Below are 57,671 nucleotides of genomic sequence, written 5' to 3'. Positions count from 1 at the left end.
TAACTCACTGTGAGGTTACGCAGCGTTACTCTCATGCGTCAAGCCGAATGGTCCACGCCGACTCTTCCGTGGTAGCGAAGGTCGGTTACGCCATAAGGGTGATCGGGGGTGTCGTTCCGCCCGGACGGCGACCTGATAGCCTGAGTCACGCAATCCGACGTCCTTTAAGGTCCGTCCCGTGAGGCGGAGAAGGAGGTCCGTTTCACATGGACACGCAGTCCGATGCGCGGCCCGTTCTCGAGGGTCCCGACATCGCGCGGGTGCTGACCCGCATCGCCCACGAGATCGTCGAACGCGCCAAAGGCGCCGACGACGTGGTGCTCCTCGGCATTCCGACCCGAGGCGTCTTCCTCGCCCAGCGGCTCGCCGCCAAGCTCGAGCAGATCACCGAGCGCAAGGTCCCGGTCGGCTCGCTCGACATCACCATGTACCGCGACGACCTGCGGATGCACCCGCCGCGTGCGCTGGCCCGCACCGAGATCCCCGGTGACGGCATCGACGGCCGCCTGGTCGTCCTCGTCGACGACGTGCTCTTCTCCGGCCGCACCATCCGCGCCGCCCTCGACGCGCTGAACGACATCGGGCGTCCCCGCGCGGTGCAGCTCGCGGTCCTCGTCGACCGCGGCCACCGCGAACTGCCCATCCGCGCCGACTACGTCGGCAAGAACCTCCCCACGTCGCTGCGGGAGACGGTCAAGGTCCTGCTCGCCGAGGAGGACGGTCGCGACACCGTCCTGCTCGGTGCGAAGCAGACCGCCCAGTAGCACATCGGGCGCACGTCGACGGCGTGCGCCGGCTCGGCACGCCCTCGCGCGTACCCGTCTGCCCGATTTCGCCTCAATGAACTGCCCTACGGAGCCTGACAGATGCAGCGTCATCTCATCTCGGCCGCCGACCTCACCCGCGACGACGCCGTCCTGATCCTCGACACCGCCGAGGAGATGGCCCGGGTCGCCGACCGGCCGATCAAGAAACTGCCGACCCTGCGCGGCCGGACCGTCGTCAACCTCTTCTTCGAGGACTCGACGAGGACCCGGATCTCCTTCGAGGCCGCCGAGAAGCGGCTGTCCGCGGACGTCATCAACTTCACCGCCAAGGGCTCCAGCGTCTCCAAGGGCGAGTCCCTCAAGGACACCGCCCAGACCCTGGAGGCCATGGGCGTCGACGCCGTGGTCATCCGGCACGGCGCCTCCGGCGCCCCGTACCGCCTGGCCACCTCCGGCTGGATCGACGCCGCCGTCATCAACGCCGGCGACGGCACCCACCAGCACCCCACCCAGGCCCTGCTCGACGCCTTCACCATGCGGCGCCGGCTCGTCGGCCGGGACGCCGGGCTCGGCCAGGACCTCTCCGGCCGGCGCATCACCATCGTCGGCGACGTCCTGCACAGCCGGGTCGCCCGCTCCAACGTCGACCTGCTGCACACCCTCGGCGCCGAAGTGACCCTGGTCGCCCCGCCGACCCTGCTGCCGGTCGGCGTCGGGTCCTGGCCCTGCGAGGTGTCCTACGACCTCGACAGCAACCTGCCCAAGTCCGACGCGGTGATGATGCTGCGCGTCCAGCGCGAGCGGATGAACGCCGCGTTCTTCCCCACCGAGCGCGAGTACTCACGGCGCTACGGCCTCGACGGCGACCGCATGGCGCGGATGCCCGAGCACGCCGTCGTGATGCACCCCGGCCCGATGGTCCGCGGCATGGAGATCACCGCCGAGGTCGCCGACTCCGACCGGTGCACCGTCGTCGAGCAGGTCACCAACGGCGTCTCCATCCGGATGGCCGTCCTCTACCTGCTGCTGGGCGGCAACGAACCGGCGCTCACCCGGACCCGCCCGTCCGCCGCCCACCCTTCCGACGAGCAGTCCGCACCCACCCCTTCCGCGGCCGAGGAGAAGTAAGAACGATGAGCAAGATCCTGATCCGCGGTGCGAAGGTGCTCGGCGGGGACCCGCAGGACGTCCTGATCGACGGCGCGACGATCGCCCGGGTCGGCACCGGGCTCCCGGCGGAGGGCGCCGAGGTCGTCGAGGCCGGCGGCAAGGTGCTGCTGCCGGGCCTGGTCGACCTGCACACCCACCTGCGCGAGCCCGGCCGCGAGGACTCCGAGACCGTGCTGACCGGCACCCGCGCGGCGGCGAGCGGCGGCTACACCGCCGTGTTCGCCATGGCCAACACCTTCCCGGTCGCCGACACCGCCGGCGTCGTCGAGCAGGTCTGGCGGCTCGGCCGCGAGCACGGCTACTGCGACGTGCGGCCCGTCGGCGCCGTCACCGTCGGCCTGGAGGGGCGCAAGCTCGCCGAGCTGGGCGCCATGCACGAGTCCGCGGCCGGCGTCACCGTCTTCTCCGACGACGGCAAGTGCGTGCACGACGCCGTGATCATGCGCCGGGCGCTGGAGTACGTGAAGGCCTTCGACGGCGTCGTCGCCCAGCACGCGCAGGAGCCGCGGCTGACCGAGGGCGCCGAGATGAACGAGGGCGTCGTCTCCGCCGAGCTGGGGCTCGGGGGCTGGCCGGCCGTCGCCGAGGAGTCGATCATCGCCCGGGACGTGCTGCTCGCCGAGCACGTCGGCTCCCGCGTCCACATCTGCCACCTGTCCACGGCGGGCAGCGTCGAGATCGTCCGCTGGGCCAAGTCCCGCGGCATCCGCGTCACCGCCGAGGTCACCCCGCACCACCTGCTCCTCACCGACGAGCTGGTGCGCACCTACAACCCGGTCTACAAGGTCAACCCGCCGCTGCGCACCGAGCGGGACGTGAGGGCGCTGCGCGAGGCGCTCGCCGACGGCACGATCGACATCGTCGCCACCGACCACGCCCCGCACCCGCACGAGGACAAGGACTGCGAGTGGGCCGCCGCCGCCATGGGCATGGTCGGCCTGGAGACCGCGCTGTCGGTGGTCCAGGAGACCATGGTCGACACGGGCCTGCTGGACTGGGCCGGCGTCGCCGACCGCATGTCCTTCACGCCCGCGCGGATCGGCCGCGCCGAGGGCCACGGCCGGCCCGTCTCGGCAGGTGAGCCCGCCAACCTCACCCTCGTCGACACGGCATACCGTGGTCCCGTGGACCCCGCGGGCTTCGCCTCGCGCAGCCGCAACACCCCGTACGAGGGCCGCGAGCTGCCGGGCCGTGTCACGCACACCTGGCTCCGGGGCAAGGCCACGCTCGTCGACGGGAAGCTCACGTGACACCTGTAATCCTGCTGGCCGCCGAGAAGGAATCGGCGGAAGTGACCGACTGGGCCGCCCGGATCGGCTGGGTCCTCGGACTCGCCCTCTTCGTCGCGCTCGTCTACTGGCTGATGCGCGAGGGCTGGAAGTGGCGCGGCACGCTCCAGGGCGACCTGCCCGAGCTGCACAGCGCGCCGGACGACCCCGGCCCGGCGAAACTGAGCATGAGCGGCCGCTACCACGGCTCCACCACCGCCGGACAGTGGCTCGACCGCATCGTGGCGCACGGCCTGGGCACCCGCAGCCGGGCGGAGCTGACGCTCACCGAGGCGGGACTGGACGTCGTACGGCCCGGAGCGGACGACTTCTTCGTCCCGGCCCACGCGCTGCGCGGCGCCCGGCTCGACAAGGGCATCGCCGGCAAGGTCCTCACCGAGGGCGGGCTGCTGGTCGTCACCTGGGCGCACGGCGAGCGGCTGATCGACTCCGGCTTCCGCTCCGACCGGGCGGCCGAGCACAACGAGTGGGTCGACACCCTGAACCAGATGATCTCCAAGACGGAAGGCGCACGATGACAACCTCCACCAGGGGAACCACCAGGGTTCCCGCCGTTCTCGTCCTGGAGGACGGCCGGACCTTCCGCGGCCGTGCCTACGGGGCGGTGGGGGAGACCTTCGGCGAAGCGGTGTTCTCCACCGGCATGACCGGCTACCAGGAGACCCTCACCGACCCGTCGTACCACCGCCAGGTCGTGGTGATGACCGCCCCGCACGTCGGCAACACCGGCGTCAACGACGAGGACGCGGAGTCGAAGCGGATCTGGGTCTCCGGCTACGTGGTGCGCGACCCCGCACGCGTGCCGTCCAGCTGGCGCTCCCGCCGCTCGCTGGACGAGGAGCTCGCCGCGCAGGGCGTCGTCGGCATCAGCGGCGTCGACACCCGGGCGCTCACCCGGCACCTGCGCGAGCGCGGCGCCATGCGCGTCGGCATCTTCAGCGGCGACGCCGTGCGCGACGACGCCACGCTGCTCGCCCGCGTCCGGGAGGCGCCCGAGATGAAGGGCGCCGACCTGTCCGCCGAGGTCGCCACCACCGAGCCGTACGTCGTCCCCGCGATCGGCGAGAAGAAGTTCACCGTCGCCGCCGTCGACCTCGGCATCAAGGGCATGACCCCGCAGCGCATGGCCGAACGCGGCATCGAGGTCCACGTGCTGCCGGCCACGGCGACCGTGGACGACGTCTACGCCGTGAACCCCGACGGCGTGTTCTTCTCCAACGGCCCCGGCGACCCCGCCACCGCCGACCACCCGGTCTCCGTGATGCGGGGCGTGCTGGAGCGCGGCACCCCGCTGTTCGGCATCTGCTTCGGCAACCAGATCCTCGGCCGCGCCCTCGGCTTCGGCACCTTCAAGCTGAAGTACGGCCACCGCGGCATCAACCAGCCGGTGCAGGACCGCACGACCGGCAAGGTCGAGGTCACCGCGCACAACCACGGCTTCGCCGTCGACGCCCCGCTCGACAAGGTCTCCGACACCCCCTTCGGCCGCGCCGAGGTCTCCCACGTGTGCCTGAACGACGACGTGGTGGAGGGCCTCAGGCTGCTCGACCGGCCGGCCTTCAGCGTCCAGTACCACCCCGAAGCGGCAGCGGGCCCGCACGACGCCGCCTACCTGTTCGACCGCTTCGTTTCCCTGATGGAGGGCCAGCGTGCCTAAGCGCACCGATATCCAGTCCGTCCTGGTCATCGGCTCCGGCCCGATCGTCATCGGCCAGGCCGCCGAGTTCGACTACTCCGGCACCCAGGCGTGCCGCGTCCTCAAGGCCGAGGGCCTGCGCGTCATCCTGGTCAACTCCAACCCGGCGACGATCATGACCGACCCGGAGATCGCCGACGCCACCTACGTCGAGCCGATCACCCCCGAGTTCGTCGAGAAGATCATCGCCAAGGAGCGGCCCGACGCGCTGCTGCCCACCCTGGGCGGCCAGACGGCCCTGAACACCGCGATCTCGCTGCACGAGAACGGCGTCCTGGAGAAGTACGGCGTCGAGCTGATCGGCGCCAACGTGGAGGCCATCCACAAGGGCGAGGACCGCGACCAGTTCAAGCTGGTCGTCGAGGAGGTCCGCAGGAAGATCGGGCACGGCGAGTCCGCCCGCTCGGTCATCTGCCACTCCATGGACGACGTGCTCGCCGGCGTCGAGGAGCTCGGCGGCTACCCGGTCGTCGTCCGCCCGTCCTTCACCATGGGCGGCGCCGGCTCCGGCTTCGCGCACGACGAGGACGAACTGCGCCGCATCGCCGGCCAGGGCCTCACCCTCTCGCCGACCACCGAGGTGCTCCTGGAGGAGTCCATCCTCGGCTGGAAGGAGTACGAGCTGGAGCTGATGCGCGACAAGCACGACAACGTGGTGGTCGTCTGCTCCATCGAGAACTTCGACCCCATGGGCGTGCACACCGGTGACTCCATCACCGTCGCCCCGGCGATGACCCTCACCGACCGCGAGTACCAGATCCTGCGCGACATCGGCATCGCGGTCATCCGCGAGGTCGGCGTGGACACCGGCGGCTGCAACATCCAGTTCGCGGTGAACCCCGAGGACGGCCGCGTCATCGTCATCGAGATGAACCCGCGCGTGTCGCGCTCCTCGGCGCTCGCGTCCAAGGCGACCGGCTTCCCGATCGCCAAGATCGCCGCCAAGCTCGCCGTCGGCTACACCCTCGACGAGATCCCGAACGACATCACGCAGGAGACCCCGGCCTCCTTCGAGCCGACCCTCGACTACGTGGTCGTCAAGGCACCCCGGTTCGCCTTCGAGAAGTTCCCCTCCGCCGACTCCACGCTGACCACCACCATGAAGTCGGTCGGCGAGGCCATGGCCATCGGCCGCAACTTCACCGAGGCCTTCCAGAAGGCGCTGCGCTCGCTGGAGAAGAAGGGCAGCCAGTTCACCTTCGTCGGCGAGCCCGGCGACAAGGACGAGCTGCTGCGCGAGGCGGTCCGCCCGACCGACGGCCGCGTCAACACCGTGATGCAGGCCATCCGCGCGGGCGCCACCCCCGAGGAGGTCTTCGCGTACACGAAGATCGACCCCTGGTTCGTCGACCAGCTCTTCCTCATCAAGGAGATCGCCGACGAACTGGCCGAGGCACCCGAGCTGACCGCCGACCTGCTCGCCGAGGCCAAGCGGCACGGCTTCTCCGACCAGCAGATCGGCGAGATCCGCGGCCTGCGCGAGGACGTCGTCCGCGAGGTCCGCCAGGCGCTCGGCATCCGCCCGGTCTACAAGACGGTCGACACCTGCGCCGCCGAGTTCGCCGCGAGGACCCCGTACTTCTACTCCTCCTACGACGAGGAGACCGAGGTCGCGCCCCGCGAGAAGCCGGCCGTCATCATCCTGGGCTCCGGCCCGAACCGCATCGGCCAGGGCATCGAGTTCGACTACTCCTGCGTCCACGCCTCCTTCGCGCTGAGCGACGCGGGCTACGAGACGGTGATGGTCAACTGCAACCCGGAGACCGTCTCCACCGACTACGACACCTCCGACCGGCTGTACTTCGAGCCGCTCACCCTGGAGGACGTCCTGGAGATCGTCCACGCCGAGCAGCAGGCGGGACCGGTCGCCGGCGTCGTCGTCCAGCTCGGCGGCCAGACCCCGCTCGGCCTGTCGCAGGCGCTCAAGGACAACGGCGTGCCGATCGTCGGCACCTCCCCGGAGGCCATCCACGCCGCCGAGGACCGCGGCGCCTTCGGACAGGTCCTCAAGGAGGCCGGCCTGCCGGCCCCCAAGCACGGCACCGCCACCACCTTCGCCGAGGCCAAGGCCATCGCCGACGAGATCGGCTACCCGGTCCTCGTGAGGCCGTCCTACGTGCTCGGCGGGCGCGGCATGGAAATCGTCTACGACGAGGCCCGGCTGGAGGCGTACATCGCCGAGTCGACCGAGATCAGCCCCTCCCGGCCGGTCCTGGTCGACCGCTTCCTCGACGACGCCGTCGAGATCGACGTCGACGCCCTCTACGACGGCGAGGAGCTCTACCTCGGCGGCGTCATGGAGCACATCGAGGAGGCCGGCATCCACTCCGGCGACTCGGCGTGCGCCCTGCCCCCGATCACCCTCGGCGGCTTCGACATCAAGCGCCTGCGCGCCTCCACGGAGGCCATCGCGCGCGGTGTCGGGGTGCGCGGCCTGATCAACATCCAGTTCGCGCTGTCCGGGGACATCCTCTACGTCCTGGAGGCCAACCCGCGCGCCTCGCGCACCGTCCCCTTCACCTCGAAGGCGACCGCGGTGCCGCTGGCCAAGGCCGCCGCCCGCATCTCGCTGGGCGCCACCGTCGCCGAGCTGCGCGCCGAGGGACTGCTCCCGGCGCACGGCGACGGCGGCGAGCTGCCCCTGGACGCGCCGATCTCCGTCAAGGAGGCCGTGATGCCGTGGTCGCGCTTCCGCGACATCCACGGCCGCGGCGTGGACACGGTCCTCGGCCCGGAGATGCGCTCCACCGGCGAGGTCATGGGCATCGACTCCGTCTTCGGCACGGCCTACGCCAAGTCGCAGTCCGGCGCCTACGGGCCGCTGCCGACCAAGGGACGCGCCTTCATCTCGGTCGCCAACCGGGACAAGCGCTCGATGATCTTCCCGGCGCGCGAGCTGGTGGCGCACGGCTTCGAGCTGCTCGCCACCTCCGGCACCGCCGAGGTCCTCAAGCGCAACGGCATCAACGCCACGGTCGTGCGCAAGCAGTCCGAGGGCACCGGACCGAACGGCGAGAAGACCATCGTCCAGCTCATCCACGACGGCGAGGTCGACCTCATCGTCAACACCCCGTACGGCACCGGCGGCCGCCTCGACGGCTACGACATCCGTACGGCCGCCGTGGCCCGCTCCGTGCCCTGCCTGACGACGGTCCAGGCGCTCGCCGCCGCGGTCCAGGGCATCGACGCCCTGGGACGCGGGGACGTGAGCGTCCGTTCGCTCCAGGAACACGCGCAGCACCTGACCGCGGCCCGCGACTAGCAGCCGGCGAGGGGGACACCGGAAACGGTGTCCCCCTCTTCACGAGGACACAGGCATGTACAAGTACTTCTTCTCTCTGGTGTTCAAACGGATGGACCCGGAGCAGGCCCATCACCTCGCCTTCCGCTGGATCCGTCTCGTCGCGCGCGTCCCCGTCCTGCGCACCCTCGTCGCCGCCGTGCTCGCGCCGCGCCACGAGGAACTGCGCACCGAGGCCCTCGGGCTGCGCCTGCACAGCCCCTTCGGGCTCGCCGCCGGCTTCGACAAGAACGCCGTCGGCATCGACGGCATGGCGATGCTCGGCTTCGACCACGTCGAGATCGGCACGGTGACCGGGGAGCCGCAGCCCGGCAACCCGAGGAAGCGGCTGTTCCGGCTGGTGGCGGACCGGGCGCTGATCAACCGCATGGGCTTCAACAACGAGGGCTCGCTGGCCGTCGCCGCCCGCCTGGCCTCCCGCACGCCCGTCTTCAGGACGGTCGTCGGCGTCAACATCGGCAAGACCAAGGCCGTGCCGGAGGCCGAGGCCGTCGCGGACTACGTGAAGTCCGCCGAGCGGCTGGCACCGTACGCGGACTACCTGGTGGTCAACGTCTCCTCGCCGAACACGCCCGGCCTGCGCGACCTCCAGGCCGTCGACCACCTGCGCCCGCTGCTGACCGCGGTCCGCGAGGCCGCCGACCGCACCTCCTCCGCACGTCGGGTGCCGCTGCTGGTGAAGATCGCCCCGGACCTCGCCGACGAGGACGTCGACGCGGTCGCCGACCTGGCCGTGGAGCTCGGTCTGGACGGGATCATCGCCACGAACACCACCGTCGCGCGCGCGGGACTCGGTCTGCGGTCCGACCCCGCCACCGTCCAGGAGACCGGCGGCCTGTCCGGCGCACCCCTGAAGGCACGCTCCCTGGAGGTGCTGCGCCGCCTGTACGCGCGCGTGGGCGACCGGATCACGCTGGTCGGCGTCGGCGGCATCGAGAGCGCCGAGGACGCCTGGCAGCGCATCCTGGCCGGAGCCACCCTGGTCCAGGGCTACAGCGCGTTCGTCTACGAGGGCCCCTTCTGGGCCCGCACCCTCCACAAGGGGCTCGCCGCGCGCCTGCGCACCAGCCCGTACGCAACGCTCGCCGACGCGGTGGGCGCCGACGTGAGGACAACGGCATGAGTGGTCCGCAACCCTTCGGCGCGCGACTGCGCCGGGCCATGGACGAGCGCGGCCCGCTGTGCGTGGGCATCGACCCGCACGCCTCCCTGCTCACCGAGTGGGGCCTGAACGACGACGTGGCGGGCCTGGAGCGGTTCAGCCGCACGGTCGTCGAGGCGGTCGCCGGCCGGGTCGCCGTGCTCAAGCCGCAGAGCGCCTTCTTCGAGCGTTTCGGCTCGCGCGGCGTCGCCGTCCTGGAGAAGACGGTCCGGGAGGCGCGGGCGGCCGGGGCGCTGGTCGTCATGGACGCCAAGCGCGGCGACATCGGCTCCACCATGGCCGCCTACGCCGAGTCCTTCCTGCACGAGGACGCGCCCCTGTTCTCCGACGCGCTCACCGTCTCGCCGTACCTCGGCTACGGCTCGCTGAGCCCGGCCGTGGCGCTGGCCCGGGAGAGCGGCACGGGACTGTTCGTGCTGGCGCTGACCTCCAACCCGGAGGGCGGCGAGGTGCAGCACGCGATCCGTCCCGACGGGCGCACCGTCGGGGCCACCGTGCTCGGGCACCTGGCCCTGGAGAACGCGGGGGAGGAGCCCCTGGGGTCCTTCGGCGCGGTGGTCGGGGCGACGCTCGGCGACCTGTCCTCGTACGACCTGGACATGGGCGGCCCGATCCTCGCCCCCGGCATCGGCGCCCAGGGGGCCACGGCGGCCGATCTCCCGGCGGTCTTCGGACGCGCGGTGCGCAACGTCGTGCCGAACGTCAGCCGGGGTGTGTTGCGTCACGGTCCCGACGTCGTCGCGCTGCGTGACGCCGCGGACCGCTTCGCGGAGGAGATCCGCACCGCCGTGACGCCGGCCTGAACCGGCCGGCGGGGGATTCCGTGCTCCCCGGACCCTGGATACATGCTCAAATCAGAGGCAGTATGTCTTAAATGTCCGGCCTGACGGAGGCTGACCAGGACTTTTCCGCTGTTCTCGCTGACTCAGACGGAGTTGGCCGCTAGTCTCCGACGGGTGGGGGAACCTCCCACGCCCTTCAGGCAGTGGGGGAGGACGGGCAAGCGTGTTGCTCGTGCCTCCCCAGGTGTGGGGCGACTAGGTTCCTCACCGGTCCGTATCCGACAGTTCGACATCCGAGGTGACGTAGGCGTGGCTCTTCCGCCCCTTACCCCTGAACAGCGCGCAGCCGCGCTCGAAAAGGCCGCCGCGGCTCGCCGGGAGCGGGCCGAGGTCAAGAATCGACTCAAGCACTCCGGCGCCTCCCTGCACGAGGTCATCAAGCAGGGCCAGGAGAACGACGTCATCGGCAAGATGAAGGTCTCCGCCCTGCTCGAGTCCCTGCCGGGCGTGGGCAAGGTCCGCGCCAAGCAGATCATGGAGCGACTGGGCATCTCCGAGAGCCGCCGCGTGCGCGGTCTCGGTTCCAACCAGATCGCCTCCCTGGAGCGCGAGTTCGGCAGCACCGGCTCCTGAGTCCCGGTCGGCCCGGGACCGGCGTCCCGGGCAGTCCGCGATTGCTGGAATAATCGCTGCATGGCTGCAACACCCCGGGGGACGACCCCCGAACCCCCGGACGCACGTCCGCGGCTGACCGTGCTCTCCGGCCCCTCCGGGGTCGGCAAGAGCACGGTCGTCGCCCATATGCGCAAGGAACACCCCGAGGTCTGGCTCTCCGTGTCGGCGACGACCCGGGGGCCCCGTCCCGGCGAGCAGCACGGGGTCCACTACTTCTTCGTCACCGACGAGGAGATGGACAAGCTGATCGCCAACGGCGAGCTGCTGGAGTGGGCCGAGTTCGCGGGCAACCGCTACGGCACGCCCCGCGCGGCGGTGCTGGAGCACCTGGAGGCGGGAGTGCCCGTCCTGCTGGAGATCGACCTCCAGGGCGCGCGGCAGGTCCGCGAGTCCATGGCCGAGGCCCAGCTGGTGTTCCTCGCCCCTCCCTCCTGGGAGGAGCTCGTGCGCAGGCTCACGGGCCGCGGCACCGAGTCGCCCGAGGTGATCGAGCGCCGTCTGCGGGCCGCGAAGACCGAACTGGCGGCCGAGCCGGAGTTCGACACGACCCTGGTCAACACCTCCGTCGAGGACGTGGCCCGCGAGCTGCTAGCCTTGATGAACGTCGTGTGATCGTCGCCGGTCCGTCCAGCGGAGCCGGCCAGCGGTCACACGGACTGAATCTTTCCCATCCATCGGAAGGTAGAGCGTGTCCTCTTCCATCTCCGCGCCCGAGGGCATCATCAACCCGCCGATCGACGAGCTCCTCGAGGCCACGGACTCGAAGTACAGCCTCGTGATCTACGCGGCCAAGCGGGCCCGCCAGATCAACGCGTACTACTCGCAGCTCGGTGAGGGTCTCCTCGAGTACGTCGGTCCCCTCGTCGACACCCACGTCCACGAGAAGCCGCTCTCGATCGCCCTGCGCGAGATCAACGCGGGACTGCTGACCTCCGAGGCCGTCGAAGGCCCCGGTCAGTAAGTCGTACCAGCTGGTCGCAGCTGACTTTTCCACAGGCCCGGCAGCACGTCTGCCGGGCCTGTGGTGTCTCATGGGGGGTGGTCGTACGTTTTCCGAGGTCCGGGGAGAGACGGTGGACAAGCCGAAGGTCGTTCTGGGGGTCAGCGGCGGCATCGCCGCGTACAAGGCCTGTGAGCTGCTCAGGCGGCTGACGGAGTCGGGGCACGACGTCCGTGTCGTCCCCACCGCCTCCGCGCTGCACTTCGTCGGCGCCGCCACCTGGTCCGCGCTGTCCGGCAACCCGGTCTCCACCGAGGTCTGGGACGACGTCCACGAGGTGCCGCACGTCCGCATCGGGCAGCACGCCGACCTGGTGGTCGTCGCCCCGGCCACGGCGGACACGCTCGCCAAGGCGGCCCACGGCCTGGCCGACGACCTCCTCACCAACACCCTGCTCACCGCCCGCTGCCCGGTGGTCTTCGCCCCCGCCATGCACACCGAGATGTGGGAGCACCCGGCCACCCAGGACAACGTGGCGACCCTGCGCGCGCGGGGCGCCGTCGTCATCGAACCGGCCGTCGGCCGCCTCACCGGCGCCGACACCGGCAAGGGACGGCTGCCCGACCCGGCCGAGATCTTCGAGCTCTGCCGCCGGGTGCTGGCCCGCGGGGTCACCGAGCCCGACCTCAGGGGCCGGCACGTCGTCGTCAGCGCCGGAGGCACCCGCGAACCCCTCGACCCCGTCCGCTTCCTCGGCAACCGCTCCTCCGGCAAGCAGGGCTACGCCCTCGCCCGCACCGCCGCCGCCCGGGGCGCCCGCGTCACGCTGATCGCGGCCAACACCGCACTGCCCGACCCGGCCGGTGTGGACGTCGTCCCCGTCGGGACCGCCGTGGAACTGCGCGAGGCCGTGCTCGCCGCCGCCGCCGACGCGGACGCGGTCGTCATGGCCGCGGCCGTCGCCGACTTCCGCCCGGCGGCCTACGCGACCGGGAAGATCAAGAAGAAGGACGACCAGGAGCCCGAACCCGTCACCCTGGTGCGGAATCCGGACATCCTCGCCGAGATCTCCGGCGACCGGGTGCGGCCCGGACAGGTGATCGTCGGCTTCGCCGCCGAGACCGACGACGTGCTCGCCAACGGCCGCGCCAAGCTGAAGCGCAAGGGCTGCGACCTGCTGGTCGTGAACGAGGTGGGGGAGCGCAAGACCTTCGGTTCCGAGGAGAACGAGGCCGTGGTGCTGGGCGCCGACGGCAGCGAGACCCCCGTCGCCCACGGCCCCAAGGAAGCCCTGGCCGAAGCCGTGTGGGACCTGGTGGCCGAGCGCCTCGGATGAGCGGTTCCCCCGCCGTCCGACCCCCCGAAACCGCGCCTCCCCCGGCGCGGTGCCTCTGGCCAACGTCGCTCGGCATGGGCAGAATGCCCGTGCCGCAGGTCACAGCGCTCCCGAGAGGCGAGACAGGAGGGCCGGTGGCGAAGCGCGACCGATAAACTGTTCCACGGACGGCGTCGGGTGCAGCCCCCGCCGTCCGCCAATGATCAGCCAGCAGCCGCTGCAACCCCAGGGAGCGTTGTGTCCCGTCGTCTGTTCACCTCGGAGTCCGTGACCGAGGGTCACCCCGACAAGATCGCTGACCAGATCAGCGACACCATTCTCGACGCGCTGCTGCGCGAGGACCCGGCCTCCCGGGTCGCCGTCGAGACCCTGATCACCACCGGTCTGGTGCACGTGGCCGGCGAGGTCACGACCAAGGCGTACGCGGACATCGCGACGCTGGTCCGCAGCAAGGTCCTGGAGATCGGTTACGACTCCTCGAAGAAGGGCTTCGACGGTGCCTCCTGCGGCGTCTCGGTGTCGATCGGGGCGCAGTCCCCGGACATCGCGCAGGGCGTCGACACGGCGTACGAGTCCCGCGTCGAGGGCGACGACGACGAGCTGGACCGGCAGGGCGCCGGTGACCAGGGCCTGATGTTCGGCTACGCGACGGACGAGACGCCGACGCTGATGCCGCTGCCGATCTTCCTCGCGCACCGCCTGTCCAAGCGCCTGTCCGACGTGCGCAAGAACGGCACCATCCCCTACCTGCGCCCGGACGGCAAGACCCAGGTCACCATCGAGTACGACGGCGACAAGGCGGTCCGCCTGGACACCGTGGTCGTCTCCTCCCAGCACGCCTCCGACATCGACCTGGAGTCCCTGCTCGCCCCCGACATCCGCGAGTTCGTCGTGGAGCCGGAGCTGAAGGCGCTGCTGGACGACGGCATCAAGCTGGACACCGAGAACTACCGTCTGCTGGTCAACCCCACCGGCCGGTTCGAGATCGGCGGTCCGATGGGCGACGCGGGCCTGACCGGCCGCAAGATCATCATCGACACCTACGGCGGCATGGCCCGCCACGGCGGCGGCGCCTTCTCCGGCAAGGACCCGTCCAAGGTGGACCGCTCGGCGGCGTACGCGATGCGCTGGGTCGCCAAGAACGTGGTCGCCGCGGGCCTGGCCTCGCGCTGCGAGGTGCAGGTCGCCTACGCGATCGGCAAGGCCGAGCCGGTCGGCCTGTTCGTCGAGACCTTCGGCACCGCCACGCTCGACACCGAGCGGATCGAGAAGGCGATCGACGAGGTCTTCGACCTCCGCCCGGCCGCCATCATCCGCGACCTGGACCTGCTGCGTCCGATCTACTCCCAGACCGCCGCCTACGGCCACTTCGGCCGTGAGCTGCCCGACTTCACCTGGGAGCGCACCGACCGCGTGGACGCGCTGCGCAAGGCGGCGGGCCTGTAGGGCGTACGGCCGCACCGGAGCCGGCCGCGGGGCCCGGCGTTCCCTCGGGGACGCCGGGCCCCGGTCGTTCCCGGACCGGGGCCGCTGTCAGCGGCGTTTGGTAAGAATGCAGGCGTGAGCAGCGAGAACGGACAGGCGGGCGGGGGCGCCGAGGGCGCGCCGCCCGAGCAGCTCGCGCTCATCCGGGAGAGCGTGCGCAAGGCCAAGGCGCCCCGGGCCAAGCCGCGTACCTGGCGGGGCGCGGCGCTCGCCAAGGACCTGCCCGTCGCCCGGGTCCTCGTCGACAAGGGCGTGCTCCATCTCGACCGGTACTTCGACTACGCCGTGCCCGAGGAACTGGACGCCGACGCACAGCCCGGGGTGCGGGTGCGGGTGCGGTTCGGCGCCGGACGGCACCGGGTGCGCGAAGGGCGGCGCGAGGGCGGGGGACTGATCGACGGGTTCCTCGTCGAGCGGCTCGCCGAGTCCGACTACTCGGGGCCCCTGGCGGCGCTGGCCCAGGTCGTCTCCCCCGAGCGGGTGCTCAGCGGGGAACTGCTGGGGCTCGCCCGGGCCGTCGCCGACCGGTACGCCGGCAGCCTCGCCGATGTGCTCCAGCTCGCCGTGCCGCCGCGCAACGCCCGCGCCGAGCAACGGCCCTCGCCCGCCCCGCTGCCGCCGCCCCCGGCGCCCGAGCCGGGCTCCTGGGCCCGTTACGAGCAGGGGCCCGCGTTCCTGGAGTCACTGGCCCTCGGGGGCGCCCCACGGGCGGTGTGGAACGCGCTGCCCGGGCCGCGGTGGAGCGAGGAACTGGCGCGGGCCGTCGCCGCGACGCTGGCCTCCGGGCGCGGCGCGCTGGCCGTCCTGCCGGACGGACGGGCCGTCGCCCGCGTCGACGCCGCGCTCACCGCACTGCTGGGCCAGGGACGGCACGCGGTGCTCACCGCCGACGCCGGGCCGGAGAAGCGGTACGCGCAGTGGCTCGCCGTGCGGCGGGGATCCGTGCGGGCCGTCATCGGGACGCGCGCGGCCATGTTCGCGCCGGTGCGGGACCTCGGACTGGTCGCCGTCTGGGACGACGGCGACGACAGCCACAGCGAACAGCACGCCCCGCAGCCGCACGCCCGCGAGGTGCTGCTGCTGAGGGCGGCGCAGGACAGGTGCGGGTTCCTCCTGGGGAGCTGGAGCTGCACCGTGGAGGCCGCCCAGCTCGTGGAGACGGGCTGGGCCCGGCCGCTGGTCGCCGGGAGGGAGCGGGTGCGCAGCGCCGTACCGCTGGTGCGCACCGTGGGGGACGGGGACCTCGCGCGCGACGAGGCCGCCCGCGCGGCGCGCCTGCCGACGCTCGCCTGGCAGGCCGTCAGGGAGGGGCTGCGGCACGGGCCGGTGCTCGTCCAGGTGCCCCGGCGGGGATACGTGCCGCGGATGGCGTGCGCCCACTGCCGGACGCCGGCGCGCTGCCGGCACTGCTCCGGGCCGCTGGAGGCACAGGACTCCGGCGATCTGCGGTGCGGCTGGTGCGGACGCGGGGAGGACGGCTGGCACTGCCCCGAGTGCGGCGGGTCCCGGCTGCGGGCCCAGGTGGTGGGCGCGCGGCGGACCGCCGAGGAACTGGGCCGCGCCTTCCCGGCCGTCCCGGTGCGCACCTCGGGGCGCGAGCACGTGCTGGACACGGTGCCGGCGGCGCCCGCGCTGGTGGTGAGCACGCCCGGCGCGGAACCGGTCGCCGAGGGCGGGTACGCGGCGGCCCTGCTGCTGGACGGGTGGGCCATGCTGGGCCGCCCCGACCTGCGGGCCGGGGAGGACGCGCTGCGCCGCTGGATCGGCGCGGCGGCGCTCGTCCGTCCGCAGTCGGAGGGGGGCGCGGTGGTGGTGGTCGCCGAGCCGACGCTGCGGCCCGTGCAGGCGCTGGTGCGGTGGGACCCGGTCGGGCACGCGGTGCGGGAGCTGGCCGAGCGTGCCGAGCTGGGGTTCCCGCCGGTGTCGAGGATGGCGGCGGTGTCGGGGCCGGGGCAGGCGGTGGCCGACTTCCTCGGCGCGGTCGAACTGCCCGGGGAGGCGGAGGTGCTGGGCCCGGTGCCGCTGCCGGTCACCGCCGCGGGACGGCCGCGGCGACCGGGAGGACCGCCCCCCGGGGAGCACTGGGAGCGAGGGCTGATCCGGGTGCCGCCGGGCAGGGGCGCCGCCCTGGCGGGTGCGCTGAAGGCCGCGCAGGCGGCGCGGATGGCGCGGGGCGGGGGCGACCCCGTGTGGGTGCGGATCGATCCGCCCGACATCGGCTGAGGCCCGCCCGGCGGACCGAGCCGGAGGAGACCGGCGGCGCTCTGCCGGGCCCGGGCGAGCGGGGGCGACGGGACCGCCCCGCTCGGAAGGGCCCGGGGGAGAGAGCCCGGCCCGGGACGTGCCGACCGCCCTCCCGGACGCGGTGCGTCCGGGAGGGCGGGGCCGGGGTGCGCGGACGGCTCAGCCGTTGCGGGGGCCGGGAAAGGCCGTCGGCCGCGGCTCGTCGCGCAGGGACGGGCTGCCCGCGGTGGGCTGGGTCGGCATGGAACGGGTCTCGGGGACCGCAGGCATCGTGGAGAGGCCGGCGCCCACACTGACCGTACGGGTGCCCGACGGATCCGCCGCGTGCTCGGCCTCGGCGGCCTTCGGCGCCTGCGCGGGGGCCCGGCGGGAGCCGTAACGGCGGTGCACCGCCTGCTTCGTGACGCCCAGCGCGGAGCCCACCGCGTCCCACGAGAAGCCCAGGGAACGGTCGAAGTCCACGGCCGCCGTGACCAGGGTCTCGACACTGTCCCGCAGTTCCTGGGCGAGACGGACGGTCGGGGCGGGGGCGCGTCCGTAGACGACGAAGCCCGTGGAGGGGCCGGAGCGGCGCGGGCGGTAGACGTTGCCCAGCTGGGCGGTGAGTGTGCGCAGTGCGTCCACCTGCCGGCGGACCCGCTCGATGTCCCGCACCAGCAAGTGCAGGCTGGCCCGAGCCTGGGCGTCGTGGGTTGCGTGGTCGGCCATGAACAAGCCTCTCGAACCGGCGTTGAAAGGAACGGGCCCGTGTCGGGGGCCCCGGGTCAACTCTTTCTTGACCAACGCGGATCCGCTCCGCGGGTCACGGGGTGGGGCGCGGCGGCATATGCGTACGCCCCCGCGCACCACCCGTTTCCGGCGGGACGGGAGGCGGACGCCCCGTGCGGGGATCGCCCGCCGCCGGCGGTTCTCCCCGCACGGGCGCTTCCGCCACCGCCCCATAGACTGGTGCGCTGCCCGTGTCCGTCCCCGCCCGAGAGGCCCGAAGCACCCCATGAAGCTCGTCTTCGCCGGTACCCCCGAGGTCGCCGTTCCCGCACTGGACGCACTCCTCGCCTCCGGGCGGCACGAGGTGGCCGCCGTCGTCACGCGGCCCGACGCGCCGGCCGGGCGGGGACGCAGGCTGGTCGCCTCCCCCGTCGCCGAGCGGGCCGAGGAGGCCGGGATCGAGGTGCTGAAGCCCGCCCGGCCCAGGGACCCGGAGTTCCTGGAGCGGCTGAAGGAGATCGGGCCCGACTGCTGTCCCGTCGTCGCCTACGGGGCCCTGCTGCCCAAGGCGGCCCTGGACATCCCGGCCCGGGGCTGGGTCAACCTGCACTTCTCGCTGCTGCCCGCCTGGCGCGGGGCCGCCCCCGTGCAGCACGCCGTCATGGCGGGCGACGAGATCACCGGCGCCTCCACCTTCCTCATCGAGGAGGGCCTGGACTCCGGGCCCGTCTACGGCACCGTCACCGAGGAGATCCGGCCCACCGACACCAGCGGCGACCTGCTCACCCGGCTGGCCTTCGCCGGCGCCGGGCTGCTCGCCGCGACCATGGACGGCATCGAGGACGGCGCCCTGGAGGCCGTGCCGCAGCCCGCCGACGGCATCAGCCTCGCCCCCAAGGTCACCGTCGAGGACGCCCGCGTCGACTGGACCGCCCCGGCGCTGCGCGTCGACCGCGTGGTGCGCGGCTGCACCCCCGCGCCCGGCGCCTGGACCACCTTCCGGGGCGAGCGGCTCAAGATCGTCCAGGCCGTCCCCGTGCCCGGGCGGACCGACCTCGCGCCCGGGCAGCTGGCCGCCGGCAAGAACAACGTATACGTCGGCACCGGTTCGTACGCCGTGGAGCTGCTGTGGGTGCAGGCCCAGGGCAAGAAGCCGATGCGGGCGGCGGACTGGGCGCGCGGGGTGCGGATCGCCGCCGGCGAGAGCGTCGGCGCCTGACGCCGCGGGGCGGCGGTCCGCCCCGACGACGTAGGCTGGACCGCGCACCCCACCCCACTTCCGGAGCACCTTTTTCGTGAGCGACCAGCCCCGTCGGCCCCGCAAGCCCGCCAAGCCCTACCGCCGGCCCCAGAAGGACCCCGTCCGCATCCTCGCCTTCGAGGCCCTGCGGGCCGTGGACGAGCGGGACGCGTACGCCAACCTCGTCCTGCCGCCGCTGCTGCGCGCGGCGCGCGAGAAGGGCGACTTCGACGCGCGGGACGCGGCGCTGGCGACCGAGCTGGTGTACGGGACGCTGCGCCGGCAGGGGACGTACGACGCGATCGTCGCGGCCTGTGTCGACCGGCCGCTGCGCGAGGTGGACCCGCCGGTGCTGGACGTGCTGGGCCTGGGCGCGCACCAGCTGCTCGGGACGCGGATCCCGACGCACGCCGCGGTGTCCGCCTCGGTCGAACTGGCCCGGGTGGTGCTGGGCGACGGGCGCGCCAAGTTCGTCAACGCCGTGCTGCGCAGGATCGCGCAGGACGACCTCGACGGCTGGCTGGAGCGCGTCGCGCCGCCCTACGACGACGATCCCGAGGACCACCTCGCCGTCGTGCACTCCCACCCCCGCTGGGTCGTCTCCGCGCTGTGGGACTCCCTCGGCGGCGGACGGGCCGGCATCGAGGACCTGCTGCGCGCCGACAACGAGCGCCCCGAGGTCACGCTCGTCGCCCGGCCGGGGCGGTCCACCACCGGCGAACTGCTGCGCGAGGAGGCCGCCGTACCGGGGCGCTGGTCGCCCCACGCGGTGCGGCTGACCGAGGGCGGGGAGCCGGGCGCCGTACCGGCGGTCGCCGAGGGCCGGGCCGGCGTCCAGGACGAGGGCAGCCAGCTCGTCGCGCTCGCGCTCGCCCACGCGCCGGTCGAGGGCCGTGACCGGATGTGGCTGGACGGGTGCGCCGGGCCCGGCGGCAAGGCCGCGCTGCTCGGGGCGCTCGCCGCCGAGCGGGGCGCCGTGCTGCTCGCCTCGGAGAAGCAGCCGCACCGGGCCGGGCTGGTGGCGAAGGCACTGGCCGGCAACCCGGGGCCGTACCAGGTGATCGCCGCCGACGGGACGCGTCCGGCGTGGCGGCCCGGCAGCTTCGACCGGGTGCTGGTCGACGTGCCGTGCACCGGCCTCGGCGCCCTGCGCCGCCGTCCCGAGGCGCGCTGGCGGCGCCGGCCGGAGGACCTGGACGGCTTCGCCCCGCTCCAGCGCGGGCTGCTGCGCACCGCCCTGGAGTCCGTGCGGGTCGGCGGTGTCGTCGGCTACGCCACCTGCTCGCCCCACCTCGCGGAGACCCGGGCGGTGGTCGCCGACCTCCTCAAGCAGTTCCCGGACACCGACCTGATCGACGCCCGGCCGCTGCTGCCGGGCGTGCCGGATCTGGGCGAGGGCCCCGACGTGCAGCTGTGGCCGCACCTGCACGGCACCGACGCGATGTACCTGGCGCTCATCCGCCGGACCGGCTGACGCCCGCCTCCGGCTTCCTCGCCCCGCCCCCGCCGTCCTCGCGGGCCAGCCGGTGGGGCCACCAGACGCCGGGGCCGATGTCCAGGAACAGGGAGGTCACCAGCACCGACCGGACCACGAAGGTGTCCAGCAGGACGCCCAGGGCCACCGCGAAGCCGATCTCGGCGAAGGCGACGCCGGGCAGCGTGCCCAGGGCTGCGAAGGTCCCGGCCAGCACCAGGCCGGCCGAGGTGATGACCGCGCCGGTGGCGGCGAGCCCCGTGACGACGCCCGGCCGCGTGCCCTGGCGGACCGCCTCCTCGCGGATCCGCGTGGTGAGGAAGATGTTGTAGTCGATGCCCAGGGCGACCAGGAAGACGAAGACGAACAGCGGGAAGTCGGTCGTCTCGCCCGCGTAGTCGAAGACGTGCCGGAAAGCGAGCGCGCTGAGGCCGAGCGCCGCCGCGAAGGACAGGATCACCGTCGCGATCAGCAGCAGCGGCGCGACGAGCGCGCGCAGCAGGGCGCACAGGATCAGCAGCACGACCAGCAGCACCAGCGGGATGACCAGCATGTTGTCGTGCGCGGTCGCCCGGTCCATGTCGAGCAGGGCCGCCGACCCGCCGCCGACCAGGGCGTCGGCGTCCGGCACCGCGTGCACGGCGTCGCGCACCCGCTCCACCGTCTGCTTCGCGGCGTCGCTGTCCGCCGGGTCGCCGAGGGTCGCCTCGAACAGGACCCGGCCGCCGGCCTCCGGTTCGGCCCCCGGCGGCAGGCGCAGCGAGCCGGGGACGACGCCCTCGGTCCCGGCGACGGTGCGGCCGACCTCCTCGGCCTGCGCGCGGTCGCTGACGACGACGAGCGGATCGCCGCTGCCCGCCGGGAAGTAGCGCGCGGACACCTCCTGGCCGACGATCGAGTCCGGCTTCTCGGTGAAGGCGTCCGCGTTGCCGATGCCTTCGGCGCGCATCTGCACCAGGCCGAGGGAGCAGACCGCCAGCACCACGGCGGTGACGCCCCAGATCATCCGCGGCCGGCGGGCGATCCTCCGTCCGGTGCGCGCCCAGACGCCGCGCCCGGTCGGGTCGGGCGCCCCGAAGTGCGGGACCACCGGCCAGAAGATCCACCGGCCGAAGACCACCAGCAGGGCCGGGAACAGCGTCAGCATGGCCAGCAGGCCGACCGTGACGCCGATCGCCGCCACCGGGCCGAGGCTGCTGGTGGAGTTCATCTCGGCGGCCAGCAGCACCAGCATGCTCAGCACGACCGTCGCGCCGGAGGCGATCACCGCCGGGCCCGCGCGGTGCAGCGCCAGCGCCATCGCCTCGTGCCGGTCCTCGTGCCGGCGCAGCTCCTCCCGGTAGCGGGCGACCAGCAGCAGGGCGTAGTCCGTGCCCGCGCCGAAGACCAGCACGGTCAGGATGCCCGCGCTCTGGCCGTTGACGGTCAGGCCGCCGTACTCGGCCAGGAAGTAGACCAGCGCCTGCGCGGTGAACAGGGCCGCGATCACGCTGAGCAGCGGCACCAGGAGCAGGGCCGGGCTGCGGTAGGTGACGAGCAGCATCACGACGACCACGCCCATGGCCGCGAACAGCAGCGTGGAGTCGATGCCCTCGAACACCTCGGCGAAGTCCGCGGAGGTGCCGCCCGGACCCGTGACGTGCACGGCCAGTCCGCCGCCGCCCGTGCCGACCTCGCCCCGGATGCCGGCGACCGCCGGTGAGATGCGCTCCCAGCCCTTCTCGTCCATCGTGACCGGGACGAACACCTGGGCCGCCCGCGGACCGGACGCGCGGTCGAACACCGGGCCCTGGGTCTCCGCACCCCGGATGCCGTGGTCGTCCATCCGCTTCAGCCGCTGCACGTCCTCGGCGATCCGCGCCCGGTCACCGGCGGTCAGGCCGGCGTCGCGGGCGTAGACCACGATCGCCGGGATCTGCTCGGGCCGGAAGTCCCGGGAGATCTCCAGGACCCGGGTCGACTCGGCGGAGCCCGGAAGCCAGGAGGCGGCGTCGTTGTCCTGGGCGTCGGTGAGCTTCTGCGCGAACGGCGCCATCAGGAAGAGGACCACCAGCCACAGCGCCAGGACCAGCCACTTCGTGCGCGGGCCGCAGACCAGCCGCCCGACGCCCCGGTTCCCGGTCATGCGCACCCCCGTGGCCGCCGTGCGGGACGCCGGCCCGCCCGGCGCGGCACGGGGGAGGACGCCGGAACATCCGGGGAGTGACTCAGGTCTGGACCGGGGCGAACATCCGGGCGCGGACATGGCAGGCTTGGTCCATGGCCGTGCAGATCAACCCCAGCATCCTGTCCGCCGACTTCGCCCGCCTCGCGGACGAGGCGAAGGCGGTCGAGGGAGCCGACTGGCTCCACGTCGACGTCATGGACAACCATTTCGTCCCGAACCTCACGCTCGGCGTGCCGGTCGTGGAATCGCTCGCCCGTGCGACGGACACTCCGCTGGACTGCCATCTGATGATCGAGGCCCCCGATCGGTGGGCGCCCCAGTACGTGGAGGCGGGGGCCGGTTCCGTCACCTTCCACGTCGAGGCGGCCACCGCGCCGGTGCGGCTCGCCCGGGAGATCCGGGCCAAGGGCGCCCGCGCCTCCATGGCGCTCAGGCCCGCGACTCCCGTCGAACCGTACGAGGACCTGCTCCCCGAGCTCGACATGCTGCTGATCATGACGGTCGAGCCGGGCTTCGGGGGCCAGGCGTTCCTCGACATCATGCTTCCGAAGATTCGCCGCACCCGCGAGTTGATCAACAAGCACGGCCTGGAGCTCTGGCTCCAGGTCGACGGCGGGGTCTCGGCGTCCACCATCGAGCGCTGCGCCGACGCCGGCGCCGACGTCTTCGTCGCGGGTTCCGCCGTGTACGGGGCGTCGGACCCGGCCGAGGCGGTACGTGCATTGCGCACCCAGGCGGAGGCCGCCACGGGCAAGGCGTCGTGGGCGTGCGACCACTGAGCGTCAGGAACGTGAACGGCTCCCCAGCAGGGCTGATCGACCGCGCCGGATCTGCAAGGATGAACGGCGAATCCAGAGTGTGAACAGCAGTGAGGAGATCGCCGTGTCGGGTATGTCGGCGGGCCGGTCAGCCATGCGGATGGGACCCGCTGAGCTGGTGCAGGCGGCGGCCATGGCCCGCCGCTTCTACCTCGAGGGCAAATCCAAGATCCAGATTGCCGAGGAGTTCGGCGTCAGCCGCTTCAAGGTGGCCCGGGTCCTGGAGACCGCCCTCGAACGGGATCTCGTACGGATCGAGATCCGCGTGCCGGCCGAGCTGGACGCCGAGCGCTCCGACGCGCTCCGCGCCCGCTACGGCCTGAGGCACGCCGTCGTGGTCGAGTCCCCGGCCGAGGCCGAGGAGACGCCCGACCCCGAGAACCTGGGAGAGGTGGCCGCCGACCTGCTCGGCGAGCTGGTCAACGAAGGGGACGTGCTGGGCCTGGCCTGGGGCCGGTCCACCATCCACATGGCGGCGGCCCTGGACCGGCTGCCGCCCTGCACGGTCGTACAGCTGACGGGCGTGTACGACGCCGGGACCGCCGAGCGCGGCTCGGTGGAGGCCGTGCGGCGGGCCGCGCAGGTGTCGGGGGGCGACGCCCACCCCATCTACGCGCCGATGCTGCTGCCGGACGCGGCCACCGCGGCGGCGCTGCGCCACCAGACCGGGATCGCGCGCGCCTTCGAGTACTTCGACAAGGTCACCGTCGCCTGCGTCTCCATCGGCTCCTGGGAGCCGGGCATCTCGACGGTGCACGACATGCTCAGCGACGAGGAGCGGGCGCACTACGCCTCCCTCGGCGTCGCCGCCGAGATGTCCGCGCACCTCTTCGACGCCGAGGGGCGCCGGGTCGGCCGGGACCTGGGGGAGCGGTGCATCACGGTCAAGACCGACCAGCTCCGGCGCGTCCCCGAGGTCGTCGCGATCGCGGGCGGACAGCGCAAGGGACCCGCGATCGACGCGGTGCTGCGCTCCGGACTCGTCACCAGCCTGGTGACGGACACCTCGGCCGCGGACTACCTGATGACGGCGGGGCCCGCGCCGAGGCCGGCGCTCAACCGGAACGACCCCGACGGGAACTGACGCCCGGCCGGGAGGGGGCGGTCGCCGCCGCCCCCTCCGCCGGCGGCCCCCTCCACGGACCCTCTTGGAGGTTCCTCCCAGCACCCCTCTGACCTGCTTGGACGATGTGCCCGGGGACCGCGTACCGGTCGACATGGGACAATGAAGTACGTGCTCTTCCCCCTGGCTGACCTGTCCGGGGGCCACCTCTGATCGACTGGGATGTGCAGCACGTGCGTTTCCTCAACGACATCCAGCCCGCGTACGACCTGACGTACGACGACGTCTTCATGGTGCCGAGCCGCTCCGCGGTCGGCTCGCGTCAGGGCGTGGACCTCAGCTCCCCGGACGGCACGGGCACCACCATCCCGCTCGTCGTCGCCAACATGACGGCCATCGCCGGGCGCCGCATGGCCGAGACCGTGGCCCGCCGCGGCGGTCTCGTGGTCATCCCGCAGGACATCCCGATCGAGGTCGTCACCGAGGTCGTCGCCTGGGTCAAGAGCCGCCACCTGGTGCTCGACACCCCCATCGTGCTGGCCCCGCACCAGACCGTCGCCGACGCGCTCGCCCTGCTGCCCAAGCGCGCGCACAACGCGGGCGTCGTCGTGGACGACGACCACAGGCCGGTCGGCGTGGTCACCGACACCGACCTGTCCGGCGTGGACCGCTTCACGCAGCTCACCGAGGTCATGTCCCGCGACCTGCTGCTCATCGACGCGGACATGGACCCGCGCGAGGCCTTCAACACCCTCGACGCGGCCAACCGGCGCTACGCCCCCGCCGTCGACGCGGACGGCCGTCTCGCCGGCATCCTGACCCGCAAGGGAGCCCTGCGCGCCACCCTGTACACCCCGGCCACCGACGACCGCGGGCGGCTGCGCATCGCCGCCGCCGTCGGCATCAACGGCGACGTGGCGGGCAAGGCCGAGCAGCTGCTCGAGGCGGGCGTCGACGCCCTCGTCATCGACACGGCGCACGGCCACCAGGAGTCGATGATCAACGCGCTGAAGCTGGTCCGCGACCTCGGCCCGCGGGTCCCGCTCGTCGCGGGCAACGTCGTCGCCGCCGCGGGCGTGCGCGACCTCGTCGAGGCGGGCGCGGACATCGTCAAGGTCGGGGTCGGCCCCGGTGCCATGTGCACCACCCGCATGATGACCGGCGTCGGCCGTCCGCAGTTCTCCGCCGTCCTGGAGTGCGCGGCGGAGGCGAGGAAGTACGGCAAGCACGTGTGGGCCGACGGCGGTGTCCGTCACCCGCGCGACGTCGCGATGGCCCTCGCGGCCGGCGCGTCCAACGTGATGATCGGCTCCTGGTTCGCCGGGACGTACGAGTCCCCGGGCGACCTCCAGCACGACGCCGACGGCCGCGCCTACAAGGAGTCGTTCGGCATGGCCTCCGCACGTGCCGTGCGCAACCGCACCTCCGAGGAGTCGGCCTACGACCGGGCCCGCAAGGGGCTGTTCGAGGAGGGCATCTCCACCTCCCGCATGTTCCTCGACCCGGCCCGGCCGGGCGTCGAGGACCTGATCGACTCGATCATCGCGGGCGTCCGCTCCTCCTGCACCTACGCCGGTGCCGCCTCGCTGGAGGAGTTCGCCGAGAAGGCCGTCGTCGGCATCCAGAGCGCCGCCGGCTACGCCGAGGGCAAGCCGCTGCACGCCAGCTGGAACTGACGGCGACCGGCTTCCCCACGGCCCCCGTCCTCCCGCGGCCCCCGTCGATCCCGCCCGCCGGGAGGAACGGGGGCCGCGGCGTGTCCGGATCCGGACGCCGCCGTGCGGGCCGCCGTCCGCCGGGGCGCCGACGGGCCGGGCCGCGGGCGCGCCGATCCGCGGACCCTCCCGGCCGGGGACCTGCCCGCCCCGGAGCCGGACCGCCCCGCGGCCGGACCGGTCCGGGCGCAACGGACGAAAGCCCCGGCGCAACGAACACCCGCCCCGGCGCGAGGAACGCAACGATCTTACGGATGTGCGCAAGGTTGCTGCATTTCAGCAGCAACGCCGGACCTCGTAGGGTTACGCGCTGTACGTGGTGCGGCGGGGACCCCGCTCGACGGGTCCCGGCTGTCGCGGGGCGCCGTCGGTCCCTGCCGCGGAAGACCGGCAGTGACGAAGGAGTCAGCGCGTGCTCGACCAAGGCGCACCCCCGCACAACAGCAGGCCCACCGCGCCGCCCGCCCCGGGCGTCGGCGCGCGCCTGATGCGTCGCAAGCCCGTGGAACGCCTGGTCGCAGAGGGCGGCCAGGGCGAGGGGGGCTCGCTGCGCCGCTCCCTCGGGCTGTGGCAGCTGACCATGATCAGCATCGGCGCCACCCTCGGCACCGGCATTTTCGTCGTCCTCGGCGAGGCCGTCCCCAAGGCCGGTCCGGCCGTCACCCTCTCCTTCGTCATCGCCGGTCTGACCGCCCTCTTCTCGGCCCTCTCCTACGCCGAGCTGGCGGGCACCATCCCGGTCTCCGGCTCCTCGTACTCGTATGCGTACGCAACGATGGGCGAGCTGGTCGCCTGGGTCTGCGGCTGGTGCCTGATGCTGGAGTACGGCGTGTCGGTCGCCGCCGTCGCCGTCGGCTGGGGCGAGTACCTCAACGAACTGCTCGACGGCACCATCGGCGTCACCATCCCGGCCGCGCTGTCCGCCCCGCCCGGCGACGGCGGCGTCTTCAACCTGCCCGCGCTGATCGTGGTCCTGCTCGCCATGGCGTTCCTGATGGGCGGCGCCCGCGAGTCCGCCCGCGCCAACACGATCATGGTCGTCGTGAAGATCGGCGCGCTGGTGCTGTTCTGCGCCATCGGCGTCCAGGGCTTCCGCTCCGGCAACTACGAGAACTTCATGCCGCTCGGCATGGCCGGCGTCAGCGCGGCCGGGGCGACGCTCTTCTTCTCGTACATCGGCTTCGACGCCGCCTCCACCGCCGGTGAGGAGGCGAAGAACGCCCAGCGCGACCTGCCCCGCGCGATCCTGCTGTCGCTCGCCATCATCACCGCGCTGTACGTCCTGGTCGCCGCCGTCGCCGTCGGCGCCAAGCCCTGGCGGAACTTCACCGACTCCGAGGCCGCGCTCGCCCAGATCATGCGCGAGGTCACCGGCCAGACCTTCTGGGGCACCCTGCTGGCGTTCTGCGCCGTCATCGCCATCGCCAGCGTCGTCCTAACCGTGCTCTACGGCCAGACCCGCATCCTGTTCGCCATGTCCCGGGACGGGCTCGTGCCCAGGGCGTTCGCCAAGGTCAGCCCGAAGACCGGCACGCCCCGCACCAACACCCTGATCGTCTCCCTCTTCTGCGGCGTGCTGGCCGCCGCCATCCCGCTCGGCCAGCTCGCCGACGCCACCAGCATCGGCACCCTGTTCGCCTTCGCGCTGGTCAACGTGGCCGTCGTGGTGCTGCGCCGGACCCGTCCCGACATGCCCCGCACCTTCCGGGTGCCGCTGTCGCCGGTCCTGCCCGCCCTCGGCTTCGCGTTCTGTATCTGGATGATGGGCAGCCTGTCCACGATCACCTGGGTGGTCTTCGGTGTCTGGATGGCCGTCGGGATCGTGTTCTACTTCCTGTACGGCTACCGCCGCTCCCGGCTCGCCGCCCCGGCCACACCAGAAGCGAAGTGAACCACCCGCAGTGCTGAACGATCTCGACGAACGCATCGTGCACGCCCTCGCCGAGGACGCCCGCCGCTCCTACGCGGACATCGGCCAGCTGGTCGGCCTGTCCGCGCCCGCCGTGAAACGGCGCGTGGACCGGCTGCGCGCCACCGGGGCCATCACCGGATTCACCGTCCGGGTGGACCCGGCCGCCCTCGGCTGGGAGACCGAGGGGTTCGTCGAGATCTACTGCCGCAGCAACACCTCCCCGGAGACCATCCAGCGGGGCCTGGAGCGCTACCAGGAGGTCGTGGCCGCCTCCACCGTCACCGGCGACGCGGACGCGGTGGCCCAGGTCTTCGCCTCCGACATGCGCCACTTCGAACGGGTCCTGGAGCGCATCGCCGGGGAGCCGTTCGTCGAGCGCACCAAGTCCGTGCTGGTGCTGTCCCCGCTGCTGCGGCGGTTCTCGTCGGGCTCGCCCACGTAGGCGGATGCGTTCCGGCGTACGCTGACGGCATGCTGCATCATGCTGATTCCGGACATAAAGGGATTGGCTCGTCGACCGATGCGGGCGTCCCCGTGTTCGTCGACTCCTCCGGCCGGCGGGCGCGCGTGCTCCGGCGCACCGGACACGGCGTGGCCGGACTGGGGGCCGCGTACATGGCGGTGCTGGGACTGAGCCTGATGGGAGCGACGCCCTTCGCGCCGGAGGCCATGCTGCCGCCGCTGCCCGCGGACCTCGCGGCGCCGTCCGCACCGGAACGGCGGAGCCCGGACGAGGAGCCCCGGCTGCCCGGCGACCCGACCGGTCCGGGCCGCCCGGGACTCGACGGCACGACGACCGCGGCCGGCCCGGGCTCCCCGCCGGTCCCGCTGCTCGTCCCGCCGAGCCCGCCCGGCGTCCCGCTCCTCACTCCCGGAGCGCCGCTCCTCGCGCCCGGCGTCCAGCTGCCCACCGGCGGGCCGGCGCCCCCGGCCGGACCGGAGGCACCCGTGACGGGGGCGCCGCCCTCGCCGGAGCCGCCCGCCGCTCCGGCCCCCGGCGACCCGGCCGCTCCCGGGCCCGGCACGGGAAGCGACCCCGCCCCTCCGCCGCCGCCCCCGCCCGCTCCCGGAACGGACGACCCGCCCGCCCCCGGGACGGACGGCCCGCCGGCACCCGAGCCCCCGCCCGGAACGCCGCAGCCCGCCCCGCCCTCGACCCCGCCCGCGCCCGCCCCCGAGACGCCGTCCGAGGTCCCGGACGCCCCGGGCGCCTCCCCGACCGGCGACACACCGGCGGCCGGGGTCCCCTGATGCGGCGGCGCCCCCACCGGCCGGTCCGCCCCCCACCGACGACGCCCGGTCCGCGGCGGGCCCGGGCACCCCTGCCGCCCCGGCACCGCTTCCGCGTCACCGTTCCGCTCGTCCTGCTGGCCCTCGTCGTCTCGGTGCTCCTGGCCGAGGGGTACACGACCCGTGACTTCTCCGGCGACCAGGAGGGGCACACCGGACGGCCGACCGCCGGCGTCCCCCGGGAGGTCACCGGCGGCGGCCCGGTCGTCGACCTCACCCGTGGCCGCCCGAGCACCTACCGGGCACCGGACCGGACGGTGGTCCTGACCTTCGACGACGGCCCGGACCCCGTCTGGACGCCCCGCGTCCGGGCCGTTCTGGACCGCCACGGCACACCCGGCACCTTCTTCGTCACCGGCCAGCAGGCCGTGCGCCACCCCGGGGTCCTGCGCGAGGTGATCCGGTCCGGCCACGAGATCGGCGTGCACACCTTCTCCCACCGGGACCTGAGCACCCAGCCGACGGGCGACGTCGACCGCGAGCTGGCGCTGACCCAGCTCGCCCTCGCCGGGGCCGCGGGCGTCAACAGCTCGCTCATGCGGATGCCCTACTCCTCGACCACCTCCGCCCTGGACGCGCCGGCCTGGTCCGCCGCCCGGCACCTGGGCGACAAGGGCTACGTCCTGGCGTTCATCGACCAGGACACCCGGGACTGGCAGCGGCCGGGCGCCCGGGCGATCGCCGACGCGGCCACGCCGAGCGTGCCGGGCCGGGGAACGGTCGTCCTCCTGCACGACGCGGGAGGGGACCGGTCGCAGACCGTCGAGGCGCTCGAGATCCTCATTCCCCGGCTCCAGGCCCAGGGCTACCGCTTCAGCACCCTCGCGGACCTCCTCGGCGCCGACAGCCTCACCAGCCCCGTCGACACCGCGACCCTGTGGAAGGGCCGGGTGTTCGTGGCCGCCGTGACCGTGTCGCAGACGGTGGTGTCGGTCGTCGGCGTGCTGCTGCTGGCCGTCGGGGCGCTCGTCCTCGCGCGGTGCGTGCTGCTGCCGGTCCTCGCCCACCACCACGCCCACCGGCGCCCGCGCCCCGGCCCCGGCCGGCCCGTCACCCGGCCGGTCAGCGTCGTCGTCCCCGCCTGCAACGAGAGGCTGTGCATCGCCAAGACGCTCCGCTCGCTCGCCGCCGGCGACCATCCCGTCGAGATCATCGTCGTGGACGACGGCTCCGACGACGGCACCGCCGACATCGCGGAGTCACTCGGCCTCCAGTCGGTCACCGTCGTCCGCCGGCCGAACGGCGGCAAGGCGTCCGCCCTCAACACCGGTGTCCTGCGGGCCTCCCACGACCTGGTCGTGATGCTGGACGCCGACACGGTCTTCGCCCCCTCGACCGTCCGCCGCCTCGTCCAGCCGTTCGCCGACCCCGCCGTCGGCGCCACCGCCGGGAACGCCAAGGTCGGCAACCGCCGGAGCCTGCTCGGCCGGTGGCAGCACATCGAGTACGTCATGGGCTTCAACCTCGACCGCCGCATGTACGACCTGCTGCGCTGCCTGCCCACCGTCCCCGGCGCCGTGGGGCCTTCCGCGTCGCGGCCCTGCGGGACGCCGGGATGATGAGCGGGGACACCCTCGCCGAGGACACCGACATCACCATGGCCCTCCACCGGGCCGGGTGGGAGATCCGCTACGCCGAGGACGCACTCGCCTGGACCGAGGCGCCGGCCACGCCGCGGCAGCTGTGGCGCCAGCGCTACCGGTGGAGCTACGGCACCATGCAGGCCGCGTGGAAGCACCGGCACGCGCTGTTCGAGCGCGGCCACGCGGGCCGCTTCGGCCGCCTCGGCCTGCCGCTGCTGGCCGTCTTCCAGATCCTCACCCCCCTCCTCGCCCCGCTGATCGACCTGCTGACCCTCTACGGCCTGGTGTTCGGCGACCCGCTCGGCACGCTGCTGGCGTGGACCGGCGTGCTGGCCGTGCAGGCCGCCTGCGCGGCCTACGCCTTCCGCCTCGACGGCGAGAGCCTGCGGCCCCTGTGGGCGCTCCCGCTGCAGCAGATCGCCTACCGCCAGCTGATGTACCTGGTGCTCATCCAGGCGTGCCTCACCGCGGTCAACGGATACCGGCTGCCCTGGCAACGGCTCAAGCGCAGCGGGGACGTGGTGCTGCCGCCCCAGCCCTCCGCCCGGGAGCCGTGAGCGGCCGGCCGTGCGGGAAAGACGGGGCCGGCCCCGTCCGGCCCGGCTAGTATCGGTGTCATGACCTGGCGACATTGATCCACCAGCCGCGCCTCCCGAGGGCCGCCTCGGGCGCCGTACGTCCTCCACGTCCGGTGTCCGAACCGCCCCTACGGGAAGGCCTCATGACTCTCACGCCCACGCGCGGGCCCGACGTCCGCGTGCGACGGCTGACGACCACGCTGTACGCCTACGCGTTCCTCGAAGACTTCGTCCTGCTCTACCCGGTGTACGCGCTGCTGTTCCGCGACACCGGGCTCACGGTCTGGCAGATCTCCTCCCTGTTCGCCCTCTGGTCGGTCACCGGCGTGGCCCTGGAGGTGCCCTCCGGCGCCTGGGCCGACGCCGTCTCCCGCCGGCTGCTGCTGTGGCTCGGCCCGCTGCTCACCGCCGCCGGCTTCGCCCTGTGGGTGCTGCTGCCGTCGTACGGAGCCTTCGCGGTCGGCTTCGTCCTGTGGGGCGCCGGCGGCGCGCTCGGCAGCGGCGCGCTGGAGGCACTCGTCCACGACGAGCTGGAACGGCTCGACGCGGCCGACCGCTACGCCCGGGTCATGGGCCGGGCCCGCGCGGCCGGACTGGTCGCCGTCATGGCGGCCATGGGACTCGCCGGCCCCGTGCTCGCCCGGGGCGGCCACACCGCCGTCGGCGCCGCCAGCGTGCTGGCGTGCCTGCTGGCGGCGGCCACGGCCACCCGCTTCCCCGAACACCGCTCCCCGGCCGCCGGGCACGACGGCTGGACGGCGACCCTGCGCGCCGGACTCGCCGAGGCCCGCGCCGACCGGTCGGTGCGCGGGGCGCTGCTGCTCGTCGCGGCCGTGAGCGCCGTGTGGGGCGCCCTCGACGAGTACACGCCCCTGCTGGTCCGGGGCACCGGCGTCGCCGACCAGACGGTTCCCTGGCTGCTCCTGCTGATCTGGACCGGTGCCACCGCCGGCAGCCTGCTCGCCGGGGAGGGCGAGCGCCTCGGCACGACGGGACTCGCGGTCCTGCTCGCCGGAGCCGGCCTCGCCCTGGCGGCCGGCTCGGCCGCCGGCACCCCGGCGGCCCTCGCCCTCGTCGCCCTCGCCTTCGGCGGTTTCCAGGCGGCGACCGTGCTGGCCGACGCCCGGCTCCAGCGGCGCATCGAGGGCACCGGGCGCGCCACCCTCACCTCGGTCGCGGGACTGGGCACGGAGCTGGCGACGGTCGCGGTCTACGGCGGCTACGCGGTGATCGCCTCGGGGAACGCCCACGGCACCGCCTTCGCGGTGTTCGCGGTGCCGTACCTGGTGACGGCGGCGCTGCTGCTCACGGGGCCCCGGGCCCGGGCCGCCGGGACACGGCCGTGAGGCCGCCGGTCCCCCGCCTCCCGTACGGCGGGGGACGCCCGCCCCGGCCCGCGATCCGGGGCGGGTGCGCGGTGCGGCGGGGGCCGCGCAACGAATCGCCGCCGACCCCGGCCGGGACGCAACGAACCGCTCACCGGCGCGCAACGGCTCCTCCTTGTCCGGCCGAGCCGGCCGACCGTACCGTCTATCTGGCCCCCGAACCCCCGCGTACCGGTGAGGAACACGCATGCGCACCGCCCTGCTCCAGAGCTCCGGACGGCCCGGATCCGTCGCCGAGAACCTCAAGGTCCTCGACGAGGCCGCCGGCCGCGCCGCCGCCGCGGGCGCCGGGCTGCTCGTCACCCCGGAGATGTTCCTGACCGGGTACGCGATCGGCGACGACATCGCCCGGCTCGCCGAACCCGCCGACGGCGACGCGGCCGACGCGGTCGCCGAGACGGCCGCCCGCCACGGGATCGCCGTCGCCTACGCCTACCCGGAACGCGCCGGCGACACGGTGCACAACTCCGTCCAGCTCGTCTCCGCCGACGGCGCGCGCCTCGCGAACTACCGCAAGACGCACCTCTTCGGCTGCTTCGAGCGCGACCACTTCACCCCGGGCGACCGGCAGGTCGTGCAGGCCGAGCTGAACGGCCTCACCGTCGGCCTGATGATCTGCTACGACGTGGAGTTCCCGGAGAACGTGCGTGCCCACGCCCTGGCCGGCACCGACCTCCTGCTGGTGCCCACGGCCCAGATGCACCCGTTCCAGTTCGTCGCCGAGTCGGTCGTGCCGGTGCGGGCCTTCGAGAACCAGATGTACGTCGCGTACGTCAACCGGGTCGGTCCCGAGGGCGAGTTCGAGTTCGTGGGCCTGTCCACCCTCGCCGGACCCGACGGGGTCGCCCGCACCCGGGCCGGCCGTGCGGAGGAGCTCGTCCTCGCCGACGCGGACCCCGTCCTCCTCGCCGCCTCCCGCGAGAACAACCCGTACCTGAAGGACCGCCGCCCCGGCCTCTACGGGTCCCTCGTCTGACATCCCCCCCCCGCAGTCTTTCTTGTGCAAGGAGTCCGTACCCCATGACGTCCACGGTGCCCAACGCCGTCGAGCACGCCGACGAGCAGCAGCCGCCGATCACCATGTTCGGCCCGGACTTCCCGTACGCGTACGACGACTTCCTCGCCCACCCGGCGGGCCTCGGGCAGATCCCCGCGACCGAGCACGGCACCGAGGTCGCGGTCATCGGCGGCGGTCTGTCCGGCATCGTCGCCGCGTACGAGCTGATGAAGATGGGCCTCAAGCCGGTCGTGTACGAGGCCGACCGGATCGGCGGCCGGCTGCGGACCGTGGGCTTCGAGGGCTGCGACCCGTCCCTGACCGCCGAGATGGGCGCGATGCGCTTCCCGCCGTCCTCCACGGCGCTCCAGCACTACATCGACCTGGTGGGCCTCGAGACCCGCCCGTTCCCCAACCCCCTCGCCGAGGCGACCCCCTCGACCGTCGTCGACCTCAAGGGCGAGTCGCACTACGCCGAGACCCTGGACGACCTGCCCCAGGTGTACCGGGACGTGGCCGACGCCTGGGCCAGGTGCCTGGAGGAGGGCGCCGACTTCTCCGACATGAACCGCGCCCTGCGGCACCGGGACGTCAAGCGCATCCGGGAGATCTGGTCGAAGCTCGTCGAGAAGCTCGACAACCAGACCTTCTACGGCTTCCTCTGCGACTCCGAGGCCTTCAGGTCCTTCCGGCACCGCGAGATCTTCGGCCAGGTCGGCTTCGGCACCGGCGGCTGGGACACCGACTTCCCCAACTCCATCCTGGAGATCCTCCGGGTCGTCTACACCGAGGCCGACGACCACCACCGCGGCATCGTCGGCGGCTCCCAGCAGCTGCCGCTGCGCCTGTGGGAGCGCGAGCCGGAGAAGATCGTCCACTGGCCGTACGGCACCTCGCTGAGCTCCCTGCACGCGGACGGCGAGCCGCGTCCGGCCGTGACCCGGCTGCACCGCACCGCGGGCAACCACATCACGGTGACGGACGCGAACGGCGACATCCGCACGTACCGGGCGGCGATCTTCACCGCCCAGTCCTGGATGCTGCTCTCGAAGATCGCCTGCGACGACTCGCTGTTCCCGATCGACCACTGGACCGCGATCGAGCGCACCCACTACATGGAGAGCTCGAAGCTCTTCGTGCCGGTGGACCGGCCGTTCTGGCTGGACAAGGACGAGGAGACGGGCCGGGACGTCATGTCGATGACGCTCACCGACCGCATGACCCGCGGCACCTACCTGCTGGACGACGGCCCGGACAAGCCGGCCGTGATCTGCCTGTCGTACACCTGGTGCGACGACAGCCTGAAGTGGCTGCCGCTGTCCGCGAACGAGCGGATGGAGGTCATGCTGAAGTCGCTCGGCGAGATCTACCCGAAGGTCGACATCAGGAAGCACATCATCGGCAACCCGGTCACGGTCTCCTGGGAGAACGAGCCCTACTTCATGGGCGCGTTCAAGGCCAACCTGCCCGGCCACTACCGCTACCAGCGGCGCCTGTTCACCCACTTCATGCAGGACCGGCTGCCCGAGGACAAGCGGGGCATCTTCCTCGCCGGCGACGACATCTCCTGGACGGCCGGCTGGGCCGAGGGGGCCGTGCAGACCGCGCTGAACGCGGTCTGGGGCGTCATGCACCACTTCGGCGGCGAGACCGATCCCGGCAACCCGGGCCCCGGCGACGTCTACGACGAGATCGCCCCGGTGGAACTGCCCGAGGACTGAGTCCTCGATTCCCGGCGCGGGCGTGGCCGGCGGTGCGGCGCCGTCCCCTCGCGCCGCCCCCGGCCGGCCGGGCTCCCGGCCCACCGCCGCCGAACCGCGCGCAGGCCGGGGAACCACCCCGTTGCCCGGTCAGCCGGGCAACGGGGTGAGCAGCATGCGCCCGGCGAAGCCCACCGCCGTGTCCAGGCGTTCGGTGAACTCCCCCGCGACGTCCGGCAGCCGGCGCAGCGCCCACAGGGCACGGGCCGCCGTCCAGGCGGCGTCCCGGGCGCGCTCCAGGCTCCACGCCCCGAGCAGGTGGGTCAGCGGGTCGGCGATCCGGAGCAGATCGGGGCCCGGCGTCAGCTCCTCGCGGATGTGCTCCTCCAGCGAGAGGAGGAGGTCGCCCACCCGGTCGAACTCGTCCTCGAGCTCGGCGGGTTCGCAGGCGAGGGTACGGCAGGTGTCCACGACGGCGAGCGCGAGGTCGTGGCCGATGTGCGCGTTGATGCCCGCCAGCGCGAACTGCAGGGGACGTACTCCGGGATGGCGGCGGAACTGGAACAGCGGACGCCAGCAGGCCGGCGGACGCCGCTCCCGGGCCACCGCGTCGACCGCCGCCAGATAGCGCTCCGCGAACCGCACGTCCAGCGTGATCGCCGCCCGGGCGTCCGTGAAGCGGCCCGCGTCGACGCACCCGTCCACGGCCTCGGTGACCGCGAGGTAGACGCGGTTGAACACCGCGACCCCGTCCCGCGCGGGCAGGGCCGCGTCGAGGGCGCGCATACGGGAGAGGACCCCGTCCACGGGGGTGAGGACTTGTTCGCACTGCGCCATGAGCGCAGAGTCGCACCTTTAGGCTGGGGCCGACGGCGACGGGCCCGGCGCTTCCCCGGATCGGGGGAACCCGCCCGTCGTGGGGGAGGGGGAGCAGTACTGTGTCAGGCTCGCGTGCCCGGCGCCTGGCCGCGCGGAGGGCCGAGCGCCGACGCGCCGCCCGGCGCGGCGCGATGGCCGCGGCGGCTTCCGTGGTGGTCGCCGTCGGCAGCGTCACCGGCATGATGACGGCGGTCGGCGACGGGAGCGGCCCGGACACGGCGAGGCCGGCGGCGACCTCGTCGCCGCGCCTGGAACCGCCGCCCGCCGTGCTCCCGCCCTCCCCGCCGGCGACCCGGTCCCCCTCACCGTCCGAGGCGGAGGCGAGCCCGCAGAGGAGGGCGAGTCCCGGGCCGTCCGCGTCGAGGCCCCGCCGGAAGCCGCAGGCGGTCCCCGCGTCCACCGGTCTCTACCTCCACCCCCGGTCCCAGGTCCTGGACTGGGTGCGGGCCAACCCCGACGACCCGCGCCGCGCGGTCGTGGACTCCCGGATCGCCGGCCGGCCGGCCGCGGTGTGGTTCGCGGACCACTCCCCGGACACGATCACCGCCCGGGTGCGTGCCGTGGCGTCCGGCGGTGCGGCGCAGGGGCGCGTGCCCGTCCTCGTGCCGTACGCGATACCCGACCGCGACTGCGGCGGGCACTCCCAGGGCGGGGCGCCCGACCTCGGCGCCTACGACGGCTGGATCGACCGGTTCGCCGCCGGGCTGGGGACCGGCGAGGTCATCGTGATCCTCGAGCCGGACTCGGTCGCCCAGGCCGAATGCCTCCCCGCCGGCCGGCGTGCCGACCGCTTCGCCTCGCTGGCCCGCGCCGGCCGGGTGCTGAAGGAGGCCAACCCCCGGGCCCGGGTCTACTTCGACGCCGGGCACTCCGGCTGGAACGCGCCCGCGAAACAGGCCGGCTGGCTGCGCCGGGCCGGGGCCGCCTCGGCCGCGTCCTCCGACGGCATCTTCAGCAATGTCTCCAACTTCCACCGCACGGCCGACGAGGTGGCCTACGACCGGGCCGTGCTCGACGCCCTCGACGGGCCGCCGGGCCTCGGCGCGGTGATCGACACCAGCCGCAACGGCGCCGGCGCCCCGGCCGACGGCGAGTGGTGCGACCCGGCCGGCCGCAAGCTCGGCCGGACCCCGACCCTCAGCACCGGCGAGCCGGGGATCGACGCCTACCTGTGGGTGAAGCTCCCGGAGGAGTCGGACGGCTGCAGGGGCGCGCCGGGCACCTTCACCCCGTCGTACGCCTACGACTTGGCGCGCTGAGTGCCCTCGCCGCCCGCCTCGTCCTCGCCGGCCGTGTCGTAGGAGGACGTGCCCTCGTCGAGCAGCGGCTCCTGCGTCTTGAGGTGGGCGGGCGCGAAGGCGCGCAGCGCGTGGTAGCCGGTGATGACGACGAGCGTGCCGAGCGCGATGCCGCTGAGGGAGAAGGTGTCGGTGAACTCCATCGTCACGTTGCCGACGCCGATGATGATGCCCGCGGCGGCCGGCACGAGGTTCAGCGGGTTGCGCAGGTCCACCTTGGCGTTGATCCAGATCTGGGCGCCGAGCAGGCCGATCATGCCGTACAGGATGACGGTGATCCCGCCGAGCACGCCGCCCGGGATGGCGGCCACGACCGCGCCGAACTTCGGGCACAGACCGAACATCAGGGCGAAGCCGGCGGCGGCCCAGTAGGCGGCGGTCGAGTAGACGCGGGTCGCGGCCATCACGCCGATGTTCTCGGAGTAGGTGGTGTTCGGCGGACCGCCGACGGCGGTGGACAGCATCGAGCCGACGCCGTCGGCGGAGATCGCCGTGCCGAGCCTGTCGTCGAGGTCGTCGCCGGTCATCTCGCCGACCGCCTTGACGTGCCCGGCGTTCTCGGCGATCAGCGCGATGACCACCGGCAGGGCGACCAGGATCGCCGACCACTCGAACGACGGGCCGTGCAGGGTCGGCAGGCCGATCCAGTCGGCCTGTCCCACGGCGGACAGGTCCAGGCGCCAGTGGTCGGTGACCTTGCCGCTCGCGTCCGCCGAGTGGATCATCCCGAAGATCCGGTCGAGCGCCCAGGACAGGGCGTATCCGAAGACCAGCCCGAGGAAGATCGCGATCCGGGACCAGAAGCCGCGCAGGCAGACCACCGCCAAGCCGGTGAACAGCATCACGAACAGGGCGGTCCACTGGTCCTGCGGCCAGTAGGTGGCGGCGGTGACCGGCGCCAGGTTGAAGCCGATCAGCATCACCACCGCACCGGTGACGACGGGCGGCATCGCGGCGTGGATGATCCGCGCCCCGAACCGCTGCACGGCGAGCCCCACCAGGAACAGCGCGGCACCGACCACGAACACCGCGCCGGTGACGGTGGCGCTCGACCCGCCCTGGGCCCGGATGACCGCGGCGACGCCGACGAAGGAGAGCGAGCAGCCCAGGTAGCTGGGCACCCGGCCGCGGGTGGCCAGCAGGAAGACGACGGTCGCGACGCCCGACATCATGATCGCCAGGTTGGGGTCCAGGCCCATGAGCACCGGGGCGACGAAGGACGCCCCGAACATGGCCACGACGTGCTGGGCGCCGAGCCCGGCGGTGCGGGGCCAGGAGAGCCGTTCGTCGGGGCGGACCACCGCCCCCGGCGCCGGGGTGCGTCCGTCGCCGTGCAGTGTCCAGCGGACGCCGAGATCCATGAGTTGTCGCTTTCGTCGTGCGTGCAGCGTGTCCGGACCATTGTCGGGGGTGGGCGGGGGTGCTCCGGACCGCCCGCCGGGCCCGTCCGCCTCGGGTGAGCGTCTGCTTAGGATGAGGGCGCGCCGCTGTTCGTTGTAGGCGGCACTCATCCCGTACCTCCCAGGAGCCCCGTCGTGACCGCCGAAGCCCCGACCGCCCCCGCCCTGTCCTACGGCCGGCTGATCCCCGTGACCGTCCACTTCGACGACCTCGACGCGCTGGGGCTGCTGCACAACGCCCGCTATCCGCTGCTGGTCGAGCGGGCCTGGACCGAGCTGTGGCAGGAGAAGGGCGTCCGCTTCGAGGGCGACTGGGCCGCGGCCGGTGACGCCTGCAACGCGGTCAGGGAGTTCCGGATCGGCTACGAGGCGCCGGTCACCCGGCCCGGCGCCTACGCCGTCCACCTCTGGCTGGACCGGCTCGGCAGGACCGGGCTGACCTACGGCTTCCGCTTCTGCTCGCGGGACGGCGCGGTGACGTACGCGCGGGGCAGCCGGGTGCTGGTGCGCCTGGACGCCGGGACGCTGCGCCCGGCGCCCTGGAGCGAGGCGTTCAGGGCCGCGGGTCGGGAACTGCTGCGTCCGGACGCGTGATCTTCGTGCGGTCGCCGGCGCGCAGGACGCCCGCGAAGCCGGCCAGACCGCACGACAACACCGTGACCAGGACGAACGACACCATCAGGCTGGTCGCCTGGGCCAGCAGCCCGATCGCGCTCGGGGCGATGAGCCCCGAGGTGTAGGTGATGGTCGCGACGCCCGCGATGGCCAGGCTCGGGTTGGCGCCGCTGCGGCCGGCGGCCGCGAAGCACAGCGGCACGACCACCGCGATGCCGAGCCCCATCAGGGCGAAGCCGCCCATCGCCACCGCGGGATGCCGCGCGAGAACGATCAGCAGTCCGCCGAGGACGGCGAGGACACCGCTCGCCCGGACCGTGCGGACGGCGCCGTAGCGGTCCACCACCCGGTCGCCGGCGATCCGGGCGACCGCCATGGTGAGCGTGAAACCGGTCGTGCAGGCGGCGGCGAGACCGGCCGAGGTGTCGAGCTGGTCGCGCAGGTAGACCGCCGACCAGTCCAGGCTCGCGCCCTCCGCGAAGACCGCGCAGAACCCGATCGCGCCGATCAGCAGCGCGGAGCGCGGCGGCAGCGCGAACCGCGGCGGCGGCTCCTCGTCCTCGGCGGGCTGCAGGTCCAGCACCCAGGCGCAGGCGGTGACGCCCACCGCCGTCAGGACGGCGGCCGCGAGCCCGTGGTGCAGCCGGGCGTCCGCGCCGAGGTGCGCGGCGAGCGTGCCGGCCGCCGAACCGATCAGGGCGCCGGCGCTCCACATGCCGTGCAGCCCGGACATGATCGACTTGTCGAGGCGGTTCTCCACCTCCACGCCCAGCGCATTCATCGCCACGTCGGACATCCCGGCCGTGGCGCCGTAGACGAACAGGGCCAGGCAGAGCGTGAGCAGGTTCGGGGCGAGCGAGGGGAGGACGAGCGCGAGCGTCCACAGGGCGATCAGACCGCGCAGGGCGGTGCGGGCGCCGAAGCGGTGGCTGACGCTCCCCGCGAGCGGCATCGCGACGGACGCGCCGAGCGCGGGGAAGGCGAGCGCCAGCCCGAGCTGGCCGGCGCCGATCCCGGCGTGGTCCTGGATCCAGGGGACGCGGGTGGCGAACGAGCCGGTGACGGCGCCGTGCACGGCGAACACCGCGGCCACGGCGTACCGCGCCCGCCTCACCTCGTGCCGCCCGTGGACCACTTCACCCATCGTCCCGCCCCCTTCGGCCGTCCGTTCCGTGCGTGCGGCCGTAAACTATCAGGGAACCTGCCTGAAAGATAAGGGGTGCACGGCTGACCCCGTCCCGCCGGTCCCGCGCCCCGACCGGTCCCGCCGATCTGGAAGGATCCCGGCATGGCCGCATCCCCGAGCACCGCCAGAGCCATCAACGACCGGCTCGCCCTGCGTCTGCTCCAGCGGGAGGGTCCGCTGACGGCGGGTCGGCTGAAGCAGCTGACCGGGCTCTCCCGGCCGACCGTCGCCGACCTCGTCGAGCGCCTCACCGCCGCCGGTCTGATCGCGGTGGTCGGGGAGGCGGGGGAGCAGCGGCGCGGACCCAACGCCAAGCTGTACGGCATCGTCGCCGGCCGGGCCCACCTGGCCGCGCTCGACGTGCGCACCGAGGGCGTCGCCGTGGTCGTCTCCGACCTCGTCGGCGAGGTACTGGCCGAGGCGTCCGTGCCCATCACCGGGGACGCGGGGACGGGACCGGCCGTGGAGCAGGCGGTGGCGCTGGTCGAGCGGACGGTGAAGGAGGCGGGCGCCGACCGGCTGCACACCGTCGGGATCGGCGCGCCGGGACTGATCGACCCCGCCAGCGGCGAACTGCGCGACTCCACCGGCCTGCCCGAGTGGCACCGCCGCCTGGTCGCCGCGCTCCAGGAGCGCCTTCCCCGGACCCGCGTCAGCGTGGAGAACGAGACCAACCTCGCCGCACTGGCCGAGCAGCGCGACGGGGCGGCCCGCGACCGGGACACCTTCGTCCTGCTGTGGCTGGGCCACGGCACCGGCGCGGCCGTGGTCCTCGACGGCACCCTGCGCCGGGGCGCCTCCGGCGGCACGGGCGAGATCGGCTTCCTCCCGGTCCCGGGCACGAACGGCCTCCCGTCGGCCACGGACTGCGCGGGCGGCTTCCACTCCCTGGCCGGGGCGGCGGCGGTCGCGGAGCTGGCGGGGGAGTACGGCCTCGTGGCCGAGCCCGGCATCGAGCCGGTGGCGGCGGGGGCGGTCCGCGCGGCCGTCCTGGGAACCGGACCGGCGTCCGCCCGGGCGGGTTTCCTCGACGCGCTGGCCGGCCGGATCGCCGTGGGCGTCGCGTCGGTGGTCGCACTGCTGGATCCCGGGTGCGTGGTGCTGGGCGGGGAGGTCGGGCAGGCCGGCGGGGAGGCGCTCGCCTCCCGGGTGCAGGACCGCCTGGCCGCCCTCTCGCCCCTGTCCGCCGAGGTGCGGCCCAGCGCCCTGGGGGGCGGCGCGGTCCTGCGGGGCGCGCTGCTGACCGCCCGGGACCGCGCCCAGGACGAACTCTTCGGGACCCCCGTGCCCTGGCGCTCCGACGCCGTGTGACGCCGCCCGGCGGTTCCGTCCGGCCGGTCCGCGCCCGCCGGAGGGCCGCGTGAGGACCCCGGCATCCGCCGCGGCCTCGGACGGTGACGACTCCCCGCCCGTCGCGGGCGTGCCCGCCCGGTCGCGTCCGCTCGCCGCGGGTGTCGGTCGCCCCGCACCCCCGCGCGGCGCGGGGCCGTCCGCCCGGCGGGGGCGGACCCGCTCACCGGCGTCCCGCGCCCCCGGACCGCTCCGCCAGGAACTCGTCGAACGTGCGCCTGCCCACCGCCCGCTCCGGGGCGAGGTGGCCGCCGCCGCGGAAGGCGTGGTACGCCGCGCCGCGCAGGGGGACCTTCACCACCGGGCGCCGGCGGCCCGTGGCCCGCAGATACGCGCGGGCCAGCGAGTCGAGCGTCCGCACCTCCGGGCCGCCCATGTCCTGCACGCGGCCCGCCGGCGCCCCCCGGGCCAGCTCGGACAGGCGCTCGGCCACCTCGGCGGTGTCGATCGGCTGGTCCTTCACCCGGGCCGGCAGCAGCAGGACCGGCGCCCTGGCCAGGCCCTGGAGGAGCGTGAGCACCAGATCGTGGAACTGGGTGGCGCGCAGCACCGTCCAGCCCAGCCCCGACTCCTCGACCAGGCGTTCCACCGCCAGCTTGGACCTGTAGTAACCGAACGGCACCCGGTCCACGCCGACGATCGAGACGTACACGAGGTGACCCACCCCGGCCCGCCGGGCCGCCGCGATCAGGTTCCTCGCCGCCCTCTCGTCGCCGCCGCGCGGTGACGTCGCGCAGTGCACGACCGTCCGCGCGCCCGTGAGGGCCGCGTCCAGGCCGCTCCCGCCCTCCCGCAGGTCGACGGCGTACGGCCGGGAGTGCCGGCTGAGGACCCGCACCTCGTGCCCGTCCGCCCGCAGCCGCTCGGTGACGAGCCGGCCGAGTGTTCCGGTACCGCCGGTCACCAGGATCGTGGTCATGCCGTTCCGTCCCTCCGGACGCCGGGCGCTCCCCGCTGGAGCGCTCCTCGCCGACCAGGACCGTGCGGCCACCGCGGCATGTGACATCGGACCGGAGGACCGCCCCGCGGGACGCGCGTGCCCGGGCCGGCCGGCGTCGTACCAGGTCCAGCCTGACGGGACTCGCCGCGGCCCGCACCCGCACCGGTGCGCCGCCCTCCTGGTGAGGCCCGGCGGCGGGCAAGGGCCGTCGTCACCGCCGCCGGGCCGGTCTCGCACGAGGGTCAGCAGGCTCCCTGGTCCCGCCAGACCCCCCATTCGCCGGTGGTGCCGGGCTCCTCGCCCCTCGTCCACCACTGCGCCTTCCAGGTGTGCCCCTCGTGGGACACCACGCTGCCGCCGCCGTACGCGGTCGAGGCGTCCCAGGCCGGCTCCGCGCAGTCACCGGGCTCACCGGGCGGCGTGGTGGGCGGGTCCGTCGGCGTCGTGCCGGTGCCCGGCTCGACGACGGTCGTCCCGCGCGCCAGGTCCCCGGCGAGGGCGTACGCCTTGCCGCCGATCGTCACCGTCCAGTTCGACGGGGTCGACACGGGCAGGTAGTAGTTGAACGCCAGGTCGACGCTCGCCCCCGGCGCCAGCGACTGCCACGCCGGCAGCTTCAGCGACACCCGGTGGAAGTCGCCTTCCAGCCCGCCCACGTTGTCGCCCGTGTGGTCGCTGGCGATGACCCTGGTGCCGAAGCCGGACTGGTCGGAGGCGTTCCCCGGAGCGGCGGTCGCGTAGTCGAACCGGAACTCCGTGCCGCCCGGCAGCGCGGTCTTCGTGTTGTTCGTGATCCGCAGCCTGGGCGTGATCGGGTAGTTGGAGTCGCCCAGCTTGAAGTCCGTGAACTCCACGCCCACGTCCACGGCCTCCGCCGGCAGGTCCGCGTTCGACTTCCTCGCGCCGTACGGCGGGGCCGCCCTGAACTTCTCGTACATCAGCGAGGTGAGCGTGTCGCCCGTCTCGTACTGGCCCTTGGCGGCGTTCCAGGCGTAGTCGCCGGCCAGTTCCCAGACCATCGTGCCGCCGATGCCGCGGTCCACGACGTAGTCGGCCTTGGCCGCGACCGACTGCTCGTCCTCGGTGGAGAGGAAGACCTTCTTCTCGGCGTTCCACAGCCAGGGGGCGACCAGCGTCGGGTCGTACCTGCGGGCGTACGTCCCGGTCAGCTCGGTGTCCGCCGGGAAGCCGTAGTCGGTGACGTAGTCGCCGACGATCCCCTTCTCGAGGTTCTTGGCGTGCCACATCGGGTTGGAGCCCGCCGGGGACTCCTTGCCGTCGGTGTCGAGGTCGTGCCAGAGGTTGTCGATGCCGACGGCGCCGTCGCCGCACTTGGCCAGGCCGGAGCCCGCCGGGCAGGAGGAGGCGGCGGCCCTGCCCCACAGGCCGTCGGTTCCGCCCTGGACGTTTTTGTGGCCGCGGGTGTAGTACGGCAGGCCGATGTTGATGCGGCCGGCCGGCATGGAGCCGCGGAAGTAGTGGTAGGCCCAGTCGGTGTTGAGGTAGCCGATGCCGCCGTACTGGGCGCTGCCGTAGACGTTCGCGGCGGCCAGCTCGGCGTCCCTGCCGTCGTCGAAGAGGGAGGCGTTGGGGCCGACGTACTCGTTCCAGGCGCCGTGCAGGTCGTACGACATGATGTTGACGTAGTCCAGGTACTTCTGGACCTGGAAGGTCTCCATGCCGCGCAGCAGGTAGCCGGACGAGGGGGCCGCCACCGTCAGCAGGTAGTGCCTGCCGTCGGCCGTGCCCGCGCGGTCCAGCTTCTCGCGCAGCGTCCTCATCAGCGCGGCGTAGCCCTTGACCAGCCCGGCCCGGCGGCCGTTGGCGAGGGACCAGTCGAGCGGGTTGCCCGCGTCCTTCATGGTCGTCGGGTACTCGTAGTCGATGTCGACGCCGTTGAAGCCGTACTCGCGGACGAAGGCGACCGCCGAGTCGGCGAAGGTGTCGATGCCGGCCTGGTTGACCGAGCCGTCGGCGTGGGTGGCCATCGAGTAGAAGCCGCCGGAGTCCACGCGGTTGCCGCCGTCGTCGAAGTAGCCGCCGGTCTCGGCCCAACCGCCCACCGAGATCAGCGTCTTGACGTCCGGGTGCTGCTTCTTGAACTTGTTGAGCAGGTTGAAGTGGCCCTGGTAGGGGAGACCCGGGTCCATCTCCGCGCCGGCCACGCCCGGCCAGGTCATGCCGGTCGCCGGGTTGGCGGGGCCGTCGGCGCCGACGGAGATCCTGTTGCCCTTGTCGATGTGCGCGAACGCGTAGTTGACGTGGGTGATCCTGTCCCACGGGATGTCGGACGCGAGGTAGGCGGGCTTTCCGTCCTTGCCGGTCCGCCAGCCGGTGAAGTAGCCGATCACCCGGCGCTGGTGGTCGGCGCCCATCCTCTCCCGCCCGGCCGAGTCGTACACCGAGCAGTACGGGACCTCCACACCCGGGGTCCGGTACAGGCCGTCGGGACGGCAGGACTCCTGGTCGGCGGCGTGCGAGACGGTCGCCGGCAGGGCCGCGAGCAGCAGGCCCGCGACGGCGGCGGCGGAGGCGAGCAGGGCAGGTCTCGCCCCGGGACGTGAGGGGGACGGCACGGTGGGTTCCTCTCCACGGAAGTTGGCGCAGACCCTAAGAGGACTAGACCACAGCGTCAATAGGTATGGACCAATCTCGCGGTCCGTCAAACGCGGACGACGGGGCGGGAGTTGGACCCCGGGCTCCGCCGGGCGGACCGGGAGCCGGCTCCCCGCACCCCGCCCGGCGCGCCGGGCGTCACCGGTTGTGAGCCACCCCACACCCCCCGTCCGCATGGACGGCGACCGGGCGTGGCACACTGGCCCTGTACCAGTAGCAGCGCACTCCGGGGTCGGTGAAAGTCCGAACCGGCGGTTACAGTCCGCGACCCGGTCGCCTCCAGCGGCCGGTTGACCAGGTGAAATTCCTGGACCGACGGTTAAAGTCCGGATGGGAGGCAGTGCGCGGCGGGCGGGCATCCATGCGCGCTGCCGTACCGGTTCGCCGTCGGGGCGAACTCTGTCCGGCGTCGTTCCCGGTGTCCTCGCCCGTAGTCTGTCGTCATCGACAGCCCCGGAGTCCGTGCCCGAAGAGGCAGGAGGACCCGGGAAGTGTTCACCGGAATCGTCGAAGAGCTGGGCGAGGTCACCGCCGTCGAGACCCTCGACGACGCCTGTCGCTTCCGGCTGCGCGGCCCCGTCGTCACCGAGGGCGCGAAGCACGGTGACTCCATCGCCGTCAACGGCGTCTGCCTCACGGTCGTCGAGCACGAGGGCGACGAGTTCACCGCCGACGTGATGGCCGAGACCCTGAACCGCTCCAGCCTCGGCGCCCTCGCCGTCGGCTCCCGCGTCAACCTCGAACGCCCCATGGCCCTGGGCGCCCGCCTCGGCGGCCACATCGTGCAGGGGCACGTCGACGGCACCGGCGAGATCCTCGAGCGCAAGCCGTCCGAGAACTGGGAGGTCGTGAAGATCTCCCTCCCCGCGGACCTCTCCCGCTACGTCGTGGAGAAGGGCTCCGTCACCGTCGACGGCATCAGCCTCACCGTCGTCGACGCCGGACCCGACTTCTTCACCGTCAGCCTGATCCCCACCACCCTCGCCCTGACCACCCTCGGCCTCAAGCAGCCCGGCGACCCGGTCAACCTCGAGGTGGACGTCATCGCCAAGTACGTCGAGCGGATGATCGGCGACCGGGCCCTCGGTGAGGGGGCGGCCAAGTGAACTGGCTCAACTCCGAGGCCTTCACCCTCTTCGGCCAGCACATCAAGTGGTCGGACATGATCGGCAACGTGATCGGCCTGGTCGCCCTCGCCCTCGGCTGGCGCCGCTCGATCTGGACCTGGCCCGCCCAGTTCGTCTCCGGTCTGATCCTCTTCGCGGCCTTCGCCACCGCCCACCTCTCCGGCAGCGCCGGCAAGCAGGTCGTCGTGATGCTCGTCGCCGCCTGGGGCTTCTGGCAGTGGAACCGCGGCCGCCGGCAGGCGCAGGACGGCTCCGTCGCGATCCGCTTCGCCACCCCCTTCGAACGGATCCTGCTGGTGGGCGCCGCGGCCGTCGGCACCCTCGCCGTCGGCGGGCTGTTCACCCTCCACCCGTCCCTGTCCTGGGACCCCTGGCCCGACGCCTACATCTTCGTCGGCACGATCGTCGCCATGTACGCCCAGGCCCGCGGCATGGTCGAGTTCTGGTTCGCCTGGCTGCTCGTCGACCTCGTCGGCGTCCCCCTGAACTTCGCCAACGGCTTCGCCTTCTCCGGCTTCGTCTACGTCATCTACGGCGCGCTGGTCCTGTGGGGCCTGCGCGACTGGTGGCTGCGCTCCCGCGACGCGCGGCCCGCACTGGAAGGAGCGCCCGCATGACCGCGGCACCCGTCCTCTACCCCACCGACGGCGCCGAGGACCTCGCCCTCGACCCGGTCGAACAGGCCATCGCCGACATCGCGGCCGGCCGCCCGGTCGTGGTCGTCGACGACGAGGACCGCGAGAACGAGGGCGATCTCGTCATCGCCGCCGAGAAGGCCACCCCGAGATCGTCGCCTTCATGATGAGCGAGTGCCGCGGTCTGATCTGCGCCCCCATGGAGGGCGACGAGCTGGACCGGCTGCGGCTCCCCCAGATGGTGGAGGACAACACCGAGTCGATGCGGACCGCGTTCACCGTCTCCGTGGACGCCTCCGCCGCCCACGGCGTGACCACCGGCATCTCGGCCGCCGACCGCGCCACCACGCTCCGGCTGCTGGCCGGCGGCACCGCCGGACCCGCCGACTTCGTCCGCCCCGGCCACGTCTTCCCGCTGCGCGCCCGCGAGGGCGGCGTGCTCGTGCGCAACGGCCACACCGAGGCGGCCGTCGACCTCGCCCGCCTCGCCGGGCTGCGCCCGGCCGGCGCCATCGTCGAGATCGCCGGCGAGGACGGCACCATGCTCCGGCTGCCCGAGCTGATCCCGTTCGCCCGCAAGCACGGCCTGACGATCATCTCCATCGAGGACCTGATCGCCTACCGCCGCAGCTCCGAGCCCACCGTCCGCCGCGAGGCCGAGGTCCGCCTGCCGACCTCGCACGGCACCTTCACGGCGTACGGCTACCGCTCCACCGTCGACGGCGTGGAGCACGTCGCCCTCGTCCACGGCGAGATCGGCGACGGCCAGGACGTCCTCGTCCGCGTCCACTCCGAATGCCTCACCGGCGACGTCTTCGGCTCCCAGCGCTGCGACTGCGGGCCCCAGCTGGACGCCTCCCTCGACCGCATCCAGGCCGAGGGCCGGGGCGTGGTGGTCTACCTGCGCGGGCACGAGGGGCGCGGCATCGGCCTGATGTCCAAGCTGCGCGCCTACGAGCTCCAGGAGCGCGGCCGGGACACCCTCGACGCCAACCTCGAACTCGGCCTGCCCGCCGACGCCCGCGACTACGGCGCCGGCGCGCAGATCCTCGCCGACCTCGGGGTGCGCGGCGTCCGCCTGATGACCAACAACCCCGACAAGTCCGACGCGCTCGGCCGGCACGGCATCGAGGTCACCGGACGCGAGCCGATGCCCGTCACCGCGGGCGAGCACAACCTCCGCTACCTGCGCACCAAGCGGGACCGGATGGGCCACGACCTGCCCTGGCTGGACACGCCGACCGTGCCCGCCTGCGGCAACCAGTAGAGAGAACCACCGAGGAGACACGTGAGCGGCAAGGGTGCACCGGAGTTGTCCGTACGCAATGTGGGTGACCTGCGGGTCGCCGTCATCGCGGCGCAGTGGCACGAGAAGGTGATGGACGGACTGGTGGACGGCGCCCTGCGCGCCCTGCACGACCTGGGCATCGACGAGCCGACCCTGCTCAGGGTCCCCGGCAGCTGGGAGCTCCCGGTCGTCGCCAAGGTCCTGGCCGGCCGGGGCTACGACGCGGTCGTCGCCCTCGGCGTCGTCATCCGGGGCGGCACGCCCCACTTCGACTACGTGTGCCAGGGCGTCACCCAGGGCCTCACCCAGGTGTCGGTCGACACCGGTGTGCCCGTCGGCTTCGGTCTGCTCACCTGCGACAACGAGGAGCAGGCCCTGGACCGCGCCGGACTGCCCGGTTCCAGCGAGGACAAGGGGCACGAGGCGGTCACCGCGGCGGTGGCGACCGCGGCCTGCCTGCGTTCGGTGTCCGAACCCTGGCGGTGAGCAGTCCCCGTCACCGCGTAGGGTAAGGACCACCATGTCCAAGAAGACGTTCGAGGAGCTCTTCACCGAGCTCCAGCACAAGGCCGCTCACGGCGACCCCGCCACCTCCCGCACCGCCGAGCTGGTGGACAAGGGCGTCCATGCCATCGGCAAGAAGGTCGTCGAGGAGGCCGCCGAGGTCTGGATGGCCGCCGAGTACGAGGGCAAGGAGGCGGCGGCCGAGGAGATCTCGCAGCTGCTGTACCACGTCCAGGTGATGATGGTCGCCCGCGGCATCTCCCTCGACGACGTCTACGCCCACCTGTGAACCCGAAGCCCCCGCAACAGCCCTCCCCACAGAAGGAAGCCGACCTCATGCTGCGCATCGCCGTCCCCAACAAGGGTTCACTGTCCGGCCCTGCGGCGGAGATGCTGCATGAGGCCGGCTACCGGCAGCGCCGCGAGTCCAAGGAACTGCGGATCGTCGACCCGGCGAACGACGTCGAGTTCTTCTACCTCCGCCCCCGTGACATCGCCCTCTACGTCGCCTCCGGGCAGCTCGACATCGGCATCACCGGCCGCGACCTGCTGATCGACTCCGGCGCCGACGCCGAGGAGATCCTGCCGCTGGGCTTCGCCCGCTCCACGTTCCACTACGCCACCAAGCCGGGCACCATCGGCGAGCCGGCGGACCTGAAGGGCAAGACGATCGCCACCTCGTACGAGGGCATCGTCGCCAAGCACCTCGCCGACCACGGCATCGACGCCTCCGTCGTCCACCTCGACGGCGCCGTCGAGACCGCCATCCAGCTCGGTGTCGCCCAGGTCATCGCGGACGTCGTCGAGACGGGCACCTCCCTGCGCAACGCCGGCCTGGAGATCGTCGGCGAGCCGATCATGAAGTCCGAGGCCGTCGTCATCCGCCGCACCGGCGCGGACGGCGAGGAGCCCAAGGTGCAGCAGTTCCTGCGCCGCCTCCAGGGCGTCCTGGTCGCGCGGACGTACGTGATGATGGACTACGACTGCCGGGTCGAGCAGCTGGAGAAGGCCGTCGCGCTCACCCCGGGCCTGGAGTCCCCGACCGTGTCCCCGCTGCACAACGAGGGCTGGGTCGCCGTCCGCGCGATGGTCCCGTCCAAGGACGCGCAGCGGATCATGGACGACCTGTACGACATCGGCGCCCGCGCCATCCTCACCACGGCCATCCACGCCTGCCGCCTCTGACCAGGACCCGGAGCACCACCATGTCGGACGCCAGCCGGGGCGGGCCGCCCGCCCTGCCCGTCACCTTCCGGCCGGGGCGCACCCGTGCGGTGCTGCTCACGGCCGCCGCCGCGATCTTCGTGGTCATCACCCTGGTGGCCCTGCTGCTGGAGCAGCTCGGCCCGGGCGAGCGGATCAGCTTCGTGTTCACCGCCGCCCTGCTGGCCGGCGTGCTGTACCTGCTGGCCCGGCCGAAGGTCGTCGCCGACGAGGCGGGCGTCACCGTCGTCAACATCACGAGCAGGCGCCGCCTGGAATGGGCGGAGATCCTTCAGGTGAATCTCCGGCCGGGTGATCCGTGGGTCTTCCTCGACCTCAGCGACGGCACCAGCCTGCCCACGCTCGGCATCCAGCCGGGCATCGCCAAGCAGCACGCCATCGCCGACGCGCGGGCCCTGCGGGCGCTCGTCGAGGCCCGCTCCACGGCCGGCCCCGAGTCGCCCCGGGGCTGAGGCGCGGGACGCGTCGGAGCCGTCCACCCTGCCGCGCTCACCCCTGTCGTGATTAATCTGGTGGGCGGAGGCGCGACGACCGCGCCTCCGCCCCTGCCGCTCCGCCCGGAGCGCCAGGGGCTCCTGCTACCCGAGGAGTGACCCTCTCCGGCGATGGACGGATCGTCCTGCAGTACCTGCGCCGCCCCCTGCCGACATAGCGCGCACCGGCTCCACGAGGTGCGCACCCATGTGGAGGCGGCGGCATCATGACCACCCCCCTGCTGCTCCTGGCAGCCGCTTTCCTGCTGATCCTCGCCAACGGATTCTTCGTGGCCGCCGAGTTCGGCCTGGTGACCGTCGAGCGACCGGACGCCGAACGGGCCGCGGCCGACGGCGACCGGCGCGCCCGCCGCGTCGTCGAGTCCCTCAAGGAGCTGTCCTTCCAGCTCTCCGGCACCCAGCTCGGCATCACCCTCACCTCCCTCGTCGTCGGCATGCTCGCCGAGCCGGCGCTCGCCCGGCTGCTGGGCGGCCCGTTCAGGGCGGCCGGGATCCCCGAGGGCGTCGTACCCGGCGTCTCGGTCGTCGTCGGCATGCTGCTGGCCTCGGCCGTGCAGATGGTGATCGGCGAGCTCGTCCCCAAGAACTGGGCGGTGTCCCGACCCCTGCAGGTCGCGCGCTTCGTCGCCGGTCCGCAGCACGCGTTCGCCCGCCTGTTCCGCCCGGTCATCGCCGGGCTGAACGCCGTCGCCAACCGCCTGGTGCGCGCCCTGGGCCTCGAGCCCGCCGAGGAGCTGGCCTCCGCCCGCACCCCCGGCGAACTGGTCTCCCTGGCCCGGCACTCCGCCCGGGCCGGTGCCCTGGAACAGGACACGGCGGACCTCTTCGTGCGCACCCTGTCCCTGGGCGAGCTGACCGCGCAGGCCGTCATGACCCCGCGGGTGAAGGTCAGCGCCCTGCAGTCCTCGGCGACCGCCGAGGACGTCGTCAACCTCACCCGGGCCACCGGTCTGTCCCGTTTCCCCGTCTACCGGGAGCGGATCGACGAGGTCGTCGGCATGGTCCACCTCAAGGACGCCCTCGCGGTGCCCGTGCACGACCGGCTGCGCACGCCCGTCGGCCGCATCGCCCGCCCCGCGCTGCTCGTCCCCGAGACCCTGCCCGTGCGGCCGCTGCTGACGCGGCTGCGCAGCGAGCAGCCCATCGCGGTCGTCGTCGACGAGTACGGCGGCACGGCCGGGGTCGTCACGCTGGAGGACATCGTCGAGGAGATCGTCGGCGAGGTCCGCGACGAGCACGACGGACAGGACGTCCCCGAGCTCGCCGCCGCCCCGCCGGAGGACGGCAACCCGGCCTGGGACGTCGACGGCGGCGTCCGCGTCGACGTCCTGCGGCGCATAGGCCTGGAGGCGCCCGAGGGACCGTACGAGACCGTCGCCGGTCTGGTCGCCGATCTGCTCGGCCGGATCCCGGCCGTCGGCGACCGTGCGGAACTGCCCGGCTGGCGGCTGTCGGTGCGCCGGGTCGGCCACTACCGCGCGGAACGGATCCGTCTGGTCAGAACGGCTCCGCTGCCGCTCGTGGAGGCGGCCGGATGAGCGTGCTGCAACTCCTCTTCGCCGCGCTGCTCGTGCTCGCCAACGGCTTCTTCGTCGGCGCCGAGTTCGCGCTCGTGTCGGTCCGCCGCAGCCAGATCGAACCGCTCGGCACCGCCCGCGCCCGCCAGGTCCTGTACGGCCTGGAGAACCTGCCGCAGATGATGGCGGCGGCCCAGTTCGGCATCACCGTCTGCTCGCTGACGCTCGGCGCGGTCGCCGAACCGACGGTCGCCCACCTGCTGGAGCCGGTCTTCCAGTGGCTCCACCTGCCGCACGGCATGGTCCACCCGCTCGGCTACGTCGTCGCGCTCGCCGTCGTGGTCTTCTTCCACCTCGTCGTCGGCGAGATGGTCCCGAAGAACCTCGCGATGGCGGCGCCCGAGAAGGCCGCGCTGTGGCTCAGCCCCGGCCTGGTCTGGTTCGCCCGCCTGTGCAAGCCGGTCACCCTCGCGCTCGGCGCCTGCGCCCGGGCCGTCCTGCGGCTCTTCCGCGTGGAGCCGAAGGACGAGGTCGAGGCCGTCTTCACCAGTGAGCAGCTCAACCGGCTGGTGGAGGACGCCGGCCAGGCGGGCCTCCTCGACCCCGAGGAGGCCGAACGCCTGGAGGACGCCCTGGAGCTGGGCTCCCGCCCGGTCACGGACGTGCTGCTGGGACGCGAGTCGCTGGTGACGGTCGACCCGGCGGTCACCCCGGCGCGGATCGTGGAGCTCACCGCCCGCACGGGGTACTCCCGCTTCCCGGTGGCCGCGGCCGGCGGCGCCTTCCCGGGCTACCTGCACGTGAAGGACGTACTGGACCTGGAGGACACCGACCGGGCCGTGCCGCAGCGGCTCTGGCGGCCCATGACGACCCTGAGGCCCGAACTCCCGCTGGACGACGCCCTCACCGTGATGCGCCGCGCCGCGACCCACCTCGCCCAGGTGGTCGACGCGTCCGGCAGGGTCCTGGGCCTGGTCGCGCTGGAGGACGTACTGGAGCTCCTGGTGGGCGAGGTACGCGATCCCGCGCACCGCGAGGAGCCCCGGACGGCACCGGGCGCCGGGCCGGAGGACGGGGCGGACGGCACCGCGGGCGGCACCGCCGGTGCCAAGCTGACCGAGCCCAGGAGCGGGGCCCAGGAGGGCGCGCTCACCGGCTGACCCGGGCCGCGGGGTCCGCCGGCGTCACATCGACGGCGGGTCCTGCGGCCCCCTGCCCGACAGCACCTCTCCGTACGCCTGCATCAGGTCCGGCAGCCGCAGCGTCGCCAGGTCCTCCCGCGTCAGCGTCCCCGGATACACCGACAGCCGCAGGTCCCGGTACGCGCAGCTCTTCTCGTACAGCGTCCGCAGGAACCGCCCGTTGCCCAGCTCGTCGATCCACCCCTGGTCCACCACGTGCCCGGCGATCGACCGCAGCTCGTCCAGCGCCTCCTCGTCCCACAGGTCGCCGTTCTCGGCGGCGAGCACCTTGCCGATCTCGGTGAGCTCGAGGGGGCGGTAGGAGGGGAAGTCCACGCGGGTGGTGAAGCGCGAGGACAGCCCGGGATTGGCGGCCAGCAGCCGGTCCATGCCCTCCGGATAGCCCGCCAGGATCACCACCAGGTGGTCGCGGTTGTCCTCGGCCCGCTTGAGCAGCACCTGGAGGGCCTCGTCGCCGTACGCGTCGCCCTTGCCGTAACCGGAGTTGGAGAGCGCGTAGGCCTCGTCGACGAACAGCACCCCGCCGAGCGCGGAGTCGATCAGCTCGTTGGCCTTCACGGCCGTCTGCCCGAGGTACTCGCCGACCAGGTCGGCCCGCTGGGCCTCCACCAGGTGGTCGCCGCCGAGCAGGCCGAGGGCGTAGAAGACGCGGCCCAGGATGCGGGCCACCGTGGTCTTGCCGGTGCCGGAGGGGCCGGAGAAGACGAAGTGGCGTTTCGGCGGCTGCACCGGCAGCCCCTGCCCGGCCCGCAACCGGGCCATGTTCAGCTGTGCCGACAACGCCTTGACCTGGCGCTTCACCGGCTCCAGGCCCACCATGCGCTCCAGTTCGGCGAGTGCCTCCTCCAGTAACGCGGGGTCGGTGGGGCCCGTGGGCAGGGACGACGCCGCGGCGCCCGCCTTCTCGCGCACCGCCGGGCCGATGACCGGCGGGAGGGGAGCGGGCGGCGGCTCGGGATCGGAGAGCCGCAGATCGCGGCCCTCGGTGCCGAAGAGCGGGTCGAGCGCGTCCGGACCGTCCACCGCGTCCTGGCCCGCGCCGGCGAGCGTGATCGTGGCGAGGTCGGCGGAGTCGTCGTACCCGTCGCCCTCGGTGATCGCGGCGAGCCGGGCCGAGGTGTCCATGAAGGCCGGATCGACCCGGTGCACGGCCCGGTACAGCGGGAGCGCCGCGGCGCTGCGCCCCGTCCCCTCGTGGGCGCGCGCCAGCCAGTAGCGCAGTTCCTTGCGCTGCGGCTGTTCGCTGCGGCACCGCATCAGGGCCGCCGACAGCAGCGGTTCGGCCTGCCCGTACATCTCCAGGCGGACCCGGGCCATGCCGCCGAACAGGCCCGCCTCGATGCCGAGCACCGGGTCGTCGACCAGCGGATCGGTGTGCCGGACGAGCTGCTCCCAGTCCTTGACCAGATAGGCGCGGCAGGCGTGCAGGAAGCGGACCTGCGGATCGCTGTCCACCGGGGGCAGCCCGGCGAGCGCCCGGTCCAGCTCGGGGACGTGCCGTCCGTCCAGCCAGTGGGAGGCGTGCGCCAGCAGCAGGTCGCGGGGGCTCTCCAGCACCGGCTGCACCCACCAGCCCAGCCAGTACCAGGAGTTGAGGGTGCGGCGGTGCCGGGCCCGCTGTTCGCCGAAGCGGCTCCGGTGCCGGAACATCCTCAGCAGCGCGGTCGTCGTGTCGACGCGCAGCGCGTGCAGCCCGAGCCAGCCGTCGGCCATCCCCGGATCCATCCGCACCGCGGCCCGGAACTCCTCCTCCGCCTGCGGATAGGCGCCCATCGTGTAGGCGTCCACGCCTCGCAGCCAGGCGAGGTCGGCCGGGGCCTGCGGGCCCTGCGTGCCGAAGTCCATCACGTCCCCCACAGACCGTGCCCCGTCGGTGTGCCGGCCGGTCCTCGCCCGTCGGCTCCCTTTGGCCGAACCGCCGCGCCGCGGACCGGAGTTGCAAGGTGCGCGAAGCGGCGTCCGTAGATCGCACCGAGGGCATCGTACCTGCGGGGGCGTCACCTCCCCAGGGTGCCGCGCACGCCACGGGGGCCCGGTGGGGAGGAAGGCACGGGGCGGGCGTCGTGACCGAGGGTGATCGTCATATGCCACTGGGCATCGCGGAACGCCGGGAGGGCAGAACGAAGCCCCCGATCACGGGGGAACAACCGGGGGCTTCGCGTCTGCCGGCGGCCTCGAACGACCGCACATTGAGAACGTAAGTCCTGTACGGCTCCCCGGTCAAGCCGCGTTGGGGGTACTCAGGCAACTTGTCCGACACCGTTCTTCACAGGACCATCACACCGCGGACGGCCCGTCACCGTGGGTGATCGGACGGCCGGATCCGGCGGTCGCGGCAGGCCCGGGAAGCAGCTCGTACCCCTCGTCTCCCTCGCCCGCCCCGTCCCCCTCGTTCCTCCCGTCGCACTGCCGCACCAGGAGATCGGCGAAGGGCCGCGAGGGATCGCCGGCGAAGTGTTCGCGCTCCGCCCCGACCCATCCGTCCCAGAACTCCCGCTGCTCCTCGCCGTCCCGTGCCCGTCCACGGGACCACGACTCCTCCCGGGGCAGGTCCATCCACAGCAGCAGCGCCAGGTGCGGGCGCACCTCCCGGCGTCCCGCACCGACGCCCTCCACGACGACCACCGGGGCGGGCGGCAGCGCGCGGGGCGGTCCGAAGCGGCGGGTCCGCCAGTCGTAGGGGGAGTAGTGCGCGGTCTCGCCGCGGCCGAGCGGCTCGATCACCTGGCTCAGCAGCCGTCCGGTCCAGCCGAACAGTTCGTCGTGGCTCGCGATGTCGTCGAGCCGCAGCACCGGGGCCCCGCCCAGCGCCTCGGCCAACCGCCCGGCGAACGTGGACTTCCCGGAGCCGGCGTGCCCGTCGACACCGACGAGCCGGACCGGGCCGCACGAGGGGGCGAGCCGGCGGATGCGGGAGGCGAGAGCGTGAATGGCGGGTTCCCGGGGGTGGGGAAGGGGCTGACGGAAGCACTCTAGGACGCCGCCCGGAAGGCGCCGCCGCGGGTCCCGCCATTGGTCGAGTCCCATGTCGACCGGTGCGGCGCGGCCCGGGGTGCTGGCACGATCCCCCCGCTGCGTTCATAGTTGGCGCACACCCGCTCCATCCGGCGGACGCACGCCGTCCGTCCGGCCGTGCACTGGCCCCGTCCCGACTCCGACACCTGGGGGACCTCCACCCATGAGCAGAGCCGAACTGCCGTCCCGCAGAACCCTCCTGGCCGCCGCGGTCGTCACCGCCGTCGCCGGATCCGTGGCCCCGGCGTCCGCCGCCACCGCGACCGGCGGTGCGACCGGTACCGCGACCGGCGGCGCCGCGGGCGCCGCCCGTCCGGTGGACAACCGGGCCTGGATCTCGTACAGCGACTGGCGCACGGGCCGTGCCGACGGGACCCGCGCCGTCGCCGGCGCCCGCCCCGGCCTCGTGATCGCGAAGCCCGCCGGCACCACGGACTACACCGACCCGCACACCGGCGCCACGGCCGCCTGGGAGTACGCGACGTGGACCTCGCCCGTCCACCGGCTCACCGTCCCGGCGACGGAGGCGATCGCCTCCTGGAACGCGCACACCCCCGACGGCACCTGGCTCCAGGTCGAACTGAAGGGCACGTACTCCGACGGCACGGACACGCCCTGGTACGTCATGGGCCGCTGGGCGGCCGGCGACCGGGACATCCGGCGCACCTCGGTGGACGACCAGGGCGACGGGAAGAGCAGCGTCTGGACCGACACCCTCGCCGTCGACGACCCGGCCTCCGGCCTGCGGGTCGTCTCCTACCGGCTGCGGCTGACCCTGTACCGCCGCCCCGGCACGAGGCTCACCCCGACCGTGTGGCGGCTCGGCGCGATGGGGTCCGACGTCCCCGACCGGTTCACCGTCCCCGCCTCCGAGCCCCGCCTGGCCGAGGAGCTGATCGTCCCG

At 73.3% G+C, this 57,671-nt stretch carries 46 protein-coding genes, 2 pseudogenes and 1 riboswitch (1 of these 49 cut by a window edge); of the genes and pseudogenes, 39 read left to right on the top strand and 9 right to left on the bottom strand.

What is annotated here, in order from left to right; genetic code table 11:
- Nucleotides 1-206 precede the first annotated feature (206 nt).
- The 14 genes from pyrR (at nt 207) to GL259_RS08350 (ending at nt 16,826) form a co-directional block, all read left to right on the top strand.
- The gene (gene pyrR, locus GL259_RS08415; RefSeq protein WP_004990663.1) at nt 207-764 is read left to right on the top strand and encodes a bifunctional pyr operon transcriptional regulator/uracil phosphoribosyltransferase PyrR; all 558 of its coding nucleotides are present in this window, start codon (nt 207-209) and stop codon (nt 762-764) included.
- Between the two features lie 102 nt (nt 765-866).
- Nucleotides 867-1,895 (top strand): aspartate carbamoyltransferase catalytic subunit, encoded by a 1,029-nt coding sequence (locus GL259_RS08410; RefSeq protein WP_159530700.1) that lies wholly within the window; start codon nt 867-869, stop codon nt 1,893-1,895.
- A 5-nt stretch (nt 1,896-1,900) separates the two neighbouring features.
- On the top strand, nt 1,901-3,187 hold the full coding sequence (locus tag GL259_RS08405) for a dihydroorotase (protein ID WP_159530698.1): 1,287 nt from the start codon (nt 1,901-1,903) through the stop codon (nt 3,185-3,187).
- Nucleotides 3,184-3,744, top strand: coding sequence for a hypothetical protein (locus GL259_RS08400; RefSeq protein WP_159530696.1), 561 nt, complete (start codon nt 3,184-3,186; stop codon nt 3,742-3,744). Before GL259_RS08405 ends, GL259_RS08400 begins: the two co-directional genes overlap by 4 nt.
- Nucleotides 3,741-4,883 carry a glutamine-hydrolyzing carbamoyl-phosphate synthase small subunit gene (carA, locus tag GL259_RS08395; protein ID WP_159530694.1) on the top strand — a complete coding sequence of 381 codons (1,143 nt, stop codon included), beginning with the start codon at nt 3,741-3,743 and terminating at the stop codon, nt 4,881-4,883. Before GL259_RS08400 ends, carA begins: the two co-directional genes overlap by 4 nt.
- Nucleotides 4,876-8,184, top strand: coding sequence for a carbamoyl-phosphate synthase large subunit (gene carB / locus GL259_RS08390; RefSeq protein ID WP_159530692.1), 3,309 nt, complete (start codon nt 4,876-4,878; stop codon nt 8,182-8,184). Before carA ends, carB begins: the two co-directional genes overlap by 8 nt.
- A gap of 55 nt (nt 8,185-8,239) precedes the next feature.
- Nucleotides 8,240-9,346: a quinone-dependent dihydroorotate dehydrogenase gene (locus GL259_RS08385; protein WP_159530690.1), complete on the top strand. Its 1,107-nt coding sequence runs from the start codon at nt 8,240-8,242 to the stop codon at nt 9,344-9,346.
- Entirely contained in the window at nt 9,343-10,188 is an 846-nt protein-coding gene (pyrF, locus tag GL259_RS08380; protein ID WP_159530688.1) for an orotidine-5'-phosphate decarboxylase, read from the top strand. The genes GL259_RS08385 and pyrF overlap by 4 nt, the downstream gene beginning before the upstream one ends.
- Before the next feature lie 288 nt (nt 10,189-10,476).
- On the top strand, nt 10,477-10,800 hold the full coding sequence (locus tag GL259_RS08375; RefSeq protein WP_003977346.1) for an integration host factor: 324 nt from the start codon (nt 10,477-10,479) through the stop codon (nt 10,798-10,800).
- A 60-nt stretch (nt 10,801-10,860) separates the two neighbouring features.
- A complete protein-coding gene (gmk, locus tag GL259_RS08370) occupies nt 10,861-11,454 on the top strand; it encodes a guanylate kinase (RefSeq protein ID WP_159530686.1) in 594 nt (197 codons plus the stop codon).
- 76 nt (nt 11,455-11,530) lie between these two features.
- Nucleotides 11,531-11,803 carry a DNA-directed RNA polymerase subunit omega gene (gene rpoZ / locus GL259_RS08365; RefSeq protein ID WP_004933985.1) on the top strand — a complete coding sequence of 91 codons (273 nt, stop codon included), beginning with the start codon at nt 11,531-11,533 and terminating at the stop codon, nt 11,801-11,803.
- A gap of 112 nt (nt 11,804-11,915) precedes the next feature.
- On the top strand, nt 11,916-13,118 hold the full coding sequence (gene coaBC, locus GL259_RS08360; protein ID WP_159530684.1) for a bifunctional phosphopantothenoylcysteine decarboxylase/phosphopantothenate--cysteine ligase CoaBC: 1,203 nt from the start codon (nt 11,916-11,918) through the stop codon (nt 13,116-13,118).
- Nucleotides 13,119-13,355: 237 nt separating this feature from the next.
- The gene (gene metK / locus GL259_RS08355; protein WP_159530682.1) at nt 13,356-14,564 is read left to right on the top strand and encodes a methionine adenosyltransferase; all 1,209 of its coding nucleotides are present in this window, start codon (nt 13,356-13,358) and stop codon (nt 14,562-14,564) included.
- A 114-nt stretch (nt 14,565-14,678) separates the two neighbouring features.
- Nucleotides 14,679-16,826: a primosomal protein N' gene (locus GL259_RS08350; protein ID WP_159530680.1), complete on the top strand. Its 2,148-nt coding sequence runs from the start codon at nt 14,679-14,681 to the stop codon at nt 16,824-16,826.
- Nucleotides 16,827-17,006: 180 nt separating this feature from the next.
- On the opposite strand, the gene GL259_RS08345 is transcribed toward GL259_RS08350, so the two are convergent.
- Nucleotides 17,007-17,555, bottom strand: coding sequence for a hypothetical protein (locus GL259_RS08345; RefSeq protein WP_159530678.1), 549 nt, complete (start codon nt 17,553-17,555; stop codon nt 17,007-17,009).
- Nucleotides 17,556-17,841: 286 nt separating this feature from the next.
- Here GL259_RS08345 and fmt point away from each other — a divergent pair, with 286 nt between their 5' ends.
- Nucleotides 17,842-18,774, top strand: a complete 933-nt coding sequence (gene fmt, locus GL259_RS08340) for a methionyl-tRNA formyltransferase (protein ID WP_159530676.1) — start codon at nt 17,842-17,844, stop codon at nt 18,772-18,774.
- Between the two features lie 76 nt (nt 18,775-18,850).
- On the top strand, nt 18,851-20,269 hold the full coding sequence (locus GL259_RS08335; RefSeq protein ID WP_159530674.1) for a transcription antitermination factor NusB: 1,419 nt from the start codon (nt 18,851-18,853) through the stop codon (nt 20,267-20,269).
- On the opposite strand, the gene GL259_RS08330 is transcribed toward GL259_RS08335, so the two are convergent.
- Complete coding sequence (locus GL259_RS08330) at nt 20,250-22,394, bottom strand: MMPL family transporter (RefSeq protein WP_159530672.1); 2,145 nt, start codon at nt 22,392-22,394, stop codon at nt 20,250-20,252. The two genes, GL259_RS08335 and GL259_RS08330, sit on opposite strands and share 20 nt — an antisense overlap.
- A gap of 134 nt (nt 22,395-22,528) precedes the next feature.
- Between GL259_RS08330 and rpe the strand changes: the two genes are divergently transcribed.
- The 10 genes and pseudogenes from rpe (at nt 22,529) to GL259_RS08280 (ending at nt 35,498) form a co-directional block, all read left to right on the top strand.
- Nucleotides 22,529-23,215 (top strand): ribulose-phosphate 3-epimerase, encoded by a 687-nt coding sequence (gene rpe / locus GL259_RS08325; RefSeq protein WP_159530670.1) that lies wholly within the window; start codon nt 22,529-22,531, stop codon nt 23,213-23,215.
- Nucleotides 23,216-23,294: 79 nt separating this feature from the next.
- Complete coding sequence (locus GL259_RS08320; protein ID WP_159530668.1) at nt 23,295-24,338, top strand: sugar-binding domain-containing protein; 1,044 nt, start codon at nt 23,295-23,297, stop codon at nt 24,336-24,338.
- A 212-nt stretch (nt 24,339-24,550) separates the two neighbouring features.
- Nucleotides 24,551-25,993 (top strand): GuaB1 family IMP dehydrogenase-related protein, encoded by a 1,443-nt coding sequence (locus GL259_RS08315; protein ID WP_166461632.1) that lies wholly within the window; start codon nt 24,551-24,553, stop codon nt 25,991-25,993.
- Between the two features lie 451 nt (nt 25,994-26,444).
- Nucleotides 26,445-27,923 carry an amino acid permease gene (locus tag GL259_RS08310; RefSeq protein WP_159530664.1) on the top strand — a complete coding sequence of 493 codons (1,479 nt, stop codon included), beginning with the start codon at nt 26,445-26,447 and terminating at the stop codon, nt 27,921-27,923.
- A 10-nt stretch (nt 27,924-27,933) separates the two neighbouring features.
- Nucleotides 27,934-28,386, top strand: coding sequence for an Lrp/AsnC family transcriptional regulator (locus GL259_RS08305; RefSeq protein WP_033275118.1), 453 nt, complete (start codon nt 27,934-27,936; stop codon nt 28,384-28,386).
- Between the two features lie 29 nt (nt 28,387-28,415).
- Nucleotides 28,416-29,195: a hypothetical protein gene (locus GL259_RS08300; RefSeq protein ID WP_243762275.1), complete on the top strand. Its 780-nt coding sequence runs from the start codon at nt 28,416-28,418 to the stop codon at nt 29,193-29,195.
- Nucleotides 29,195-31,374 (top strand): annotated as a pseudogene (locus GL259_RS08295) (bifunctional polysaccharide deacetylase/glycosyltransferase family 2 protein). Before GL259_RS08300 ends, GL259_RS08295 begins: the two are co-directional and overlap by 1 nt.
- Nucleotides 31,375-31,538: 164 nt before the next feature.
- Nucleotides 31,539-32,741, top strand: a complete 1,203-nt coding sequence (locus tag GL259_RS08290) for an MFS transporter (protein WP_159530662.1) — start codon at nt 31,539-31,541, stop codon at nt 32,739-32,741.
- Nucleotides 32,742-32,967: 226 nt separating this feature from the next.
- Nucleotides 32,968-33,756 carry a carbon-nitrogen hydrolase family protein gene (locus tag GL259_RS08285; protein WP_159530660.1) on the top strand — a complete coding sequence of 263 codons (789 nt, stop codon included), beginning with the start codon at nt 32,968-32,970 and terminating at the stop codon, nt 33,754-33,756.
- A gap of 44 nt (nt 33,757-33,800) precedes the next feature.
- Nucleotides 33,801-35,498: an NAD(P)/FAD-dependent oxidoreductase gene (locus tag GL259_RS08280; protein WP_159530658.1), complete on the top strand. Its 1,698-nt coding sequence runs from the start codon at nt 33,801-33,803 to the stop codon at nt 35,496-35,498.
- A gap of 129 nt (nt 35,499-35,627) precedes the next feature.
- Here the strand turns inward: GL259_RS08280 and GL259_RS08275 are convergent, their stop codons facing one another.
- Entirely contained in the window at nt 35,628-36,314 is a 687-nt protein-coding gene (locus tag GL259_RS08275) for a DUF5995 family protein (RefSeq protein WP_159530656.1), read from the bottom strand.
- Nucleotides 36,315-36,487: 173 nt separating this feature from the next.
- Between GL259_RS08275 and GL259_RS08270 the strand changes: the two genes are divergently transcribed.
- Nucleotides 36,488-37,615 carry a glycoside hydrolase family 6 protein gene (locus GL259_RS08270; protein ID WP_159538468.1) on the top strand — a complete coding sequence of 376 codons (1,128 nt, stop codon included), beginning with the start codon at nt 36,488-36,490 and terminating at the stop codon, nt 37,613-37,615.
- Here GL259_RS08270 and GL259_RS08265 read toward each other — a convergent pair.
- Complete coding sequence (locus GL259_RS08265; RefSeq protein WP_159530654.1) at nt 37,597-39,015, bottom strand: solute carrier family 23 protein; 1,419 nt, start codon at nt 39,013-39,015, stop codon at nt 37,597-37,599. The genes GL259_RS08270 and GL259_RS08265 overlap by 19 nt on opposite strands.
- Before the next feature lie 174 nt (nt 39,016-39,189).
- On the opposite strand from GL259_RS08265, the gene GL259_RS08260 reads away from it, so the two are divergent.
- Entirely contained in the window at nt 39,190-39,648 is a 459-nt protein-coding gene (locus tag GL259_RS08260) for a thioesterase family protein (protein ID WP_159530652.1), read from the top strand.
- Here GL259_RS08260 and GL259_RS08255 read toward each other — a convergent pair.
- On the bottom strand, nt 39,608-40,813 hold the full coding sequence (locus GL259_RS08255; RefSeq protein ID WP_159530650.1) for an MFS transporter: 1,206 nt from the start codon (nt 40,811-40,813) through the stop codon (nt 39,608-39,610). The genes GL259_RS08260 and GL259_RS08255 overlap by 41 nt on opposite strands.
- Before the next feature lie 144 nt (nt 40,814-40,957).
- On the opposite strand from GL259_RS08255, the gene GL259_RS08250 reads away from it, so the two are divergent.
- Complete coding sequence (locus tag GL259_RS08250; protein WP_159530648.1) at nt 40,958-42,166, top strand: ROK family transcriptional regulator; 1,209 nt, start codon at nt 40,958-40,960, stop codon at nt 42,164-42,166.
- A gap of 202 nt (nt 42,167-42,368) precedes the next feature.
- Here the strand turns inward: GL259_RS08250 and GL259_RS08245 are convergent, their stop codons facing one another.
- Nucleotides 42,369-43,124, bottom strand: a complete 756-nt coding sequence (locus GL259_RS08245) for an NAD(P)H-binding protein (RefSeq protein WP_159530646.1) — start codon at nt 43,122-43,124, stop codon at nt 42,369-42,371.
- A 263-nt stretch (nt 43,125-43,387) separates the two neighbouring features.
- On the bottom strand, nt 43,388-45,721 hold the full coding sequence (locus GL259_RS08240; protein ID WP_159530644.1) for a chitinase C-terminal domain-containing protein: 2,334 nt from the start codon (nt 45,719-45,721) through the stop codon (nt 43,388-43,390).
- A 257-nt stretch (nt 45,722-45,978) separates the two neighbouring features.
- A riboswitch (FMN riboswitch) is annotated at nt 45,979-46,109 on the top strand.
- A gap of 143 nt (nt 46,110-46,252) precedes the next feature.
- Between GL259_RS08240 and GL259_RS08235 the strand changes: the two genes are divergently transcribed.
- The 9 genes and pseudogenes from GL259_RS08235 to GL259_RS08195 all read left to right on the top strand — a co-directional run bounded on the left by GL259_RS08235 (nt 46,253) and on the right by GL259_RS08195 (nt 53,710).
- Nucleotides 46,253-46,867 (top strand): riboflavin synthase, encoded by a 615-nt coding sequence (locus GL259_RS08235; protein WP_159530642.1) that lies wholly within the window; start codon nt 46,253-46,255, stop codon nt 46,865-46,867.
- Nucleotides 46,864-47,505 carry a nicotinamide mononucleotide transporter family protein gene (locus GL259_RS08230; protein WP_159530640.1) on the top strand — a complete coding sequence of 214 codons (642 nt, stop codon included), beginning with the start codon at nt 46,864-46,866 and terminating at the stop codon, nt 47,503-47,505. Before GL259_RS08235 ends, GL259_RS08230 begins: the two co-directional genes overlap by 4 nt.
- Nucleotides 47,502-48,790 (top strand): annotated as a pseudogene (locus GL259_RS08225) (bifunctional 3,4-dihydroxy-2-butanone-4-phosphate synthase/GTP cyclohydrolase II). The gene GL259_RS08230 and the pseudogene GL259_RS08225 overlap by 4 nt, the downstream one beginning before the upstream one ends.
- A gap of 21 nt (nt 48,791-48,811) precedes the next feature.
- A complete protein-coding gene (ribH, locus tag GL259_RS08220; protein WP_159530638.1) occupies nt 48,812-49,297 on the top strand; it encodes a 6,7-dimethyl-8-ribityllumazine synthase in 486 nt (161 codons plus the stop codon).
- Nucleotides 49,298-49,331: 34 nt separating this feature from the next.
- A complete protein-coding gene (locus GL259_RS08215) occupies nt 49,332-49,604 on the top strand; it encodes a phosphoribosyl-ATP diphosphatase (protein ID WP_004990764.1) in 273 nt (90 codons plus the stop codon).
- 47 nt (nt 49,605-49,651) lie between these two features.
- Nucleotides 49,652-50,500, top strand: coding sequence for an ATP phosphoribosyltransferase (hisG, locus tag GL259_RS08210; protein ID WP_159530636.1), 849 nt, complete (start codon nt 49,652-49,654; stop codon nt 50,498-50,500).
- 20 nt (nt 50,501-50,520) lie between these two features.
- Nucleotides 50,521-50,991, top strand: a complete 471-nt coding sequence (locus GL259_RS08205) for a PH domain-containing protein (protein ID WP_159530634.1) — start codon at nt 50,521-50,523, stop codon at nt 50,989-50,991.
- Nucleotides 50,992-51,239: 248 nt separating this feature from the next.
- Nucleotides 51,240-52,571, top strand: coding sequence for a hemolysin family protein (locus tag GL259_RS08200; protein ID WP_159530632.1), 1,332 nt, complete (start codon nt 51,240-51,242; stop codon nt 52,569-52,571).
- Complete coding sequence (locus GL259_RS08195; protein ID WP_159530630.1) at nt 52,568-53,710, top strand: hemolysin family protein; 1,143 nt, start codon at nt 52,568-52,570, stop codon at nt 53,708-53,710. Before GL259_RS08200 ends, GL259_RS08195 begins: the two co-directional genes overlap by 4 nt.
- Nucleotides 53,711-53,734: 24 nt before the next feature.
- Here the strand turns inward: GL259_RS08195 and GL259_RS08190 are convergent, their stop codons facing one another.
- Nucleotides 53,735-55,597, bottom strand: coding sequence for an AAA family ATPase (locus GL259_RS08190; RefSeq protein WP_159530628.1), 1,863 nt, complete (start codon nt 55,595-55,597; stop codon nt 53,735-53,737).
- A 432-nt stretch (nt 55,598-56,029) separates the two neighbouring features.
- A complete protein-coding gene (locus GL259_RS08185; protein WP_159538467.1) occupies nt 56,030-56,683 on the bottom strand; it encodes a hypothetical protein in 654 nt (217 codons plus the stop codon).
- A gap of 247 nt (nt 56,684-56,930) precedes the next feature.
- On the opposite strand from GL259_RS08185, the gene GL259_RS08180 reads away from it, so the two are divergent.
- Nucleotides 56,931-57,671, top strand: partial view of a peptidase C39 family protein gene (locus tag GL259_RS08180; protein WP_159530626.1) — the 5' portion only. It continues 636 nt past the right edge of the window; 741 of the gene's 1,377 nt are visible here — the first part of the coding sequence; it begins with the start codon at nt 56,931-56,933; the stop codon falls past the right edge of the window.

Origin of the sequence: Streptomyces sp. Tu 3180, assembly GCF_009852415.1 — a bacterium.
Taxonomy (GTDB): Bacteria; Actinomycetota; Actinomycetes; order Streptomycetales; family Streptomycetaceae; genus Streptomyces.
This window is presented reverse-complemented; position numbering and strand designations above follow the sequence as displayed.

Excerpts from the sequence above, each read along its gene's own strand:
- pyrR (WP_004990663.1), top strand. The coding sequence starts at position 207 with ATGGACACGCAGTCCGATGCGCGGCCCGTTCTCGAGGGTCCCGACATC.
- GL259_RS08410 (WP_159530700.1), top strand. The coding sequence starts at position 867 with ATGCAGCGTCATCTCATCTCGGCCGCCGACCTCACCCGCGACGACGCC.
- GL259_RS08405 (WP_159530698.1), top strand. The coding sequence starts at position 1,901 with ATGAGCAAGATCCTGATCCGCGGTGCGAAGGTGCTCGGCGGGGACCCG.
- carA (WP_159530694.1), top strand. The coding sequence starts at position 3,741 with ATGACAACCTCCACCAGGGGAACCACCAGGGTTCCCGCCGTTCTCGTC.
- GL259_RS08385 (WP_159530690.1), top strand. The coding sequence starts at position 8,240 with ATGTACAAGTACTTCTTCTCTCTGGTGTTCAAACGGATGGACCCGGAG.
- pyrF (WP_159530688.1), top strand. The coding sequence starts at position 9,343 with ATGAGTGGTCCGCAACCCTTCGGCGCGCGACTGCGCCGGGCCATGGAC.
- gmk (WP_159530686.1), top strand. The coding sequence starts at position 10,861 with ATGGCTGCAACACCCCGGGGGACGACCCCCGAACCCCCGGACGCACGT.
- GL259_RS08345 (WP_159530678.1), bottom strand. The coding sequence starts at position 17,555 with ATGGCCGACCACGCAACCCACGACGCCCAGGCTCGGGCCAGCCTGCAC.
- fmt (WP_159530676.1), top strand. The coding sequence starts at position 17,842 with ATGAAGCTCGTCTTCGCCGGTACCCCCGAGGTCGCCGTTCCCGCACTG.
- GL259_RS08330 (WP_159530672.1), bottom strand. The coding sequence starts at position 22,394 with ATGACCGGGAACCGGGGCGTCGGGCGGCTGGTCTGCGGCCCGCGCACG.
- rpe (WP_159530670.1), top strand. The coding sequence starts at position 22,529 with ATGGCCGTGCAGATCAACCCCAGCATCCTGTCCGCCGACTTCGCCCGC.
- GL259_RS08300 (WP_243762275.1), top strand. The coding sequence starts at position 28,416 with ATGCTGCATCATGCTGATTCCGGACATAAAGGGATTGGCTCGTCGACC.
- GL259_RS08290 (WP_159530662.1), top strand. The coding sequence starts at position 31,539 with ATGACTCTCACGCCCACGCGCGGGCCCGACGTCCGCGTGCGACGGCTG.
- GL259_RS08285 (WP_159530660.1), top strand. The coding sequence starts at position 32,968 with ATGCGCACCGCCCTGCTCCAGAGCTCCGGACGGCCCGGATCCGTCGCC.
- GL259_RS08280 (WP_159530658.1), top strand. The coding sequence starts at position 33,801 with ATGACGTCCACGGTGCCCAACGCCGTCGAGCACGCCGACGAGCAGCAG.
- GL259_RS08275 (WP_159530656.1), bottom strand. The coding sequence starts at position 36,314 with ATGGCGCAGTGCGAACAAGTCCTCACCCCCGTGGACGGGGTCCTCTCC.
- GL259_RS08270 (WP_159538468.1), top strand. The coding sequence starts at position 36,488 with ATGGCCGCGGCGGCTTCCGTGGTGGTCGCCGTCGGCAGCGTCACCGGC.
- GL259_RS08265 (WP_159530654.1), bottom strand. The coding sequence starts at position 39,015 with ATGGATCTCGGCGTCCGCTGGACACTGCACGGCGACGGACGCACCCCG.
- GL259_RS08255 (WP_159530650.1), bottom strand. The coding sequence starts at position 40,813 with ATGGGTGAAGTGGTCCACGGGCGGCACGAGGTGAGGCGGGCGCGGTAC.
- GL259_RS08250 (WP_159530648.1), top strand. The coding sequence starts at position 40,958 with ATGGCCGCATCCCCGAGCACCGCCAGAGCCATCAACGACCGGCTCGCC.
- GL259_RS08245 (WP_159530646.1), bottom strand. The coding sequence starts at position 43,124 with ATGACCACGATCCTGGTGACCGGCGGTACCGGAACACTCGGCCGGCTC.
- GL259_RS08215 (WP_004990764.1), top strand. The coding sequence starts at position 49,332 with ATGTCCAAGAAGACGTTCGAGGAGCTCTTCACCGAGCTCCAGCACAAG.
- hisG (WP_159530636.1), top strand. The coding sequence starts at position 49,652 with ATGCTGCGCATCGCCGTCCCCAACAAGGGTTCACTGTCCGGCCCTGCG.
- GL259_RS08205 (WP_159530634.1), top strand. The coding sequence starts at position 50,521 with ATGTCGGACGCCAGCCGGGGCGGGCCGCCCGCCCTGCCCGTCACCTTC.
- GL259_RS08200 (WP_159530632.1), top strand. The coding sequence starts at position 51,240 with ATGACCACCCCCCTGCTGCTCCTGGCAGCCGCTTTCCTGCTGATCCTC.
- GL259_RS08195 (WP_159530630.1), top strand. The coding sequence starts at position 52,568 with ATGAGCGTGCTGCAACTCCTCTTCGCCGCGCTGCTCGTGCTCGCCAAC.
- GL259_RS08190 (WP_159530628.1), bottom strand. The coding sequence starts at position 55,597 with ATGGACTTCGGCACGCAGGGCCCGCAGGCCCCGGCCGACCTCGCCTGG.